This is a genomic window from Phycicoccus sp. DTK01 (assembly GCF_017312765.1).
GTDB lineage: Bacteria > Actinomycetota > Actinomycetes > Actinomycetales > Dermatophilaceae > Phycicoccus > Phycicoccus jejuensis.
In genome coordinates, this window is sequence record NZ_BOPU01000005.1 from 166,381 (window position 1) to 221,845 (window position 55,465).

Genomic DNA, 55,465 nt, shown 5'->3' on the forward strand with positions numbered 1-55,465 from the left:
GCACGCGAGCACCGGTGTGCCGGTGCTGTTCTCGAGCCACCAGCTCGACCTCGTCGAGCGCCTCTGCGACCGCCTCGTCATCCTCTCGCGGGGGCGTGTCGTCGCCTCGGGGGGCGCCGACGAGCTGCGCTCGCGCGGTCCCGTCCGCTACCGACTGAGCCTCGACCGCGACGCCGGCTGGGTGCGCGAGGTGCGCGGCATCCACGTCGTCGACGTCGACGGCCGCACCGCCCTCGTCGAGGTCCTCGAGGAGGGCGCCGAGCAGGCCGTGCTGCGCGAGGCCGCCGGGCGCGGCGCCGTCCACGAGTTCGCCCCCGTCCGACCGGCCCTGGCCGACATCTACCGAGAGGTGGCCGCCTGATGACCACGACGCTGACGCCCCCGCAGACCTCCGTCACCGACGAGCCGGTCGCCGGCCGCGCGGCGTGGACGCTCGTCGCCCGCCGCGAGGTCGTCGTCAAGCTGACCGACCGCGCGTTCGTCATCGGCACCGTCGTGACCCTCGTGCTCATCGCCGCGTTCATGGGCTGGCAGGCCTGGAGCGCCGAGCGCACGAGCACCTACACGGTCGCCGCGACGAGCGCCGACCGGGCGATGGCCGACCGGCTCGCGTCGTCCGCGACCGGCATCGACGACAAGGTGGAGGTGGGCGTCGACCCCGTGGCCGACGACGCCGCCGCCCGCGCGCTCGTGACGTCCGGTGACGCCGACGCCTGGCTGCACCGCGTCGACGGCGGGTGGGTGCTGACCTCCGACACCGAGTCGCAGGACGACCTGACCCGGGTCACGCAGGAGGTCGTCCGGCAGGCGACGCTCGAGCAGCAGGCCGGCGAGCTCGGGACGAGCGTCGAGCGGCTCGAGGCCGGCAGCCGGGTCACGACGACGCTGCTCACCGGCGACGCCGAGAAGGCCGGCCTCGCGCAGGGCGTGGCGTTCGCGTTCGCCTTCCTCTTCTACATCGCGACGCTGACCTTCGGCATCACGCTGGCCAACAGCGTCGTCGAGGAGAAGCAGTCGCGCATCGTCGAGATCATCGCGACCTCGATCCCGGTGCGGCAGCTGCTCATCGGCAAGATCGTCGGCAACAGCGTGCTGGCCATCGCCCAGATGGTCCTCTACGCCGGGGTCGGGCTCGTCGGGCTGTCGCTCACGCCGTACGCGTCCCTCGTGACGGCGGTCAGCGGGCCGGTCGTGTGGTTCCTCGTGTTCTTCGTCGCCGGCTTCGTCGCCCTCGCCGCGCTGTGGGCCGTCGCCGGGGCCCTCGCCTCGCGGACCGAGGAGGTCCAGAGCACCGCGACCCCGCTGACGATGCTCGTCATGGCGGTGTTCTTCGGGTCGCTCTTCCTCGACGGGTCGGCGAAGGTCGTGGCCTCGTACGTGCCGCCGTTCTCGGCCGTGCTCATGCCGACGCGGGTCCTCGAGGGGACGGCGCAGTGGTGGGAGGCCGTCGTCGCCCTCGCCGTGCTCGTGGCAGCGGCGGTGCTCGTCCTCCGGGTGGCCGAGCGCCTCTACCGGCGGGCGCTGCTCCAGACGAGCGGCAAGCTCTCGATGAAGCAGGCCTGGGTGGCCCCCGAGTAGGCGCCCCACCCGTCGAGTGAACAGAACACGCCGTCCGTGGTCCGCCGCGCACGGCGTGTTCTGTTCACTCGACGGGGTCACTGCCGGGGGAGGGCGCCTGCGCGGTCCCGATGGCGGGGAAGGTTGACGGCGGCACAGCGAGTGACGCTAAGGTGAGGCTCACCTAAGTAAGGCAAGCCTCACCCCGACTGGAGTCCATCGTGCCCTCGCGTCGCCGGCTGCTCACCGCCGCCCCCCTCGCCGCAGCCGCCCTCGTCCTCGCCGCCTGCTCGACCGGCCCGACCGGGGCCTCGACCCCGAGCGCGTCGACCGCCGCCACCGCCGACGCGGCCGCCTTCCCCGTGACGATCGAGCACGCCTACGGCTCGACGACGGTGACCCGGGCCCCCACGCGCATCGCGACCGTCGGATGGGCCGACGCCGACACCCTCGCCGCGCTCGGCATCGTCCCGGTCGGCGCCCCGAAGATCACGTGGGGAGGCAACGACGCCGGCTCGACCGACTGGTTCGACGAGCAGGTCGAGGAGATCGGCGCCGACACCTCCGGGATGACCCGCTACGACGACTCCGCCGGCATCCCGTTCGACGACATCGCGGCCACCACCCCGGACCTCATCCTCGGCCTCAGCTCCGGTGTGTCGCAGGAGGACTACGACAAGCTCTCGAAGATCGCCCCGACCGTGCCCTGGACCGAGAAGGCGTGGGGGACCCCGTGGCAGGACCAGGTGGCGGCGATCGGTCAGGCGGTCGGCAAGCCGTCGGAGGCGGCCGCGCTGACCGCGAGCACCGAGAAGACCATCGCCGACGCCGTCGCCGCCAACCCCGAGATCAAGGGCAAGACCGCCGCCTGGGCCTGGTTCACGCCCACCGACCTCAGCACGATCGGCCTCTACACGACCTCCGACCTGCGCCCGCAGATGCTGCGCGAGTTCGGGTTCGCCGACTCCCCGACGGTCGCCGAGCTGAGCGCGAAGGACCCGTCCGCGTTCACCGCCAACCTCAGCGCCGAGAAGGCGTCGAGCCTGCAGGCCGACGTCGTCGTCTTCTACGCCGAGCAGGGCGCCGGCGCCGAGGAGCTGCGCAAGAACGCGCTCATCGGCCGCATCCCGGCGCTCGAGGACGGCCACTACGTGGCGAGCGCCGACAACGAGGTCGCCCTGTCGATGTCGCTGCCCAGCCCGCTGTCGGTCCGCACGGCCGTCGAGGACTTCCTGCCCAAGCTCGTCTCCGCGGTCAAGGGCGAGCCGTCCGCGTGACCACCACCGCCGCGCCGCCGACCCGGCCCGCCCCCGCAGGGGGGTCGCGGGGCGGGTCGGCACGCGTCGCGCTCCCGTGGGCCCTGGCGGGGTCGGCGCTCGTCGTCCTCGCGGCGGTGGCGGCCTCGCTCCTCCTCGGGGTGCAGCACCTCGCGCCCGGTGCCGTCCTCGACGCACTGACGGGGGGTGGCGCCGATCCCGAGACGGCTGCGATCGTCTCCTCCCGCGTCTCCCGCACCGTCATCGGCCTCGTCGTCGGCGCGGCCGTGGCGCTGTCGGGAGTCGTCCTCCAGGGCCTGAGCCGCAACCCGATCGCCGAGCCCGGCATCCTCGGCCTCAACTCCGGGGCCGCGCTGGCGGTCGTCCTCGGCATCCGCTTCCTCGGGCTCGACTCCGTCGGCGGCTACGTCGTCGCCGCGATCGTCGGCACCCTCGCCGTCGCCGTGCTCGTGCAGTCGCTCACGCTCATGGCGCCACGGGCCAGCGCCCCGGTCTCGATGGCGCTCGCCGGCGCGGCGGTGATGGCCCTGGCGCAGAGCCTCATCGGCGCCGTGCTCGTCACCGACCGCGGCTCGCTCGACAGCTTCCGGTTCTGGCAGGTCGGGTCGGTCGCCGGCCGGGACGCCGGCCAGGTGCTCGACGTCCTGCCGTTCCTCCTCGTCGGCGCCGCGCTCGCCCTGACCTCCGGGCCGACCCTCGACGCCGTCGCGCTCGGCGACGACCTCGCCCGCGGCCTCGGCCAGAACGTCGTGCTGCACCGCGGGCTCGCCGCGGCCGGCGCCGTGCTGCTCGCCGCCACGGCCACGGCCCTCGCCGGGCCCATCGCCTTCGTCGGGCTCGTCGTGCCCCACCTGGTGCGCGTCCTCGTCGGCGTCGGGCACCGTCGCGTCCTCCTCGTCTCGGCCCTGCTCGGCCCGGCCTTCGTCGTCCTCGCCGACGTCGTGGGGCGCCTCGTGGCCCCGCCGTCGGAGGTGCAGGTCGGCATCGTCTGCGCGGTGCTCGGCGCGCCCGTCCTCGTCCTCGTCGTCCGCCGCGTCAAGGGGCTCTGATGTCGACCGCCTTGCGAGAGAACGAGGTCCGCGACTCCTCCGCGACCGCCGACGCCCTGGCCCGGGCACGGCGCGGCCCGCGGCGTCGTCGCCGCCTCGTGGTGGGCGTCCTCCTGCTGCTCGTCGTCGCCCTCGTCCTCGTCCGCGCGCTGCTCGGCGACTACCGCGTGTCGCTCGTCGACGCCGTGCGCATCATCGGCGGCGAGCAGGTCCCCGGGGCGTCCTTCGTCCTCCTCGAGTCCACGCTGCCCCGCGCCCTCATGGCGGTGCTCGCCGGCGCCGCCTTCGGGGCCGCCGGGGCCGCGTTCCAGACGATGCTGCGCAACCCGCTGGCCAGCCCGGACGTCCTCGGCATCACCCTCGGTGCCAGCGCGGGCGCGGTGCTCGTCGTCGTCGCCTTCGGGGTGCGCGGCACCCCGGTCACGCTCGCGGCCCTCGCCGGGTCGGTCCTCGCGGCGGTGCTCATCCTGTCCCAGGCCGGGGGCCGCGGCGGAGCCACCGGCCGGATGGTCCTCGTCGGCGTCGCCCTCGCGGCGGGCCTGTCGGCGCTCGTGCACTGGCTCCTCGTGCGGGCCAGCATCTACCGGGCGCAGGACGCCCTGGTCTGGCTCAGCGGCAGCCTCAACACCGTCACGTGGACCGACATCCTGCGCCTGCTCGCCGTCGACGCCGTGCTTCTGCCCCTGCTGCTCGTCGCCACCGGGCGGCTGCCGGTGCTCGGGCTCGGCGACGACCTCGCCGCCGCCCTCGGGGTGCGCGTCGCCCGCCTGCGCGTCGGCGTCACCGTCCTCGTCGTCGGTCTCGTGGCGGCGGCCACGGCGGTCGTCGGGCCGGTCGCGTTCGTCGGGTTCCTCAGCGGCCCGATCGCCCGCCGGCTCGTCCCCGGTCGGCCGTCCGTCGGCGTCGCCGCCCTCGTCGGCGCCGTCGTCGTCGTCGCGGCCGACTACGCCGCCGCCTACGCCGTGCCGGGCACCGCGCTCCCGGTCGGCCTGGTCACCGGTCTGCTCGGTGCCCCCGTCCTGCTCTGGATGCTCCGCTCCCGTCCCACGTCCCAGGAGGGCCGATGACCGTGACCGAGACCGCACCCCGCGTGCCCCAGCACCCGGCGGAGGCGCCGGCCGGATCCCGCCTCGCCGCCCGCGACCTGCGGCTGGCCTACGACGACCGGGTGGTCGTCGACGGCGTGACCCTCGTCGTGCCGACCGGCCGGACCACGGCCGTCGTCGGCCCGAACGGCTGCGGCAAGTCGACGCTCCTGCGCGGGCTCGGCCGCCTGCTGCGGCCGCGCGGCGGCCAGGTGCTCCTCGACGGCGACGAGATCGGGTCGCTGCCGACGCGCGAGGTCGCGCGCCGGCTGGGGTTGCTGCCGCAGCAGCCGATCGTCCCCGAGGGGGTCAGCGTCCTCGAGCTCGTCGAGCGCGGACGGCATCCGCACCACGGGCTCTTCCGCACCTGGGGTCGCGACGACGAGGTCGCGGTGGCCGACGCCCTCGAGCGCACCGACCTCGTGCACCTCGCCGGCGTGCCCGTCGACAGCCTGAGCGGCGGCCAGCGGCAGCGGGTCTGGCTCGCGATGGTGCTGGCCCAGCGCACGCCGGTGCTCCTCCTCGACGAGCCCACGTCCTTCCTCGACATCGCCCACCAGCTCGACGTCCTCGATCTCGTGCGCCGACTGTGCGACGACGACGGCACGACCGTCGTCATGGTGCTGCACGACCTCGCGATGGCCGCGCGCTACGCCGACCACCTCGTCGCGATGCGCGACGGCCGGGTCGTCGCCGAGGGCACGCCGCACGAGGTCGTGACCCCCGAGGTCGTCGAGGCCGTCTTCGGGGTGTCCGCGCGGGTCATCGAGGACCCCGAGACCGGGACGCCGGTGGTCCTGCCGCGCCGGAGGGTGTCGTGAGCGCCGTGGCCCGCGAGCGCCGCACCGACGCCTCGACCGGCATCGTGCGCGCCGACTTCCCGCAGTACGCGGCGACCGTCGCCGAGGTGCACGACCTCGGGGCCGGGATGCGCCGGCTCGTCTGCGAGGCACCGGGACTGCGCGACTTCGTGCCGTGCGGCCCGGACGAGTACGTCGGCCTGCTCATGCCGCCGGCGGGCGCCCCGCTCGTCCTGCCCGACCCCGAGCCGGTCAACGTGCGCGTGACGGTGGCCGCGCTGCCGCCCGCCTGGCGGCCGGCGCTGCGCTGGTACACGGTCCGCGAGCACGACCCCGTCCGCGGGCGGGTCGACATCGACGTCGTGACGCACGGCGACAGCGGCCCCGGCTCGTCGTGGGTCTCGCGCGCCCGGCCCGGCGACGCCGTCGGCATCCGGGCGAGCGGGGCGCTCTACCGCGGGTTCGAGGCCGGCGGCCGTCAGGTGCTCGTCGCCGACGAGACCGCGGTGCCGTCGGTCGCGGCGATCCTCGACGCGTGGGGCGGCGCCGACGACGCCCGCGACCACGGGGTCGAGGTGCACGTCGAGGTCGCCGACCCGCGGGTGCTCGACGCCTACGACCTCGGCGACGCCCGTGTCCACGTGCGCCGGGGTCGCCCCGGGAGCGCCGTGCTGCCGGCCCTCGACGCCGAGCTCGCCCGGCGCCCCGGCCCGGTCGCCTACGGCTGGGCGTGCGGTGAGGCCTCGCTCGCCGCCGGCGCCCGACGCGTCCTCGTCGGTCACGGCACCGACCGGCGCGACGTCTTCTTCTGCGCCTACTGGAAGCTCGGCCGCCCCCGCCCCTGACTGAGAAGCCCGCACGTGCGGGGTTACTGCTGTCAGAACAGGGCCCCGGGCTCGACAAGCCCGCACGTGCGGGGTCGTCGGGATCGGCCGGCGGGCTCGACAAGCCCGCACGTGCGGGGTCGTCGCCGGTCCGTGACGTGGACACCCGGCGTTCACCCCGCCTCGGTAGCGTGGGCAGTGATGAGAACTCCACACCTCGTGTGCCTCGACATCGACGGCACGACGGTCGACCACGACGGCCGTCTCCACGACCCCGTCCGCAGCGCCGTCCGCGCCGTCCTCGACGCCGGCCACCACGTGACGATGGCCACCGGCCGCGGCGTCCTCGGCACGCTGCCGGTCCTCGACCAGCTCGGCCTCGTCGACGGGTACGCCGTCTGCGCCAACGGCGCGATCACCCTGCGCCTCGACACCGCCCTCCCCGACGGCTACGAGGTCCTCGAGGCGGTGACCTTCGACCCCGCCCCCGCCCTGCGCGTCCTGCGCGAGGAGTTCCCCAGCGCGCTCGTCGCGGTCGAGGAGCTCGGCGTCGGCTTCAAGGTCTCCGCCCCGTTCCCCGACGGCGAGCTCGACGGCACGCCCCAGGTCGTCCCCTTCGAGGAGCTGATGGCCCACCCGGTGACGCGCCTGACCATCCGCGATCCCGAGAGCTCGAGCGAGGAGTTCCTCGCCGGCACCGAGCGCATCGGCCTGCACGGCGTCGAGTACGCCGTCGGGTGGAGCGCCTGGCTCGACATCACGCCGGAGGGCGTGTCCAAGGCTGCCGCGCTCGAGGTGGTCCGGCGTCGCCTCGGCGTCGAGCCCGGCGCCACCGTGGCCGTCGGCGACCAGCGCAACGACCTCGAGATGCTGCGCTGGGCGGCCCGCGGGGTCGCGATGGACAACGCGCCCGACGAGGTCAAGGAGGCGGCCGACGAGGTGACCGGCCACGTCGACGAGCACGGCCTCGTGGCGGTCCTCGACTCGCTCCGCTGACATCCGCGGGGGCGGATCTCGACGCCGCCTCCTCGGGGGTGGCAGGGTGGCCTGCCATGAGCAGCGCCGACGTCTCCCGTGTCACCCGTGAGGCCAACGAGAGTCCTGTCGTCGAGTGGGGCGCACGGGTCGGGTACGGCGTCCTCGGGGTGCTCCACCTCGTCATCGCCTACCTGGCCGTCAAGATCGCCTGGGGCATCGGCAGCTCGGGTTCGCAGAGCGCGGACCAGTCCGGTGCCCTGTCGGCCGTCGCCGGCTCGACGACCGGCCCGTTCCTCCTCTGGGTCGCCGTCGTCGGCTTCGCCCTCCTCGGGCTCTGGAACCTCACCGAGGGCGCGATCAGCCACGGCGAGGTGACCGACCGGCTCAAGCTCGCCGCCAAGGGCGTCATGTACCTGTTCTTCGCCTGGACGGCGTTCAAGGTCGTCGCGCTCGGGTCGAACGGCTCGAGCGAGAAGGACACCGAGGACGCCACCCAGGCGCTCATGGGCAGCCCCGCCGGCCAGGTCCTCGTCGGGGCGCTCGGTCTCGTCGTCCTCGGCATCGCCGGGTACCACGTCTACAAGGGCTGGAAGAAGAAGTTCCTCGGCGACCTCACCGAGCACCCCGGGGACTGGGCCGTGCAGGCCGGTCGCGCGGGCTACGTCGCGAAGGGCGTGGCGCTCGTCGTCGTCGGCGTGTTCTTCCTCGTCGCCGCGGTCCAGCACGACGCCGACAAGGCGCAGGGCCTCGACGGGGCACTGAAGTCCCTCAAGGACATGACGGGCGGCTCGGTCGTCCTCACCGTCGTCGCGCTGGGCATCGCCGCGTACGGCGTCTACTCCTTCGCCCGGGCGCGCTACGCGCGGCTCTGAGCCGCCCGGTCGCCCGACCCGTCCGTCGACGCGCCGGTGTCCCGGCGCAGGTAGCCCCACGCCAGCAGCGCGCACGCGATGCCGTTGGCCAGCCCGACGAGGATGTCGGTCACGTGGTGCGCGCCCCGGTAGAGGCGCGCGAACGACACCGCGAACGGCACGAGGACGCACACCGCGATGACCGCCCGGCGCACGGCGAGGTTCGGGATGCGGGTGGCCATGAGGACGAACGAGACGTACAGCGCGGTCGACGCGCCGACGTGACCGCTCGGGTAGCTCGACGTCGGCGGCGTGGGGTCGAGGCGCTCGACCGTGGGGCGGGGTCGCCCGACGACGGCCGTCGCGATGACGAAGATCGTCGCCTGCAGCGAGATCGCGAGCAGTGGGACGACGGCGAACCACCACTGCCGGGTGCGCCAGAGGACGACGAGGGCCACGAGCACGGCGACGGCGATGACGTACTCGGTGTTGCCGATCATCGACATGACCTTGGTGATGCTCTCGCCGAGCGGGGTGCGCCGGTCCTGGAACCAGCGGCTCACCGCGTTCTCGGCCTCGAAGTCGCGCAGCGGGCCCATGATGACCAGCCCGATGGCGACGATGACGGCGAAGACGCCGACGCCGGGGAGGACGGCGCGGACGGCCGCGTCGCGCAGGGCCGAGCCGAACGAGGGGCGGGAGGTGTCGTCGTCCCAGCGGGTGAGGAAGGACATCAGGACTCCTGGCGAGAGGCGGAACGGTCGGAGGCGACGTCGGTGTCGGCCGGGTGGCGCGTGGTGTCGGGGTCGCGGGCGTCGTCGGGGTCGCGCGGGTTCCAGCCGGTGTAGCCCGCGTACGAGGCGAGGACGAGGCCGGTGCCGGTGAGGACGCCGACGGTCACGTCGCTCGGGTAGTGCACGCCGAGGAACATCCGGTCCAGCGCCGTGACGACGACGACGGCCGCGCCGAGGACGACGGCGACCGTGCGGGCGGCCCGGGTCCTCAGCAGCGGCCACACCAGGATGAGCAGGACCGCCACCCACGCCGCCGAGTTGACGGCATGCCCCGACGGGAAGGAGTACCCCGGTGCCTCGGAGACCGGGTCCTCGACGACGGGCCGGGCGCGCTGGAAGACGTACTTGGCGACGAGGCCGACGAACCACGAGAGCATGAGCGTCGCGAACGCCCACCAGGCCCGCGTCCGCATCCCCTTGCGCAGCCAGACCCAGAGGCAGACGAGGGTGCCGACGACGTGCAGGTTGACGGGCTGGCTCACGGCCTGCCACACGATGAACGCCTCGCGCAGACCCGGGTGGGCGCGGGTGACGTCGGTGAGGTGCCGGATGACGTCGTCGTCGAGGCTGATGAGCGGGTCCCAGCGGCTGCGGACGAGGAACCCGACCCCGAAGAGCACGAGCCCGGTGACCAGCGCGTAGAGGGCGGCCCGCCCGAGGCGGCGGGTGCGCGTGCGGGACGGGGCCGCCTCGTCGGTGCTGGTCATCCGGCATGTCTACCGCACCCGGGGCGGGCCGCGGTGGGCGCGGGCCCCTCCGCCCCGTGGGATGCTGGGCGCGCCATGGCCGAGCTCCACGTCACCTCCGCGACCAACCCGCGCCTCAAGGCCGTCGCCGCGCTCCGGCGCCGCCGGGCCCGCGAGGCCGAGGGGCTGACCGTCGTCGACGGCTACGACGAGCTGCTGCTCGCCGTCGACGCCGGGGTGCGGCCGCGCACGCTCCTCTACTGCCCCGAGCTGATGCTCGACGCCGACGCGCAGCTGGGGCTCGTCGAGCGGGTCCGCGACCTCGGGGCGAGCACGATCCGCTGCGGGCGCGCCGCCTTCGAGAAGGTCGCCTACCGCGAGGGGCCGGACGGCTTCATCGCCGTCGTCCCGGTCGCCGGCACGCCGCTGCGGGCGCTCGACCTGCCCGAGGACCCGCTCGTCGTCGTCCTCGAGGGCCTCGAGAAGCCGGGCAACCTCGGCTCGGTCCTGCGCAGCGCCGACGCCGCCGGGGTCGCGGCGGTCGTCGCCGCCGACCCGGTCACCGACTGGGGCAACCCCAACGTCGTGCGCGCGAGCAAGGGCACGGTCTTCTCGGTGCCGGTCGCCTCCGCCCCGCTGCCCGAGGTGCTCGCCTGGCTCGCCGACCGGGGCATCCGGCTCGTCGCGACGACCCCCGACACCGAGATGCTCCACACCGACTGCGACCTGAGCGGCGGGGTCGCCGTGGCCGTCGGCACCGAGAAGACGGGCCTGACCGACGCGGCGCTCGCGGCCGCCGACGCGCGCGTGCGCATCCCGATGGCGGGGACGGTCAACTCGCTCAACGCCGGCGTCTCCGCCGCGGTCGTGCTCTACGAGGCGGTGCGTCAGCGCCAGGGCTGAGTCGCCGTTCGGCCGACGCCGCGACGGCGGAACGGCCCGACGTCGCCGTCGGGTCGTGACCGGGGCCCGCCCGCGAACCTAGGGTCGGTAGGGCGGGGACCCCTCTGGAAGGTGGACCGACATGGACCGGGACCGGATGTGCGAGATCGTCGACGGCGTGCGCGCGCGAGGTGGCGGTGACGTCGACCGGATGGCGGTCGAGCTGTTCGACACCCTCTGTGGGCTGGGCGCCGACGAGGTCGTCGCCTTCCATCGCGAGTGCGGGCGCCAGCACCGGCGGATGTTCGTCCACCCGCTCTGGTGCGCGGGCGACTTCGCCATCGGCCCGCTCGGCGACGACCTCTTCGCGGACCTGCGCACGCACCTGCTCTTCCGCGGTCTCGAGGTCGTCGACGAGGTGCTCGCGGACCCCGACGCCCTCGCCGGGTACCTGCCGGCCGACCTCGACGAGGTCCGCCTCGCGCACGAGCTCGCGGCCGCGACGCCCGACGCGTACCAGTACCTCACCGGAGTCGACCTCTACGAGGCGTACCCCCGGCTCGCCGCGTCCGACCTGCCCGACGGGCACCCCCTCGGCGCCGTCCTCGACCCGGCGCGGTACGCGGAGGTGCTGCCCCGGCTGGCCCGCTGGCGGCGTCGGCGGACACCGTCGGGCTCCCGGCGGCACGGTGGCTTCTGAGCCGCCGCGGCTCGGGCGTCCCCTGCGGTGGTCATGCGACGCGATGGGGCTGCTGTGGCCGGTGGGACGTCTGAGCCGGTACCCTCCGACCCCGGTCAAGAGCACCCTCGCGCGTGTGCGACCATGAACGGCATGCGAGTTGACCACGTCGTCTACGCGGCCGAGCACGATGGCGTGCACGCGACGGCCGAGCGTCTCGCGAAGCTGATCGGCGTCGAGCCGGTCGACGGGGGAGTCCACCCGCGCTTCGGGACGCGCAACGTCATCCTGCCGCTCGCCCACGAGCGGTACGTCGAGGTCGTCGAGGTCCTCGACCACCCCGCCAGTGACAAGGCGCCCTTCGGGCAGGTCGTCCGGGCGCGCTCCCAGGCCGGCGGTGGCTGGCTCGGTTGGGTCGTCCGCGTCGACGACATCGCCGAGCAGGAGCAGCGCCTCGGCCGCGAGGCCGTCAACGGCAACCGGCACCGCCCCGACGGGGTCGAGCTGCGCTGGCGCCAGCTCGGGGTCAAGGGCCTGCAGGCCGACCCCCAGCTCCCCTTCTTCATCACGTGGGAGGAGGGCACGCCGCACCCCTCCGAGGACGCCGACACCGAGGTGACCATCGAGTCGCTGACGATCGCCGGTGACCCCGACCGCGTGCGCGACTGGCTCGGCCTGCCCGCCGACTACACCTCGTCGGTCATCGAGTTCTCCTTCGTGGCGCCGCACGGCACCCCCGGGCTCATGGCCGTCACGTTCGACACCCCGCAGGGCGAGGTCGTCGTCTGACGCCCCGCACCCCGCGACGACGAGGCCCCCGCCGGACCATCCGGCGGGGGCCTCGTCACGTCCTCGGGCCGACTTCTTGCGAGTTCCGCCGCCCGGCACACCGCGGGGCGGCGGAGAGCATCCGACTGATTGCGAGTTGCGCCGCTCGACACACCGCGGGGCGGCGCGTCGAGCGGCGGAACTCGCAGTCGGTGGGGAGGGACGGGTCAGCCGCGGGGGGTCCAGCGGCGCAGGCGCAGGCTGTTGGTCACGACGAGGACGCTCGAGGCGGCCATCGCGGCGCCGGCGACCATCGGGCTGAGCACCCCGGCGACGGCGAGCGGGATCGCCGCGACGTTGTAGCCGAACGCCCACCCGAGGTTCTGGCGGATGGTCCGCAGGGTCGCCCGCGAGAGGTCCATCGCGTCGACGACGGCCGGCAGCTCCGAGCGCAGGAGGACGATGTCGGCGGCGTCGGCCGCGACGTCGGTGCCGCTGCCCATCGCGATGCCGAGGTCGGCCTGCGCGAGCGCCGCCGCGTCGTTGACGCCGTCGCCGACCATCGCGACGACCCGCCCGCGGCGCTGGAGGTCGGCGACCATCGCGTGCTTGTCCTCGGGCCGGACGTCGGCGACGACGCGTCCGACGGGGATGCCCACGTCGCGGGCCACGGTGAGCGCGGCCCGGTCGTGGTCGCCGGTCAGGAGGTAGCAGACCAGCCCCGACTCGTCGAGCGCGCGCACGGCCCGCCCGGAGCTGCGCCGCACGGTGTCGGCGACGGTCAGCGAGGCCCGGGCCCGGCCGTCCCACCCGACCCAGACGCAGGTGCCCTCGGCGGCGGGGGTCGCGATCTCGCGCGGCACCTCGTCGAAGAGGTCGGCCCGGCCGACGACGACCTCGGTGCCCTTGATGCGGGCCCGCGCGCCGGCGCCGGGGAGCGCCTCGAAGTCGGAGGCCTCCGGCACGCCGAGTGCGCGGGAGCGGGCGGCCGCCACGACGGCCCGCGCCACCGGGTGCTCGCTGCCCTGCTCGACGGCCGCGGCGGCCCGCAGCGCCTGGTCCTTCGGCAGCCGGCCGGCGGTCGCGACGTCGACGAGCGTCATCTCGCCCGAGGTGACGGTGCCGGTCTTGTCGAGGACGACGGTGTCGATGCGCCGGGTGTCCTCGAGCACCTCGGCGCCCTTGATGAGGATGCCCATCCGCGCACCGCGGCCGGTGCCGACGAGCAGGGCCGTCGGCGTCGCGAGGCCGAGCGCGCAGGGGCAGGCGATGACGAGCACCGAGATGGCGACCTCGAGCGCGCGGGCGGGGTCGCCGGACCCCAGCCACCAGCCGACGAAGGTGAGCGCCGCGACGGCGAGCACGACCGGCACGAAGACCGCCGACACACGGTCGGCCAGGCGCTGCACCGGCGCCTTGCTCGTCTGCGCGCGCTCGACCATCCGCGTGATGCCCGCCAGCGTCGTCTCGGCGCCGACGCGCGTGGCCTCGACGACGAGGCGGCCGGTGGTGTTGACGGTGCCGCCGGTGACCTCGGCGCCCGGCGCGACGTCGACCGGCACCGACTCGCCGGTGACGAGCGAGGCGTCGACGGCGCTGCGCCCGTCGCGGACGACGCCGTCGGTGGCGACCTTCTCGCCGGGGCGGACGACGAAGCGGTCGCCGACGCCGAGCCGGTCGACGGGGACGCGCTCCTCGACGGTGGCCCCGGAGGCGGTGTCGGTGCGCAGCACCGCGACGTCCTTGGCGCCGAGGTCGAGCAGGCCGCGCAGCGCGTCGCGGGTGCGGTCGGTCGCGCGCGCCTCCATCCACCGGCCGACGAGGAGGAAGGTCGTGACGACGGTCGCGGTCTCGAACCAGACGTGCGCGCCGTCGCCGTCCATCCCGCCGGCGCGGCCGGTCACCACGACGACGAGGGACGAGAGGTAGGCCGCGAGGACGCCGAGCGAGACGAGGGTGTCCATCGTCGAGGCGCCGTGCCGGGCGTTGAGCGCGGCGGCCCGGTGGAACGGCCAGCCGGCCCACGCGACGACGGGGGTCGCGAGGACGAGCTGCACCCAGGGCGAGGCCGTGAAGTGCAGGCCGGGGACCATCGCGAGGACGACGACGGGGACGGTGAGGAGGGCGGCGACCTCGGCGCGCCGGCGCAGGTCGTCCTGGCGGGAGACCTGGTGGCGGGCCGCCGGCGCGACGGCGCGCTCGACCGCGGCGCCCGCGTCCGGGGCGGGTGACGCCGGGGCGTCGGTGGACGCGCCGTCGGCGGTGGTGGCGTCGGCGGCTGCGGTCGCGGCATCGGCATCGGCGGCCGGGGCGTCGCCGAGCACCTCGGCGCCGTACCCGGTGCGCTGCACGGTCGCGACGATGTCGGCGACGGTCAGCGGCCCGGTCCAGCGGACGGTGGCCTTCTCGGTCGCGAGGTTGACGACGGCGTCGACCCCGTCGAGGCGGCCGAGCTTCTTCTCGATGCGCGCCGAGCACGACGCGCAGGTCATCCCGGAGATCGCGAGGTCGACCTCGCGGACCTCGTCGGCGGGGCGGTCGGCGGTCTGGGTCATCTCAGCTCCTCACGAGGCGCGTGACGGCGGCGATGACCTCGTCGACCTTCTCGGTCGCGGCCTCGTCGGACTCGCGTGCGGCGTCGACGACGCAGTGGGCGACGTGCTCCTCGAGCAGGCCGAGGCTCACGGCCTGCAGCGCGCGGGTCACGGCGCTCACCTGGGTGAGGACGTCGATGCAGTAGGTGTCGTTCTCGACCATCCGGGCGATGCCCCGCACCTGGCCCTCGATGCGCTTGAGGCGGCGCAGGTGGGCGTCCTTGGTCTCGGAGTAGCCGGGGACGACCGGGTCGGCCGCGGGGGAGGTGGTCATGCGTCGATGATACCCCCATGGGGTATTAGGCGACCATCCGGGGGCCGCCGCCCGGGTCAGCCGAGGTGCTCCTTGACGAGCTTCTTCGGCGCCCTGGTCGCCCACGCGTCGGTGATGATCTCGGCGAGCTCGAGGTAGTCCAGCCGCCCGAGGTCTCGCTCGCGGACGAGGACGGCGTCGTAGCCGTCGAAGTGCGGTGTCGTGAACCAGGGCTCGCCGAGCTGGAGGATCGACTCCTTGTCGTCCGGGCCGGGCACGACGATGCAGATGACGTCGTCCATCCGCTCACCGGTGTCGGGGTCGACCGCGTCCTTGCGCGGCCCCCGCCAGGTGACGAAGCCCTTGCCGCGCACCGCGTAGGACGGGTGGGTGTCGGTGCCCTCGCGCGTGACGTCGGGCAGGGCCATCGCGATGCCGTCGACGTCGTCGCGGTCGACGGGACGCGGGTCGGTGCTGGACACGGCCCCACCCTCCCACGCCGGGCGTCCCGCGCTCCACCGCGAAAGTGTGTGAAACCGCCGGGCGACACCGGCGGGTTCACACGCGTTCGCGGAGAGGGGGAGGCGGAGGGGGCGGTCAGTCGCGCGGCGGGGCGACGATCTCGAGCGGGGCGCCCCAGCCGTCGTAGGTGATGGTGACCCTCGAGTCCCCCATCGTCGCGTTCGCGTCGCGCAGCAGGCCGTCCTCGTCGACCCGGACGATGTAGGTGACCGTGTCGGGCGACCCGGGCTGCGTCACCATCCCGAGCGTCGCCCAGGCGGCGTCCGCCCGCACGGCGACGGCGTAGGTGGTCAGGGTGTGGCTCTCGACCACCTCCGTCCTGCCCCGCGTCACTGACCGGACGCCGTCCTGCCACGCCCGGACGTGGTGCGACGGGCCGGCGGCCTCGAGTCCCTCCGGGCGTTCGTCGACCTCCGTCCACGGCGACCCGAGCGGCTCCTCGTCCTGGGTCCACACGACGTCGTCGATGACGACGACGTTGAGCGACTGCTCCGCGTCCCGCAGGAGGACCCGCTGTGCACCGGTCAAGAGCAGGAGGTCGGCGTTGAGGAACTCGTAGTCCGAGTCGACCACGACGTTCACCGAGTCCTGCCCCTCGACCTTCTCCAGGAGCCCACCGAGGAACGCCTCGGCGTCGACCGGCCCCGGCGCCGGGGTGGCCGACGTGGACGCAGCGGTACGCGACGCCGCCGGCGCGGTGGTCGGGGCGGTCGCGCCTCCGGCCGGGGTGCCGGTGCACGCACCCAGCGTCATCGCGCCGCCGACCGCCACGAGGACGAGAACGGTCCGACCGCGCCACGAGGCGCGACGGAGCTCAGCGGTGGACCCACCCACGATGCAACCCCCTGGACGACTGGGCGCAGTCTCCCACCGCGAACGCGTGTGAACCCGCCGGTCGGCACCGGCGTGTTCACACGCGTTCGCGGGAGGAAGGGGGTGAAGGAGGGGGCGGGGGCAGGGGGCGGGGGCAGGGGGCGGGCAGCGTCAGAGGGTGCGGGTGAGGAAGGTGCTGTGGCGGTCGGGGCGGTAGTCGCCGAAGGGCTCGCAGTCGACGAACCCGTGCGCGCGGTAGAGGCCGCGCGCCGGCGCGAAGACGTCGCCGGAGCCGGTCTCCAGGCTGACCCGCGTCGCACCGGCCGCGCGCGCCTGCTCCAGGGCGTGGTCGAGCAGCCGCCGCCCGAGGCCGGAGCCGCGCAGCGAGGGCGCGACCCGCATCGTCTTCAGCTCGAGGTGGCCGCCACCGAGGTCCTTGAGCGCCACCGACCCGACGAGCGCGCCCGCCGACTCGGCCACCCACAGCCGCACGGCGGGGTCGCGGAACTGCTCCAGCGAGAGCGCGTGGCGGCTGCACGCCGGCGCGGTGGGCTCCATCTCGGCGAGGTGCTCGGCGACCAGCACGGCCAGCCGCGGGTCCTCGAGCCGCGCCGGGACGATGGCCACCGCCGCCGTGCTCACGGCAGGTGCCGCACCAGGGTGGGGGCGAGGCCGACGTAGGTCGCCGGCGTCATCGCGGCGAGGCGCTCCTCGACGTCGGCGGGCAGCCCGAGGCCGCGGACGAACGCGACGAGGTCGTCCTGGCCGATGCGGCGGCCGCGGGTCAGCTCCTTGAGCCGCTCGTACGGCTCCTCCATCCCCGGCACGCCGCGGGCGCCGAGCGCGCGCATCGCGGACTGCACCGGCTCTCCGAGGACCTCCCAGTTGGCGTCGAGGTCGGCGGCCATCGCGGCCGGCACGGCGTCGAGGCCGTCGAGCCCCCGGTGCGCGTTGTCGATGGCGAGGAGGCTGTGCCCGAACGCGGTGCCGATGTTGCGCTGCATCGAGGAGTCGGTGAGGTCGCGCTGCAGGCGGCTCTGGACGAGCGTCGAGGCGAGCACGTCGAGCAGGGCGTTCGAGACCTCGAGGTTGGCCTCGGCGTTCTCGAAGCGGATCGGGTTGACCTTGTGGGGCATCGTGCTCGACCCGACGGTGCCCTGACCGCGCACCTGGGCGAAGTAGCCCATCGAGATGTACGTCCACACGTCCGTGCACATGTTGTGCAGGACGCGGTTGAAGCGCGCGACGTCGGCGTAGAGCTCGGCCTGCCAGTCGTGGCTCTCGATCTGGGTCGTCAGCGGGTTCCACGTGAGGCCGAGGTGCTCGACGAAGGTCCGGCTGATGTCCTCCCAGTCGGCCTCGGGCACCGCGGCGAGGTGGGCGCCGTAGGTGCCGGTGGCACCGTTCAGCTTGCCGAGGTACTCGGCGTCCTCGATGCGGCGCAGCTGGCGGCGCAGGCGCCACGCGAGGACGGCGAGCTCCTTGCCCATCGTCGTCGGGGTCGCCGGCTGGCCGTGGGTGTGCGCGAGCAGCGGCACGTCGGCGAGCTCGGTGGCCATCGACGTCAGCTGCTCGACGAGGGCGGTCGCCCGCGGCAGCCAGACCTGCCGCACCGCGCCCTGGACCATGACGCTGTACGAGAGGTTGTTGATGTCCTCGCTCGTGCAGCAGAAGTGGATGAGCTCGGCGAGGCCGGCGTCCTCCTTGGCGGGCGCGATGTCGCGCAGCCGCGCCTTGAGGAAGTACTCGACCGCCTTGACGTCGTGCTGCGTCACCCGCTCCGTGGCCGACATCTCGTCGATCTCGTCGGCGCCGAAGGTCGTGACGACGGCCCGCAGCCGGGCCTTCTCGTCGTCGGTGAGGCGGCGCACGCCGGGCACGACCTCGCGGTCGGTCAGGTGCAGCAGCCACTCGACCTCGACGTGCACGCGGGCGCGGTTGAGCGCCGGCTCCGACAGGTGGTCGACGAGCCCGGCGACGACCCCGCGGTACCGGCCGTCGAGCGCCCCGAGCGCGATGGGCGGGGCGACGTCGACGAGGGACTGGGCGGCGTGGAGCCCGGACGCGACCGGGGGCGTGCTCGACATGGCCCCCATCCTCCCAGAGCGCGCGCGGGCGTCGTCCCCGGCGTCCGGGCGCCGCCCGCTGCCGGGTCGGCGGTCAGGCGTCGAGGGCGCGGCGGACGTGCTCGACGATGCCCGGCACGGCGGCGCGGATCTCGTCGTAGGTCTGCTCGTACTCGGCGTCGCCGCCGTACCAGGGGTCGTCCATCCCGAGCTCGCCGACGGCCACGGCGTCCGGGTCGAAGGAGCGCACCAGCCGGACCTTCGCGGCGTCGTCCTCGTCGCGGGCCAGGCGGCCGAGGCGTTCGGCGTGCGGGTGGTCGGCGGCGAGGACGAGGTCGGTGTCGTCGAACCAGTCGGCGCGGAACTGCCGGGCGCGGTGGGCCGACCAGCCGACGTCGGGATGGCCGTGCCGGCGCAGCGTGGCGATGGTCTGCGGGTGCGCCGGGTTGCCGAGCTCCTCGGCGGAGGTGCCGGCCGAGTCGACCTCGACGCGGTCGCCGAGGCCGGCGTCGTCGAACGCCTCGCGCAGGAGCATCTCGGCCATCGGCGAGCGGCAGATGTTGCCGTGGCAGACGACGGTGACGCGGTAGGGGTGGTCGCTGGCGCTCATGCCCCCATCATCGCCGGGCTCCGTGCGGGTGCGGCGCCCGCCCCGGCCGGTCGTCAGGAGATGTCGAACCAGCCCGGTGCGGCGGCGGTGAAGTCCTCGGCGGTCATCGACCCCGCACCCGCGGGGATGCGTCCCCAGAGCGGCGCCCCGGTGACGCGCGGGAGGTCGACGAGGTTCTCGGTCTCGGCGAGCCCGGGGTCGGCCGGCCACGAGCCGACGACGACCCCGATGAGCGGCAGCGAGCGGGCGGCGAGCGCCTCGGCGGTGAGCTGGGCGGTGCTGAGCACGCCCAGGCCCGGCGACGCCACGAGCACCACCCCGCACGAGACGCCCTTGTAGCGCAGGGCGGTGCCGAGGTCGGCGAGCGTGCCGCCGCGGGAGTCGAGACGCACGAGCAGGCCGCCCGCGCCCTCGACGATGGTGACGTGGGCCTGCGCCGCGAGCTCGCCGATCTGCTTGGCGTGCAGGGCGACCGGCGGAAGCGTCACGCCCTCGCGGCGGGCCGCGGCCTCCGGGGAGAGCGGGTCGCGCAGCCGGAGGAGCTCGTGCGTCACGAGGTCGGTGCCGACGAGCCGGCGCACCGCGTCCACGTCACCGGGGTCGCCCGGGCCGACGCCGGTCTGGGTGGGCTTGACGACCTGCACCTCGGAGCCCCGCCCGCGGACCAGGGCCGCGAGGGCGGCGGTGGCGACGGTCTTGCCGACGTCGGTGCCGGTGCCGGTGACGAGGACGACGGAGGGGAGTGCGCGCGGGTCGCTCACTGCTCGCGCCCGGGGACGATCTCGGCGAGGACGGCTGCGGCACGGTCGAGGTCGTGCGCCGTGTGGTGGGCGTGCGCGGTGAGGCGCAGCCGCGACGTGCCGTCGGGGGTCGAGGGCGGGCGGAACGCGCCGACGCGCACCCCGAGCGCGAGCGCCCGCTCGACGGCCTCGACCGTCTCGTGCGGCCCGGGCATCGGCACGGACATGACGGCCCCGGTCGGCGCCTCGACCCCGACGGCCTCGGCGAGGCGGGCGGCGTTGGCGTGCAGGCGGGCCGGCAGCTCGGGATGGTCGCGCAGGACCTCGAGCGCGGCGAGCGCCGCGCCGGCCGCCGCCGGGGCGAGGCCGGTGTCGTAGACGAACGGCCGGGCCGTGTTGACGAGGTGCTCACGGACCTCGGGGGCGGCGAGGACCGCTCCGCCCTGGGAGGCCAGCGACTTCGAGAGGGTCGTCGTGACGACGACGTGCTCGGCGCCCATCGACCCGGAGGCCGCCACGAGCCCGGCGCCGCCCGGCCCGACGACCCCGAGCGCGTGGGCCTCGTCGATGACGAGCAGGGCGCCGGCCTCGGCGGTCAGCGCGACGAGGTCCTCGACGGGCGCGACGTCACCGAGCACGGAGTAGACCGACTCCGCGACGACGACCGCGCGCGGGGTGTCACGGCGGGCCAGGAGCTCGGCGACGTGCTCGAGGTCGTTGTGCCGCGAGACCGTCACGGCGGCCCGGGCGAGGCGGCAGCCGTCGATGAGCGAGGCGTGGGCGTGCTCGTCGCTGACGACGAGGGAGCCGGCGTCGGCGAGGGTCGTGAGGACCGAGAGGTTGGCCGCGTAGCCGCTGGAGAGGACGAGGGCCGAGGGGGCGCCCGTCATGGCGACGAGCGAGGCCTCGAGCTGCTCGTGGACGTCGAGCGTGCCCGTGACGAGCCGGGAGGCGCCGGCGCCGGTGCCGTAGGTCTCGACGGCGGCGACGGCCCCGGCGACGACGGCGGGGTGGTGCCGCAGGCCGAGGTAGTCGTTGCCCGCGAGGTCGAGGACGTCGCGCGCCTTGGTCGTCACGAGACGCCGGGTCAGCCCCACGGCGTCGCGGGCCGCGGCGGCGTCCCTGATCCAGTCCAGCGGGCTGCTCATCCCTCGATCCTGCCATGCCCGGCCGCCGGCACTTGTGACAAGTCCTTGACACAAGTGCCGCGAGCAGTCATCCTCCTTGTGTCAAGCATCCGGTACAAGCAAAGGAGGCGACCGTGCTCGTCAGCATCCTCGCCCTGCCGCTCGCGCTCGTCGCCTTCGGCGTCGCCCTGGCGCGTCGCCACGTCGTCACCGTCGGGGTCAACGAGCACGCCGAGGTCGTCCGCATCGCCGACCGCACCCGAGGATGGCGGCTCGTCGGCCTCGCCCTGGGGCTCGTCGGCGGCGGGCTGCTGCTCGGCCTCGGGCAGCGGGTCGACGCGCTCGGCCGGCTGACGGCGCTCGCCCCGGCGGCCGTCGGCGCCGGGGTGCTGCTCGGCACGGTCGTCGGCGAGCTGACGGCACGGCCCTCCGTCGGGGTCCGGCGCACCGCGGTCGTCGAGACGCGGACCGTGCGTTCGGTGCTGCCGCGGGGGCGGGCGACCCTCCTCGCGCTCGCCACCGTGGCGCTCGGCGGGGTCCTCGCCGCCGGCGCCGCCTGGGGCTCACCGGACGATCTCGGCCGCGCGGGTCGCGCCCTCTCCGAGCGGTGCACGCTGCTCGTCGACGGGGTCGCGACGCAGGTGGCGGGCTCGCGCGGGCCGTGGCCCGGGTCGTTCTACGCCCTGCCGCTCGCGGCGACGTCCGGCGTCCTCGCGCTGCTGACGGTGCTCGCCCTGCGGGCGGTCGTCCGTCGGCCCTGCCCCGACCCGCACGGCCTCGGCCTGGACTCGGTGCTGCGCCGGTGGTCGGCCGGGACGGTCCTCACCGCCGCGCTCTTCGCGGTGCTCGGCACCCTCGGGCCGGTCGCCTCGCTCATGGTCGCGCCGCTCGCCGACCTCGACTGCGGCACCCCCGCCCAGGCCGTCGGCCGCTGGGTCGTCACCGTCCTCGGCCCGCTCGCGCTCGTCGGGGCGGCCGCCGCGCTCGGGGCGTTGCTCGTCACGCCGCGCGTGCGCGTCGAGGACCTGCCCCGCCCGCTGCCGGGGGACGCGTCACCGGTCGGGGCCCCGCGGCGATGACGCTGCAGTCCGTCACGGTCGACGTCCTCGACCCGACACCGCCCTACGAGCAGCTCCGGCGCCAGCTGGCCGACCTCGTCGGTTCCGGCGTGCTGGCGCCGGGCGACCGCCTGCCCCCGGTGCGGCAGCTGGCCGCCGACCTCGGGCTCTCGCCGGGCACGGTCGCCCGCACCTACCGGGAGCTGGAGCAGTCCGGTCACGTCCGCTCGCGCCGGGGCGGGGGGACCCGCGTGGCGCCGCACCCCCCGACCACCTCGACCCCCGAGCAGGCCCTCGAGGAGGCCGCGCGCGCCTACCTCGAGCGGGCCCGCGTCCTCGGTCTCGGCCCCGCCGAGGCCGCCGCGGCCCTCGACCGCGTCACCCCCCGCTGACCCAGCCCCACCCGCCCCACCTTTTCGGGGTCACCCCGAAATGTCCACGAGACCCCGGCTCGGAGCCGGGGTCTCGTGGACGAACCCTTGTGTCGGGGCTCTGCCTCAGCCGGTGAACACCCGCAGGCCGCGCGGCGTGCCGATGCCGCTCGGGGCGTCGTAGCCCTTCACGCCGCGGCAGAGGTAGTCGCCGCCGCAGAAGCCGTTCGTGCCGCCGACGACGTCGTTGACGAAGGCGGTGCGTCCGTACAGCGCGCTCGTCCGCACGGTCCGGCCGGCACGGGCCGCCCCGACCATCCCCGCGACGAGCGGCGCGGACGTGCTCGTGCCGCCGAGGACCACCCAGTCCGGGCCGAAGGGGTTCTCCCACGTGTCGTAGACGGCGACGCCGGTCTGCGGGTCGGCGACCGCCGAGATGTCCGAGACCGTGCGCATCGCGCAGTGCGTGTCCTTCTGGCCGGCCGGCTTGGGGAACCACGCCGAGCACCCGCTGCCCGCGAACTCCCAGACCCGCTCGGACCAGCCCCGGGCACTGGTGCTGCGGCGCAGCGACGTCCCCCCGACCGCGATGACGTCCGGCAGCGCCGCCGGGAAGCTCGCCGTCGTGAAGCCCCAGTCGCCCGAGGAGACGACACTGATCATCCGGTCGCTGCGGTAGGGGCGCTTCACCGTGAGCGCGAAACCGGACTCGTCGGCGCCGTAGCTGTGCGACGCGACGCTCGCGCCGAGGCGACGGGCCGTCTCGGTCGCGGCGGCGAGGTTCTCGAGCGACGGGTCGTCGGCCGTGACGAGGAGGATGCGGCAGGTCGGGCAGGCGGCCGAGACCATCTGGACGTCCATCGAGCCCTCGAGCGCCCACCCGGGGTCGCCCGCCGGGAGCGGCGCGGCGCGGCCCTGCTGGTTGACCTTGCGGAAGCAGCCGGTCGACGAGCGGCACGGCGGCAGCTTGTACGTCGCGCGGTAGACGGCGAGGTCGGCCTCGGCGTGGGGCACGTCACCGGCGATGAGTACGGCGACCGTGGCCGTGCTGCCCGTCGCGGGGAGCCCGTAGGCCTTGCGCAGCTGGTCGGCGCCGTAGCCCGGCGGGCGGGTGGCCGCGGTGGCGAGGGCGCCGGTGCCCCGCGCCCCCACGAGGCGGTCGGTCGCGGCGCTCGCAGCGAGCCCGGCCTGGCGGGTGACGCGGTCGACGCGGCCCTTGGCGAGGCACCGTGCCTTACCCGGACGTGGTGTCGCGCAGGCGTTCTCGACCACCGCGGGCGCGGTGAGCGTCACGTCCGCCGTGGCGGGCGACGGGTCGAGCGGAGCCGCGCTCGTCGGGGCGGCCACGAGGGTCGCGCCGACGACGGCGGTGGCGAGGAGGGCGCCCGTGGCCCGCAGGACGCGGCGGCCGGGACGGGGGGAGGCAGTGCGCTGACGGTTCATCGTGGTCTCCAAGGTCTCAGCGCACGGTCCACGCGCGGGTGATGGTCTGGGTGACGGTGCTGCTCGCCGAGTCGTTGGCACGGACGCGCAGGTCGGCGGTGCCGGCCGAGCGCGGGACGCGCAGGTCGAGGGCGAACGTGGTCGGCCCGGTACGGGTCCACGGCACCGTCGTCCACGGCCCCGAGCCGTACCTCACGTCGACGGCCAGGCTCGTCACGCGGGCCGTCGACAGGTAGGGCGTCAGGGTGAGGGTGCCGGTGTGCCGGCCGGGGAGCACGGTGCCGTCGTCCCCGATCCGGAGGTCGTAGCGCGGCTCCAGCATCGAGAGCGCGCTGCACGGCCCCACGCCGTCGAGGCAGTACTCGGCGGGCACGGTGCCCCGCGCGGTCCGCGGGACCTGCCAGGTCGTCGTGGTCGTCGAGTCCGCGAAGCCGAGGCGCCGCATCCGCTCGCGGTGCTGGATGACGACGGGCGCCGTGCCCTTCGGCAGCTCGACGAGGTCGACCATCGGACCGTCGGACTCCCGGAGCACCCGCCCCGCGGTCGAGACCGACCACCGGACGCGCGACGGGTCGTCGACCAGGCCCCAGTGCGCGGGGTCGTTGTCGGAGAACGACGGCACGCCGAGGAACAGGTGGCCGTCCTGGAGGCACGCGCCGCACACCGGGAAGGTCGGGCTCGGTCGGGCGATGCTCGGGTGCGACGGCCGCTGGTTCCACACCTCGGAGTGCGAGGTGCCGGGGACGATGGGCCGCTCGGCGGACGTGAGGTACTCCGAGCCGACGTTGCTCTCCCAGTCGTAGGCGGCCGTGTACGACGCCGACACCGTGAGGCCCGCGCTGCCGCCACTCCACACCGTCGTCCGGGCGGGGGCCGGCCGGAAGAAGCCGATCCCGATGCCGCTGCCGTTCGGGAGGGTGATGCCGTGCTCGATGAGTGCGTCCATGCCGCTGCGTGCCGTGCTGCCGCGGTACCGGTGCGTGACCTGCATCAGCTCCGACGGCTTCGGGTCGAGGGTGATGTCGGCGGGCAGGGCGTCGGCGAATGCGGCGCCGAGGTCGTACTGGTACGCCGGGGCCGCGGCGTGTCCGCGCTCGGTCGAGATGGAGGTGTAGGCGCTGTCCAGGGAGCCGTGGACCACCGAGCCGGCCGGCACCGGGGAGTAGCGCACCGGCTGGCCGTCGAAGGAGATCACTCCGAGGGCGAACGAGCCGGCGCCCTTCGCGTCGAGGCGGTTGACGTCCAGGGCGGTGAAGACGGTGTCGGTCGGCTGCGGGGTCCGCGTGCGCGCCTGGGCCGTGGCGGCGCGGGTGTCGAGCCGCAGCGTCGTCGGGCCGGTGACGAGGGACTCGGGCTGCACGACGAGCCCGCTCGAGGTCTCGTCGCCGAACAGCGCGGCCAGCTGGTAGTGGCCGGCCGGGACGCTGAGGCGGGCTTCGCCGCCCACCGTGAACCCGGCGGTGAAGGCCTTGCGCATGTCGTCGACGTTGGTGAGGATCACGAGCCCCTCGACCGGGGTGCTGCCGTCGCCCAGCCGGATCTTCACGGTGTGCATCGGGAAGGTCGGGCGGACGGTCGGCGAGGCGGCGGTGATGCCGGCGACGCCGCGGAACACCGATGCGGCGGAGCGTGTCCGCAGGGCCTTCGCGAGCGCGGCCGACGACTCGGCGGTGACCACCCCGGTGGCCGTGCGCCCGGAGCGCTTCGTGATGCTCACGCCCGGGACCGCGGTCGGGGTCGAGGTGGAGTCGTACGTGACGGTGACCGGCGTCTGCGCCGGCTTGGTGGCGAGGGTGCGGGCGTCGAAGAGGGAGAGGTCGAGGCGGCCGACGAGGGGGCGGACCGCCGACGGCACGACGTACGTGTGGTCGGTCGTCCGCACGACCGAGAAGGACGAGCGCGACCCCGGGCTGCGGGTGACCGTGAGCGGCCGCCCGGCCCCGGGCAGCGTGACGACGTCACCGGTGATGAGGCGGACCCGCTGCGCCGCCGAGAACGCCGAGGCGTCGACGGCCGGGCTCGCGGTGGCGTTGCGTGGCGCGACCGTCGGTGGCGGTGCGGCGTCGGCCGGGATCGTCAGGCCGGCCGCCGCGAGGGCCGCGACGGCGGCGACGGACGCGGCGCGAACCGCGGTGGAGATGGGTGGACGGCGCATGCTGTTCTCACCTTCAGGAGTCCCCGGCACTGCTGTGGTGAGCGATGTCTACTCGGTATGCGCGCGGCTCCACAAGAGTCTTGCGAGAACTCGCAACCGCGCCCGTCGGCCCTCAGCCGTGGACGTCCGCGACGGCACCGACGAGGCCGCCCGTCAGGGTGGCCAGGTCCGCGTCGGAGGTGACGTAGGGAGGCATCGTGTAGACGAGGTCGCGGAACGGCCTCACCCAGACGCCGCGGGCGACCGCCGCGGCGGTGACCTCGGGGACGCGTACCGGCTCGCGCAGCTGGACGACGCCGACGGCGCCGAGGACCCGCACGTCGGCGACCGCGTCCAGCGTTGTCGCAGAGGCGAGCCCGTCGCGCAGGCCGGCCTCGAGGCGCGCGACCTCGGCCTCCGTGTCGCGTCGGGCGAGGAGGTCGAGGTTGGCGACCGCGACCGCGCAGGCGAGAGGGTTGGCCATGAACGTCGGGCCGTGCATGAGCCCTCCGGCGGCGCCCCGGCTGACCCCCTCGGCGACCTCGCGGGTGCAGAGCACCGCCGCCAGCGTGAGGTACCCGCCGGTCAGCGCCTTGCCGACGCAGAGGATGTCCGGGGTCGTGGTCACGCGGTCGCCGGCCCAGCGCGGGCCGGTGCGGTGGAAGCCGGTCGCGATCTCGTCGTGGATGACGAGGGCGCCGTGCTCGCGCGCCAGCCCGTGCAGCACCTCGAGGACCCGCGGTGGGTAGACGTGCATGCCTCCGGCGCCCTGGAGGACCGGCTCGAGGATGACCGCGGCGATGTCGGCAGCGTTGCGCGCGAACACTTCTCGCGTGGTGGTCTCCCACGCGACGAGGGCGGGGTCGTCCGCGGCGAGGTCGATCCCGCCGGGCGGGCGCGGGGCGAAGACGTGCTCGGGCAGGACGCCGCGGAAGAGCGCGTGCATCCCGCCGTCGGGGTCGGTGACGGACATCGGCGAGAAGGTGTCGCCGTGGTAGCCGCCGCGGACGGTGAGGAAGCGCGTGCGTGGGCGGCCGGAGGCGAGCTGGTACTGGAGCGCGGCCTTCATCGCGACCTCGACCGAGACCGACCCGGAGTCGGCGAGGAAGACGTGCTCGAGCCCGGTGGGCGAGAGGGCCAGCAGGCGCCGGGACAGCTCGACGGCCGGCTCGTGGGTCAGGCCGCCGAACATCACGTGGGCCATGCGGCCGAGCTGCTCGGTGACCGCGGCGTCGAGCTCGGGCACGCGGTAGCCGTGGACCGCGCACCACCAGGAGCTCATCGCGTCGACGACCTCGTGCGCGTCGCCCGCGGCGTCACGCAGGCGCAGGCGCACGCCCTCGGCGGACTCGACGACGTACGGGTCGGTGGGCGTCAGCGCGGAGGAGTAGGGGTGCCACACGTGCGCGCGGTCGAAGGCGCGCAGGGCGGCGAGGGCGGCGGCATCCATCGCGGCCCATCATGCCCGGCGGTTCGTGCGGCCCCATCACGGCGAACACGTATGAGCTCGCCGGAGGGCACCGGCGTGCTCACACGCGTTCGCGGGAGGGCCTGCGGGGGTGGCGTCGCCTCAGGCGGCGTCGCGGGCGCGCTCGACCTTGGCCGCGAGCGAGCGGACGAGGTCGCGCAGGGCGGCGTCGAGCTCGGCGTCGGCCAGGCGGCCCTCCTCGAAGGCCTGGAAGGCGGAGCCCACGCCCACGGTGTCCTCGAGGACGTCGGCGCCGGCGACCGTGAGGACCTTGACGCCCTCCTCGCGGGCCCACTGGGCGGCGCGCGGCGAGCCGCTCGCACCGAGGACGGCGGCGGGCTTGCCGGCGACGGCCGCGGCGCCGCGGGGGCGCGAGACCCAGTCGACGGCGTTCTTCAGCGCGCTCGGGAGGGAGCCGTTGTACTCGGGGGTGACGAGCAGGAGCGCGTCGTGGTCGGCGACGGCGTCGCGCAGGTCGCGGGCGACCTCGGGCAGCGCGTCGTCGTGGTCGAGCTCCTCGGAGTAGTGCGGGAGGTCGGCGAGGCGCTCGAAGACGGTGGTGCGGACGCCGGAGGGCAGGTGGGCGACGGCGGCGTCGGCGAGCTGGCGGTTCGTGGAGCCGGCGCGCAGGCTGCCGACGAGGACGAGGACGTTCACGGTGGTGTTCTCCTGGTCGTGGCGATGGGCGGATCGGACGGGGCGATCGACGCTGATCAGGTCGTTGAACGCGCAACGACCCCCGGCTATTCCGCCCGGCCGCCCGTCAGCCCCAGGTCGTGCGCTCGACGCTGCCGTGGGCCACGCACGTCGCGGTCCACGCGGCCGGGGTGACCTGCACCTTCATCCGGCGACGGCAGTGCACGCAGAAACGCGGGGGGTCGAGCGCACCGCGGCGCTCGCACGCCGCGTGGTCGCCGTCGGCCAGCGCGAGCCCGCACTGGCCGCACCACGTGCCGGGCTCGTCGCCCCGCGCGACCGGCTCGTGCGCCCCGGCATCCGCGAACACCATCGGGGTCAGAACGTCTCGTTGAGCGCCTTGATCGGCATCTCGAGCTCGTCGAGGAGGGCGAGGTCCTCGCGGGGGTCGCGCCCCAGCGTCGTCAGGTAGTTGCCGACGATGACCGCGTTGATGCCGCCGAGCAGCCCGTCGCGCGTGCCGAGGTCGCCGAGGGTCAGCTCGCGGCCGCCGGCGTAGCGCAGGATCGTCCGCGGCAGCGCGAGGCGGAAGGCGGCGATGGTGCGCAGGGCGTCGCCGGTGCCCATCGGCTCGAGGTCGCCGAACGGGGTGCCGGGGCGGGGGTTGAGGAAGTTGAGCGGCACCTCGTGGGGCTCGAGCTCGCCGAGCTGCGCGGCGAGCTCGGCGCGCTGCTCGAGGGTCTCGCCCATCCCGACGAGCCCGCCGCAGCAGAGCTCCATCCCGGACTCCTTGACCATCCGGCAGGTGTCGAGCCGCTCGTCGAAGCTGTGCGTCGTCACGACCTGCGGGAAGTAGGAGCGCCCCGCCTCGAGGTTGTGGTTGTAGCGGTGCACCCCCATGTCGACGAGCTCGTCGACCTGCTCCTGCGTGAGCATCCCGAGCGAGGCGGCGACCTGGATGTCGACGGCGGCCCGGATGGCGGCGACGCCCTCGCGCATCTGCTCCATGAGCTTCGCGTCGGGGCCGCGGACGGCGGCGACGATGCAGAACTCGGTGGCCCCCGTGGCAGCGGTCTGCTTGGCCGCGCGCACGAGCTCGGGGATGTTGAGCCACACCGAGCGCACCGGGCTCGTGAACTGGCCGCTCTGAGAACAGAAGTGGCAGTCCTCGGGGCAGCCGCCGGTCTTGAGCGAGACGATGCCCTCGACCTCGACCGCGGGCCCCTGGTACTTCATCCGCACCTCGTGGGCGAGGGCGAGGAGGTCCTGGAGGCGCTCGTCGCCGGTGCGCAGGACCTCGAGCACCTGCTCCTGCGTCAGGGGGACGCCGCGCTCGAGCACCTGCTCGCGGGCGACGTCGAGGATGTCGGTGCCGGTGGCCTGTGCCGTCATGCGGGCGATTGTTGCAGCCGACGTCGCGTCGGGCGCGCCCCCGGGCCGGACGGACGGACCCCCGGCCGGCGCGCGCTGCACCGTCCGGGGGTCCGAGGAGCTCGTCCGAGGACCGGGATCAGCTGAGGAACTGGCCGAGCATCCCGCCCTGCTGGCCGCCGCCGCCCTGGTGGCCGCCGTCGACGACGTTCTCGCAGGGCTGCACGAGCACGTAGCCCTGGCCGCCGAAGGCCATCTGGAGCAGCTCGCCGGTGCCGCCGCGGATCATCGAGCCGAAACCGCCGGTGTCGACGCGGACGTCCATCGAGACGCCGGAGGTCCACAGGACGACGGCCTGGGCGTCGGCGAAGGTCGGGGAGGAGGCGACGTCGAGGGCGATGGGGTCGCCCTTGGTCGTCACCGCGACGTAGCCGGTGCCGCGCAGCGAGACGTTGTAGAGGCCGCCGGTCATCGCGGCACCGCGGGCCTGGATGCGGTGGATGTCCCACTGGATCGAGCTGGAGAACGCGAGGACGTTGTTGCCGTTGACCGAGATCATGTCGTTCTCGAGGTACATGACCTGGATCTCGGCGGCCTCGTCGGCGACGAAGAGCTCGCCCTGGCCGGAGCACTCCATCATCTTGACGCCCTCGCCGGTCATCGCCGCCTTGAACATCTTGCCCATGCCGCCCGAGCCCTTGTTCGCGAAGCGGACGTCGCCCTGGTAGGCGACCATCGAGCCGGTCTTCGCCTGGACGGGCCCGTAGCGCATGTCGATGCGCAGGAGCTTCTTGTTCTGGAGGGAGAACGGGTCCTGGCTCTCCTTCTCGCGAAAGTCCTGGAACAAGGAGCCGTGGATCGTCATCGTGCCGCCTTCTCGTGTCGTCGGGGACGGCGTCCCCGCTGTCGTCAACGCTAGAAGAGACGAGGGGGTCGGCACTATGGTTCCGGGGAGTCCCGAGGGTCAGGTCAGGGAGGTCCCGGATGAGCTTCTTCGAGCGGGCGAAGGCGGCGGCGAGCGACCTCGCCGCCAAGGCCGACGTCGCGATGTCCAACGCCGGCGTCAACGTCCCGGGGATGGGGGGCGACCGCGCGCTGCGCGACCTGGGGGTGCTGGCGTGGCTCGAGGCCACCGGCCGCCCCGTCGACGCCGCCGACCGCGAGCGGGTGATGGCGACGCTGCGCGAGCTGGAGACCGCCGGGCGGCTCGGGCCGCTCACGGTGACGCCTGCGCAGCCCTACGGGGCACCGCCGCCCCCGCCCGGGGCCGGTGGTCCCCCGCCGCCCCCGCCCGGGGCGGGTGCGCCACCGCCTCCGCCGCCGGCGCCCGGGGCCGGTGCGCCCCCACCGCCCCCGCCGGGTGGGGTCTCGCCCGCGGGGGACGCGCCCGCCGGCCCGCCGCCGGGCGCCGCCCCGGACCCGAGGCCGCCGCTGCCCGACACCGACGAGCAGCCCCCGTCGTCCTCCACGCCGCCGCCCCCGCCGCCCCCCAGCTGGGCCTGAGCGGGGCGGTCGCGGCGGTCCCGCGTCCCGCCCGCCCGCGCCCGCGCCGCGCCCCGCTCGCGCATCACGACGGCGAGGTTCCTGAGAACGCGGGTGCGTGGTGTGCTCTCCCGACATCCATGCTCCGCGGAAGGTTTACCTTCCCCTCGCAACCACACGGTTGAGTCGCGGAAGGTCTACCTTTCGCGGCGCAAGGGATCCCTTGCCGGGTGGAAGGGAAACCTTCCGCGGGGCAAGGAGTCTCGTGGGTGGGTCCGACGATGGTTGCGCGCGGAAGGTAAACCTTCCGGAGCGCCAGGAGGCTGGGAGCACACACCTCCGGGGGCGGCGGCGACCGCCCGGTCGCCGATGGGCGGGCGCCGGTCAGGCCCGCCGACGGGCAGCGTCGAGGAGCCCACGGAGCACCGCGGCCTCGGCCGCGGGACGCTCGCCGTCCGCAGGGCGCCCCAGGGCCCGCAGCCGGTCGGCCGCCGCGACCCGCTCCGCCACCTCCTGCTCGACCACCGCTCGCACCTCGTCCTCGGAGAGCTCCCGCCGCGGGACGTCCGCCGCTCCCACCCCGAGGGCCGCCTCCTCCATCGCACCCGCCCGCGGGCGGTCGCCCGACGGGACGGCCTCGGCGTTACCCAGCGCGGCGAGGGCCGAGCGCAGGGCCGAGACGGTGACCGCGTCCCGGGCCCGCATCGCCGGCACGAGGCCGGCCGACAGGGCCGCCCGCAGGTCGCCCGGCGCCGCCTCGCCGGTCACGACCAGGCCGCCACGAGGAGCGCCAGCGGCGCAGTGAGGGCCACCGCCGCGATGGCGTAGGCGGCCGCGGCCAGGCGGGGGTGCGGCCCCAGCGCGAGCAGCTGCATCCGGACCGGCGCCGACGTGCCCGCGCCCATCGCCTCGTCGGGGTAGCGGCTCTGGGCAATGGCCACGAGGGCACGCGCCGTCGCCACCTCCCCGCTGCGACGCACGGCGGCCCGGTCGGCCAGCGCCTCGACGAGCAGCCGCACCTCGGTCAGCGCCCGGTGCGAGCGCAGCGCCGACGGCACCGACTCGTGGAGCACGGTGAAGAACTCCAGCAGCAGGTCGTGCCGGGCCCGCAGGTGCGCCTTCTCGTGCGCGACGACGGCCGCGAGCTGCTCCTCGGGGAGGGTGTCGAGCACGCCCTGCGACAGCACGACCCGCGACGAGCGCCCGGGGATGCAGTACGCCGTCGCGGTGGGGTGCTGCAGGACGCGCAGGCCGTCCCGGTCGTGCTCGGCGACGATGTCGACGATCTCGCGGTGCCGCGCCCGGGCCGCCCGGATGCGGGTGCCGACCCGGTGCCCCGACACGAGCACCCGGACGATGAGGGCGGCGCTCACGCACGCGGCGACGACGACGAGCGCCGGGTGCTGACGCAGGTCGTCAGCTCCCGCGAAGAGCGGCAGCGCGGCGGGCGCCACGAAGAGCGCGGCGAGCACCCCGCCGAGCGAGACCGCCTGCCAGGCCACGAGCGCGGCCCGCGGCGCACGCCGGAAGCGCGGCTGGCGGGCGAGCAGCCCGGGCGCCACCCACACGAGGGCGACGGCCAGCCCGGCGAGGACGAGCGGGAGCACGACCCCATGGTGGCAGGGGAGCCACCCCCGCGTCAGCCCGCCGCGGGCAGCGTCACCTCGGGCGCCCGGGCGCCCGGAGGGCGCAGCGCGGGGAAGGGCGGCAGGAGGGTCGTGGGGCCGGGCGAGGGGAGGTCGGTCTGCGCGGGGTCAGCGGCGCAGCCGGCCGCGTAGACCCCGCGGGCTGCTCGCCCTCTCCTCGGCCTTGGCCTCGACCTCGGCGAGCACCGCCTTGATGTCGGCGATCTCCTCCGAGCTCGCGCCGTCGAAGAAGTGCAGGAGGGCGGCCCGGCGGTCGGTGACCTCCATGTCGTCGAGGGTGCGCCGCATCGTCTGCGCGGTGAGGGCCTCGCGGGAGTCGGCGGGGAAGTAGCGCCAGGCGCGGCCCTCCCGCACGCGCGTCACGAGCTCCTTCTTCGCGAGCCGGTCGAGCACGGTCATCACGGTCGTGTAGGCGATCTCGCGGTCGCGCTCGAGGATCTCGAAGACCTCGCGGACGGTCGCGCCGTCGGTGTGGCCGGCCTCCCAGAGGCGCTCCATGACCACGCGCTCGAGGTCGCCGAGTCGGGGTGCGGAGGTCGAGTGCGGCATGGCTACTCCTGGGGGCCGGGACGGACGGAGAGGTCGAGGACGGCGTCGAGACGGTCGAGCGCCTCGGGGCGGTGGCTCACGAGGACGACGGCGCGGTCGCGGGTCGCGTCGAGGACATCATCGAGCACGGCCGTGGCCGTCGGGTGGTCGAGGTGCGCAGCGGGTTCGTCGAGGAGCACGACCGGGCGGTCCGCGAGCACCGCGCGGGCGACGCCCAGGCGGGTGCGCTCGCCGCCGGAGAGCCCGCGGCCGCCGGTGCCGAGCCGGGTGTCGAGGCCGTCCGGCAGGCCGTCGAGCCAGTCCCGCAGGCCCGCGAGGTCGAGCGCGCGGCGCAGGGCGGTGTCGTCGCAGCCGGGCCGGGCCAGGCGGAGGTTCTCGGCGAGGGTCGTCGCGAAGACGTGGGGCTCGTCGTCGACGACCGCGACGTCACCACGGGTGTCGGCGAGGGCCAGACCACGGACGTCGGCGCCGCCGACGGTGTGCCGGCCGCCGCTGACGTCGAGGCTGCGGGCGAGCACGGCCAGCAGGGTGCTCTTGCCCGACCCGTTGGGCCCGACGACGGCGACGTGGCGGCCGGGCACGAGCTCGAGGTCGGTCGGGGCGAGGTCCTCGCGCGCCCCCGTCCACGACGCGCTCGCGGCCTCCAGCCGGACGCCGCCGCCACCGGCGGCGGGGGAATCGGGGCGGGTCGCCGGGTGCGCGGGCTCGTGCACGGCGGGGTCCTGGTCGAGGAGCCGCTCGAGGCGCGCGCGGCTGCCCTGGGCGCGGGCGAGGGCACGCATCGTGTCGACGAGCGGGGCGAGGGCTTCGCCGACCGCGACCGGCACGAGCACGAGCAGGGCGGCGACGGGGCCCCCGGTGGCGGCCGGGTCGACGACCGCGGCGGCGGCGACCGTCGCGGCGGCCGTACCGAGCAGCAGGAGGGCGGCGACGAGCGCGCGGCCCCGGCTCTGCCGCCGGACGGCGGCCCGCAGCGTCGCGTGCGCTGCGTCGAGCCAGCCGAGCGCGGCGCCCTCGGCCCCGATGGCCCGCAGCTCGCCGGCCTGGCGGGCGACGAGGTCACCGACGCGGGCGGTCTCGGCGCGGGCGGCGAGCAGCTCGTCACGCGACCGGGACTCGAACCACCACGCGAGGACGCACCCGAGGGCGACGACGACGAGCAGCCCGGCGACGACGAGCCCGACGGCGGGGGCGAAGGCCGCCGTCAGCGCGGTCGCGAGCAGCCCGGCGACGGCGCTGGAGACGAGCGGCACGGTGACCCGGACCTGGGCCTCGACGACGTCGGTCAGGTCGTCGACCACGCCGGTGAGGACGGCCGAGCGCGAGCGGCGCCCGAGGCGCGCCGGGGTCAGCGGCACGAGCGCGCGGTACACGGCGCCGCGCCGGTCGGCGAGGTCGGCGAGCGCCGCGTCGTGCGACACGATCCGCTCGAGGTAGCGGAAGAACGGCCGGGCCATCCCGAACGCGCGCACGGCGACGATGGCCGCGAGCAGGGTGAGGATGACGGGCCGCTCGCTCGCGCGGACGACCAGCCATCCGGACGTCGCCGTGAGGGCGATGCCGGCCGAGGTCGCGGCGCCCCCGAGGAGCCCGCCGAGGACGGTGGCCCGGGTCGGGCGCAGGACGGTCGTGGTGTCGCTCACCGGTGCGCCTCCGCACCGGTCGCCGTGACGACGACGTGCCGGTCGGCGAGGTGCACCAGCTCCGGGCGGTGCGTGACCACGACGACGGTGCGTCGCTCGGCGAGTTCCTGCAGCAGCGCGTGCACCTGGGCGCTCGCGTGCTCGTCGAGGTGGGCGGTGGGCTCGTCGACGAGCAGCACGGGCGCGGTCGACAGGGTCGCGCGGGCGATGGCGACGCGCGAGCGCTGGCCGGCCGAGAGCCCGACGCCGTCGTCGCCGAGGGGCGTGGCCAGCGCTTGCGGCAGGCCGGCGACGAAGCCCTCGAGCCCGACGGCCCGCAGCGCCCCCCAGAGCGCGTCGTCGGGGGCGTCGGTGCCCAGGCGCAGCGCGTCACGCAGGGTGCCGGCCGGGAGGAACGGGCGCTGCGTCACGAGGTGGCAGCGTCCGGCCGCGACGACCCCGGAGGCGGGCGTGCGCAGGCCGGCGAGCAGCTCGAGGAGCGTCGACTTGCCGACCCCCGAGGGGCCGGTGACGACGGTGAGGCCGGGGCCGGCGGACAGCGTCACGTCGCGGACGACCGGCTCGGGGCTGCCCGGGTAGGCGTAGGAGACCTCCCGCAGCTCGGCCCCGACGAGGTCAGCGCTCCGTCCCGCGGGCGAGGGCGCCGGCTGGTCGGCCGTGAGGTCGTCGAGGACGGCGGCCACCGCCTCCGCCCCGTCGGCCGCGTTGTGGAACTCGGCGCCGACCCGACGGATCGGCCAGTAGGCCTCCGGCGAGAGGAGGATGGCGAGCAGGCCGGTCTGCAGCGCGACCGTCCCGTGCGTGAGGCGCAGGCCGACCGTGACGGCGACGATGGCGACCGAGATCGAGGCGAGCAGCTCGAGCGCCGCGGAGCTCATGAAGGCCAGGCGCAGCGTGCGCATCGTCGCCGTGCGGTGCCGCCGGCTGACGTCGCCGACGACCTCGGCCTGGCGCTCGGCCCGTCCGTACCCGACGAGCGTGGGGAGCCCGCGCATGACGTCGACGAAGTGGCCGGACAGCTGCGAGAGGGCCTGCCAGCGGCGGTCGGTCTCGTCGCGGGTGGCGGCGCCGATGAGCGCCGCGAAGAAGGGGAGGAGGGGCAGGGTGAGGACGACGACGAGAGCGCTCAGCGGGTCGACCCACAGCAGCGCCGCGACCGCCATCACGGGGACGGCCGCCCCGGCGACGAGGGCCGGCAGGAAGCGGGCGGCGTAGGGCTCGACCGCGGCGACCCCCTGCGCTGCGAGGGTGGCGGCGCGGTCGGGGTCCGGGCGCTGCTCCGCGGGGACGGTGAGCCAGCGCCGCAGGAGGGCGCTGCGCAGGGCGGCGGTCACCTCGACCCCGGCCCGGGCGGCCACCCGCTCGGAGGCCCAGCCGAGGCCGGCGCGCCCGACGAGCAGCCCGGCGAGCCAGGCCGCGGGACCGACGATCCCCGCGCCCTCGACGACCGCCACGACGAGCGCCGCGAGGGCGAACGCCGTGCCGATCGTGGCGGCCCCCTGGAGCACGCCGACGACCGCCAGGAGCAGGACGGGGCGGCGGGCCGCGGGGGCGACCGCGAGGACGCCGGGGTCGAAGGGCCTCATCGAGGGGTCAGGGTCCTCACTTGACCGCGACCGGGGCGGGGATGTGGTGCGTCCCGATCCGCTTGCGGAAGGTGTAGTAGGTGTACGCGGTGTAGAGGAGCACGATCGGCGTGAAGACGAGCGCCGCGCCGGTCATGATCTTCAGGGTGAGCGGGCTGCTCGACGCGTTCTCGATGGTCAGCGACCGACCACCGGCGAGGCTCGTCGGCATGACGTCCGGGTAGAGGGCCAGGAAGTACGTGGCCACCGCGGTGGCGGCCGTGACGGCCGTGCCGATGAACGCCCAGCCCTCGCGGCCCTGCGTGTTGGCGTAGATCGCCGCGAGGAGCGCGACGGCGGCGACGACCGTGGTCACCCACGACCACACCGAGCCGGTCACGACGTTGAGCCAGAGCAGCGTGACCACGGCGAGGCCGGCCGTCACGAGCCCGAGGACGGTGCCCATCCGGCGGGCGTCCTCGCGGATCGACCCGCTGGTCTTCAGGGCGAGGAAGAACGCGCCGTGGGTGAGCGAGAGCGCCAGCACGGTGAGGCCACCGAGCAGGCTCAGCGGGTTGAGCAGGGTGAAGAGGTTGCCCGCGTACTCCGAGTCGGCGTCGAGCGGGACGCCGCGCACGACGTTGGTCAGCGCGACCCCGACGAGGAGCGGCGCGGCGACCGAGCCGCCGATGATGGCGATGTCCCAGCGCTTGCGCCAGGTCGCGTCGTCGCGCTTGCCGCGGTACTCGAAGCCCATGTTGCGCACGATGAGCGCGACGAGGACGAGCAGGAGCGGCAGGTAGAACGCGGAGAACATCGTCGCGTACCACTCGGGGAAGGCGGCGAAGGTGGCGCCGCCGGCGGTGAGGAGCCAGACCTCGTTGCCGTCCCAGTGGGGGCCGATCGTCGTGAGCATCACGCGGCGGCGCTTCTCGGTGTCCTCGGCGTCCGTGCCGGCGCCGAGCGAGGGGAGCAGGGCGCCGACACCGAAGTCGAAGCCCTCGAGGACGAGGTACCCCGCCCAGAGGAGGCCGATGAGGCCGAACCAGAGCAGCTGAAGAGTGTCCATGGTGTGCGAGTCCCTGTGGTCAGTAGGCGAACTGGAGGGGGGCGTCCTCGGGGACGTCCGTGTGGTCGGCCGGGTCCTCGAAGGGCTCGGCGCCACGGCGGACGTAGGTGAGGAAGAGCTTGACCTCGACGACGGCGAGCGCTGCGTAGAGGAGCGTGTAGACGACCATCGACACCCAGACCTCGCCGACGCTGACCGAGGGCGAGACACCGGTGGCGGTCGTCATCAGGCCGTAGACGAGCCAGGGCTGGCGGCCCATCTCGGTGAAGATCCAGCCGAAGCTGTTCGCGGCGATCGGCAGGAGCGGGGTGAGGACGGCGACCGCGGTCCACCAGCGGGCCTGCGGCACACCGTTCTTGCGGGTGACCCAGAGCGCCGCGGCGGCGAGGAGGATCGTGAGGAACCCGGCGCCCATCATGAGGCGGAACGTCCAGTAGGCGACCGGGATGATCGGCGCGTAGTCGTCGGCCTGCACGAGCGCGGCGACGTCGGGGCCGTACTGCTGGCCGACCTTCTCGGCCATCGCGCGCTCGGAGACCTTGAGGTCGTTGATGCCCTCGACCGTCCCGTTGAAGTCGCCCGTGCCGAGGAAGGAGAGCAGCCCGGGCACCTGGATGACGCGGGTGGCGGTGCTGCCGTCGAGGGGGCCGATCGACAGGACCGAGAACGGGGCGTTGCTCGTCGTGTCGTAGAGCGCCTCTGCCGCAGCCATCTTCATCGGCTGGACCTCGGTCATGATCTTGCCCTGGACGTCACCGGAGACGATGACGCCGAGCGAGGCGACGAGGGAGACGACGGCGCCGACGCGGACGGCCTTGCGGTACATCGGGGCGTCGTCGGTGGCGTGGTCGCGGCGCAGCAGCCAGAGTGCGACCCCCATGATCACGGCGCCGCCGACCATGTAGGCCGAGAGGACGACGTGGGGGAAGGTGACGAGCTGGACCTTGTTGGTCAGCACGGCGAGGAAGTCGGACATCTCGGCGCGGCCGGTCTCGGGGTTGAACCGGAAGCCGACCGGGTGCTGCATGAACGAGTTGGCCGTGAGGATGAAGTACGCCGACAGCACGGTGCCGACGTGGGTGAGCCACATCGAGCTCGCGTGGAGCTTCTCGGGGATGCGACCCCAGCCGAAGATCCAGACGCCGAGGAAGGTCGACTCGAGGAAGAAGGCGAGCAGAGCCTCGAAGGCGAGCGGGGCGCCGAAGATGTCGCCGACGAAGCGGGAGTAGTCCGACCAGTTCATCCCGAACTGGAACTCCTGGACGATGCCCGTGACGAGACCGAGCGCGAAGTTGATGAGGAAGAGCTTCCCGAAGAACTTCGTGAGGCGGTAGTACTCGGGGCGGTGCGTGCGGACCCACTGGGTGTGGAAGTACGCGACGACGCCGGACATCCCGATGGTCACCGGGACGAAGAGGAAGTGGTAGACCGTCGTGATGGCGAACTGCCACCGGGCGACGTCGAGCGAAGATCCCATGCCTTGCTCCTGGAGCGCGTAGTACGACGTGACGTAGTACAAACTACACAACGTCGTAGATCGCGCCCAGCCGTCCCGGTGTGAGGCGGGCCACGCAGGCGAGCCTCACCTCACGCGGGCTTCGGAGCGCGACACAAGGCTTCGTCCACGAGACCCCGGCTCGGAGGTCGTGCCTCGTGCACATTTCGGGGTGACCCCGAAATGTCGACGCGTCGCGCCCTGGTTGGGCCGCCGCTCAGGCGTCGGGGTAGCCGTGCGGGTTGCGCGACTGCCAGCGCCAGGTGTCGGCGCACATGTCGTCGACGGTCCGCGTCGCGCGCCAGCCGAGCTCGGCCTCGGCCCGCGACGGGTCGGCGTAGGACGCGGCGATGTCGCCCGGCCGGCGGTCGACGACCTCGTGCGGCAGCTCGTGGCCGCAGGCCCGCTCGAACGCGTGGAGCAGCTCGAGCACCGACGTGCCGTGGCCGGTGCCGAGGTTCCACGTCGACACCGCGTCGTCGGTGCTCCCGAGGCGCGCCAGCGCGGCGACGTGCCCCGCGGCGAGGTCCTCGACGTGGATGTAGTCGCGCACGCCCGTGCCGTCGGGCGTCGGGTAGTCGCCGCCGAAGACGAGGAGCTTGTCGCGGCGGCCGACCGCGACCTGCGCGATGTACGGCATGAGGTTGTTCGGCACGTCGGACGGGTCCTCGCCGATCGTCCCCGAGGCGTGGGCGCCGACCGGGTTGAAGTAGCGCAGCAGGGCGACGCGCCACGTGGGGTCGGCGGCGGCGACGTCGCGCAGCACCTGCTCCTGCATCACCTTGGTCCAGCCGTAGGGGTTGGTCGCCGAGGTCGGCAGGTCCTCGTGCATCGGCACCGGCGCCTCGGCCCCGTAGACGGTGGCCGAGGACGAGAACACGAGACGGCGCACGCCGTGGCGGCGCATCGCCCGCACGAGCGAGAACGTCGACCCGAGGTTGTTCTCGTAGTACTCCAGCGGCTTCTCGACGCTCTCGCCGACGGCCTTGAACCCCGCGAAGTGGATGACCGCGTCGAACGGCTCGTGCGCGAAGAGGTGCTCGGTCTTGTCGTGGTCGGTCAGGTCGAAGGAGCGGACGTCGAGCGGCTGCCCGGTGATCGCCTCGATGCGCCCGACGACGGTGGGCTTGGCGTTGGCGAAGGAGTCGACGACGACGACGTCGTGCCCGGCGCCGACGAGCTGGACGACCGTGTGGGACCCGATGTAGCCGGCACCGCCGGAGACGAGGACGCGCATGGCGTCGACCCTAGCGCCGCGGGCGTCGCGCTCAGTCGTCCTCGGGGAGGACGACGCTCAGCACCCACGAGACGAGGGTGATGACGATGGCCGCGAGCACGGCGTCCCAGAAGAAGTGGTCGATGGTGAACGACAGCCCGAGGCCGTTGCTGATCCACTCGGTGATCTGGAGCATCAGCGCGTTGACGATGAACGTGAACAGGCCGAGCGTCAGGATGATGAAGGGGAACGAGAAGAACTTCGCGATCGGCTTGATCACCGCGTTGACGAGCCCGAAGACGAGCGCGACGAGGACGATCGTGAGGATCTTGCGGCCGGTGGAGACCTGGTCCTCGGCGAGGTCGACCCCCTGGACGACGAGGGCGGCGACCCAGAGGGCGACGGCGTTGATCCCGACCCGGATGAGGAAGTTCGTCACCGCTCGATCATGACAGGTCGCGGGCCCGGGGTGACGGACCCGCGAGGGCGCATCCGGCCTACATCTCCTCGTGCGTGTCGGGGTCGCCGTCGAAGAGGCGCCCGTCGGGACGGCCGAGGCCGGTGATGGCGGCCATCTCGTCGTCGGTCAGCGCGAAGCCGGTGACGTCGAGGTTCTCGCGCTGGCGGGCCGGGGTCGCGGACTTGGGCAGCGGCATCGAGCCGAGCTGTACGTGCCAGCGCAGGATGACCTGCCCGGGGGAGACGTCGTGCGTCGAGGCGGCCGCGGCGACGGGGTCGGCCCCGAAGGGCGCCTGCCGCTTGCCGAGCGGGCTCCACGCCTGGGTGAGGATGCCGAGCCGCGCGTGCACGGCCCGCATCTCCTCCTGCGGGAAGAGCGGGTGCAGCTCGACCTGGTTGAGCGCCGGGGTCACACCGGACTCCTCGATGACGCGGGTGAGGTGCGCCTCGGTGAAGTTGCTGACGCCGATGGTCTCGACGAGGCCCTCCCGCTGCGCCTCGACGAGCGCCTGCCAGGCCTGCGGGTAGAGGTCGCGGCTCGGGTTGGGCCAGTGGATGAGCGCGACGTCGATCCGCTCGAGGCCGAGCGTGCGCGCCGAGTCGCGCAGCGAGGTGAGCGCGAGCTCGCGCTCGTGGAAGCGGCCGGGGACCTTCGTCGCGACGCGCACCTCCTCGCGCGGGACGCCGCTGCGGCGCAGGGCCTCGCCGACCTCGGCCTCGTTCTCGTAGTTGACCGCCGTGTCGAGGTAGCGGTAGCCCGCCTCGAGCGCGGAGACCATCGCCTCGATGCCCTCCTCGCCGCGCAGCGGGTAGGTGCCGAAGCCGACGAGGGGCGCGGTCGTGCCGTCGGAGAGCCGGTGCGGGGTGGGGTCGGAGGCCATGCGCCCACGCTAGCCGCGAGGCGTCCCCGCACCGGTCCCACCCGTCGAGTGAACAGGACGCGCCGTCGGGGCGGATGCCCACACGGCGCGTCCTGTTCACTCGACGGCGTGCGAGGCCGGAGGGCGGCGGCGGCGCTCGCCGGCGGTCCTACAGTGGTGGCCATGACCGACGACCTCACCGCCGAGGCCGCGGCGCACCCCACCCCGGTGCGCCTGCGCGACGCCCTCGGCTCCCTGCCCGCGTACGCCCCCGGCAAGCCGGCGACGGCCCGCGAGGGGCTCGTGACCTACAAGGCGAGCAGCAACGAGAACCCGTTCCCGCCGCTGCCGTCGGTCCTCGATGTCGTGCGCGACGCGGCGGGCGGCATCAACCGCTACCCGGACATGGCGGTGACCGCGTTGACCGAGGCGATCGCCGCTCGGCTCGGCGTCCCGGTGGCGCGGATCTCGACCGGCCCGGGGTCGGTCGGCGTCCTCGACCAGCTCGTCCGCGCGACGTGCGACGACGGCGACGAGGTCCTCTTCGCCTGGCGCAGCTTCGAGGCCTACCCGATCCTCACGACGCTCGCCGGCGCGACGCCCGTCATGGTGCCGCTGGCGCCCGGCGAGCGCCACGACCTCGACGCGATGGCCGACGCCGTCACCGAGCGCACGCGGCTCGTCCTCGTCTGCACGCCGAACAACCCGACGGGCACGACGGTCGGCGCCGACGAGCTCGAGGCGTTCCTCGCGCGCGTGCCGCGCGACGTGCTCGTCGTCATCGACGAGGCCTACCTCGAGTTCGTCGACGCCCCGGACGCACCGGACGCGATGGCCGTCCACGAGGCCCACCCCAACGTCGTCGTGCTGCGCACCTTCTCGAAGGCCTACGGGCTGGCCGGCCTGCGGGTCGGGTACGCCGTCGCGCACGAGCCCGTGGCCGAGGCGCTGCGCAAGTCGGCGCTGCCGTTCGGGGTCAACTCCCTCGCGCAGGTCGCGGCCCTGGCGTCGCTCGACGCCGCCGACGAGCTCGACGTGCGCGTCAAGGAGCTCGTCGCCGAGCGCGAGCGGGTCGTCGCGGCGCTGCGCGTGCAGGGCTGGGACGTGCCGCAGCAGCAGGCGAACTTCGTGTGGTTCCCGCTCGGGGACGACACCCCGGCCTTCGCAGCGGCCTGCGACGAGGCCGGGCTCACCGTCCGGCCGTACGCCACCGACGGGGTGCGCGTCACGATCGCCGAGCCCGAGGCCAACGACCGCCTCCTCGAGGTCGCCGGCCGCTGGCGCGCGGCCCACCCCGCCTGACGCCCCTCCTCCTCCTTCCTCCTCCTCGCGAACGTGTGTGAACCCGCCGGGGTCGCCCGGCGGTTTCACACACGTCCGCCTGGCCCTGACCCGTGACCGACGACCCCGCACGTGCGGGGTCATCGCGTCCCGTCCCCCGCCGGCGTGGCAGGGGGTGTTGCCGGGGGCGCGGGCGGTGGCGCAGGAGCCGGGGTGATCGCCCCACGTCCTGCGCCATCAGCCACGCCACCGACCCCGCCGTCCGCGGTTCCCGCCGCCGTCCACCCGCGCTGAAGACAGCGGCCACCCACCGGCTCCTCCACGTGCTCCTCCTCGCGAACGCGTGTGAACCCGCCGGGGTCGCCCGGCGGTTTCACACGCGATCGCGGATGGTCGAGCGCGGCAGGGCAGGATGGCGCGCGTGCGCATCCTCCTGACCGGCGCGGCCGGGTTCATCGGCACGGCGACCTGGCGCGAGCTCGTGGCCGACGGCCACGACGTCGTCGCGGTCGACCTCCTCCTGCCCGAGGCCCACGCGGCCACGACGCGCGACGACCCGCCGGCGGGCGTCCACGTCCTCGACGTCCGCGAGGCCGGGGGCTGGGCCGACCTCCTCCAGGGCTGCGACGCCGTCGTCCACCTCGCCGCGATGGTCGGAGCCGGCGCGACGGCGGCCGACCTGCCGCTCTACGCCGGCCACAACGACCTCGGCACCGCCGCGCTGCTCGCCGCGATGCACGCCGAGGGGGTGGGCCGGTTCGTCCAGGCGTCCTCGATGGTCGTCTACGGCGAGGGCCGCTACTCCTGCCCGCAGCACGGCCCGCAGGCGCCCGGCCCGCGTACCCGCGAGGCGCTCGACGGCGGCGAGTTCGACAACCCCTGCCCGGTCTGCGGCGGCCCGCTCGACTGGGACCTCGTCCCGGAGGACGCCCCGTTCGACGCCCGCAGCAGCTACGCCGTCAGCAAGGTCGCGCAGGAGGGGTACGCCGCCGCGTGGGCGCGCCAGGCCCCGGGCGCCGCCATCTCGCTGAGGTACCACAACGTCTACGGGCCGGGGATGCCCCGCGACACCCCCTACTCCGGGGTCGCCGCGATGTTCCGCTCCTCGCTCGAGCGCGACGAGCCGCCGACCGTCTACGAGGACGGGCGGCAGATGCGCGACTTCGTCCACGTCGCCGACGTCGCCCGCGCCAACCTGGCCGCGGTCCGCGGGGTGCTGGAGGCCCCGGTCGCTAGCCACCGCGCCTACAACGTCTGCTCGGGCACGCCGATCGCCATCGCCGACGTCGCGCGCCACGTGGCCGCCGGCTCCGGCCGAGACCTCGAGCCGCGCGTCACCGGCCAGTACCGGATCGGCGACGTGCGCCACGTCGTCGCCTCGCCGGAGCGGGCCCGCGAGGAGCTGGGGTTCACGGCGTCCGTCACGCCCGAGGAGGGCCTCGGCGCCTTCGCGACGGCCCCGCTGCGCGCCTGACGAGCCTGCGCCCGGCATCACCTCCGCCGCGCGCCCAGGTGCGGGCTACACCGCAGTAGGTGCTGCGCTGGCGACACGTACTGCGGTGTAGCGCGCGATGGACGCGGTCACCAGACGGTGCGGACGAGGTGCTGGACGAGCAGCGCGAGCACCCCCTGGCCGACGAGCGCCGGCCGTCGCCAGCGCTCGGGCAGCCACAGCGTGCCGAGGAGCATCCACGGCACGAACGGCAGCCAGATGCGCTCGACCTCGGCCTTGCTCATGAGCGAGAGGTCGGCGACGGCGACCATCCCGACCCCCGCGGCGACGAGCGGGCCGGCGGCGCGCTCCCACGTGGCCGCCGACGCACGACCGGCCGCGCTCACGAGCCGCACCACGGGGCGCGACGCCGCCGCGACCCCGGCGGGCAGGGCGAACCCCGCGCAGATGACGAGGGCGCCGAGGTTGCCGACGACCCAGTACCAGGCCGGCCGGCGGCTCGCGACGTCGCCGGGCGCCCAGTAGCGGTCGTGGAGGACCGGGAAGGCCTCCCACCAGGCGAAGCCGAGCGCCGCGAAGGTGAGCACCACCCCGAGGGCCACGAGCGCCGCCACCGCGGCCACGCGCACCCGCTCGGCCCACGTGGTCCGCGCGGCGAGCAGCACCCCGACGGCGAGCAGCCCGGCGAGGACGAGCCCGTAGGACTCCATGACGCACCAGCCGAGCAGCAGCCCGGCGACGACGGCGAGCGCCCAGCGGCGGGCGCCGCCGGCCCGCAGCGCGGCGGCGAGCGCGGCCATCCCCCAGGCGACGGTGGCGGCGAAGACGGCGTCGGCCGAGACCGCGGCGATGACCGCCGACGGCCCGACGACGAGGAAGGGCAGCGCGCGGCGGGCGGCGTCGCGGGCGCCGAGGCGGTCGAGGGTGACGGCGACGGCGACCGGCGTGGTGGCGGCGACGGCCACGACGATCGGCCCCGCGACCTGCCAGGCGCCCAGACCGAGACGGTCGAGGCCGATGAACATGAGGACCGCGCCCGGCGGGTGCCCGGCCAGGTGCACCGCCCAGTGCCCGGGTGCGTCGAGGGGGATGCGCGAGACGTAGACCCGCAGCATCTCGCCGACGTCGTCGATCTTGCGGGCGCTCTCGAGGTACTCGGTGCCGTGGTCGAGGACCCGGCCGAGGCCGGCGTACCCGTCGACGAGCGCGAGCGAGACCATCCAGACGGCCCCGACCACCCACGACGCGAGCAGCAGCCGCCGCCACGGCACCCGCTCGACGAGCGACGGCAGGCGCGGGTGCGCGAGGGCCACGACGACGAGGACCGCGACGACGCTGCTCGGCCCGTACCGCAGGACCCAGTCGCCGATGAGGGGAGTCGCGCCCCCGGCGACGACGTCGACGCCGGTGAGCACCGGCACGAGGACCGCGAAGCCGACGACGAGCGCGCCCGCGAGCAGTCCCCACCCGGCGCGCCGGCCGGCGCCGTCGACCCGCGGCGCGGGCGGTCGGGTCGTCACGGGCGCGGAGGTCATGGCCCCAGCATGCCCTGCGCACCTCGACCGCCTGCCCTCCGCGACCGACCCCACCTACGACGTCGCACGAGGGAGGCCGTGCGCTCGGCGCGTCCGGGTGACCGCGACCACCTAGGCTCGCGCCGTGACCACCTGCGACCTCGTGCTGCCGTGCCGTGACGAGGCGGCGGCCCTGCCCGGCGTGATGGCGCGCGTGCCCGAGGGCTTCGCGGTCATCGTCGTCGACAACGGCTCCCGCGACGGCACCGCCGAGGTCGCCCGCGGCCTCGGCGCCACCGTCGTCGAGGAGAGCCGGCCGGGCTACGGCGCGGCGGTCCACGCCGGCGTCGAGGCGGCCAGGGCCGAGTACGTCGCGGTGCTCGACGGCGACGGGTCGATGGACCCCGCCGAGCTCGTGCCGCTGCTGGAGGAGGTCCGACGCGGCGAGGCCACGATGGCCGTCGGCCGCCGCCGCCCGGGCGCGCGCGGCGTCTGGCCGTGGCACGCCCGCACCGGCAACGCCGTCGTCCTCGCGTGGCTGCGCCGGCGCACCGGCCTCTCCGTCCGCGACATCGCGCCGGCGCGCGTCTGCCGGCGCACCGACCTCCTCGACCTCGGGGTGCAGGACCGCCGCTTCGGCTACCCCGTCGAGCTGCTCGTCCGGGCGCAGCGGGCCGGCTGGACCATCACCGAGCACGACATCACCTACCTGCCCCGGGCGGCCGGCACCAGGTCGAAGGTGTCGGGCTCGGTCCGCGGCACGCTGCGGGCGGGCCGCGACTTCGCCCGCGTCCTCGCGACGGAGGCCGGCCGGTGAGGGGCAGCATCCTCGTCATGGCCAAGGCGCCCGTGCCCGGCCAGGCCAAGACCCGCCTCGCCGCCCGGGTCGGTGACGAGGCCGCGGCCGACCTCGCCGCCGCGGCCCTCCTCGACACCCTCGACGCCGCCGCACAGGTCTGGCCGCGCGGCCGCCGCGTCCTCGCGCTCGCCGGCGACCTCTCGCAGGCCCTGCGGGAGAAGTCGATCCGCCGGAGTGCCGCCGACTGGCACGTCGTGCCCCAGGGTGGCGTCACCTTCGCCGAGCGCCTCGTCGACGGCCACCGCCAGGCCCACCGGCTCGCCGGCGGGCCGGTCGTCCAGGTGGGGATGGACACCCCGCAGGCCCATCCCGACCAGCTGCGCGCGGTCGCGGACGCCGCCCACGACCACGACCGCCCGGTGCTCGGGCCCGCGCTCGACGGCGGCTGGTGGGTGCTCGTGACGACCCACCCGCACCAGGCGCGCGTGCTCGCCGGGGTGCCGATGAGCCGCGACGACACCGGCCGCCTCACGGCCGCGGCGCTCACCGAGGCCGGCCATCCGCCGGTCGAGGGGCCGGCCCTGCGCGACGTCGACGAGGTCGAGGACGCGCAGGCCGTCGCGCTCGAGGCGCCGGGCACCCGGTTCGCCGAGCGGTGGCGCTCGCTCGTGCTCCTGCCCGAGGCCGACCGCGGCAGCACGGGCGCGAGCCGATGAGCGAGCGGGCGCTGCGCGGGCTCGCCGCGCGCCTCGACGCCCGGATCCCCCGGCCGGAGGACTTCGACGACACCCTGCGCGGCCCGCGCACGGCGGCCCGCATCGGCGTCTGGCTCGGGCCGGCGTTCGTGCTCTGCTTCCTCACCGGCCTGTTCAGCCACGCCCTCCAGCACCCCGGCTCCTTCCCGCTGCCGACCGGTCCGACCCGCCTCTACCAGGTGACCCAGGGCCTGCACGTCGCCGCGGGGACGGCCGCGGTCCCGCTGCTGCTCGTCAAGCTGTGGTCGGTCTTCCCCCGCTTCTTCGAGCGGCCGCCGCTCGCGCCGCGGCGGCTCGTCCTGCACCTGCTCGAGCGCGTCTCGGTCTTCTTCCTCGTCGGGTCGGCGGTCTTCCAGCTCGCGACCGGGCTGGCCAACTCGGCGCAGTGGTACCCGTGGCGCTTCGACTTCATCCGCTCGCACTTCGCGATCGGATGGGTCGCCGTCGGGTCGATGATCCTCCACGTCGCGGTCAAGCTGCCGCAGGTGCGCGCGGCCTTCGGTGCGCCGCCGGAGGCCCGCCCGGCGCGGGCCGGCACGCCGTCGCGTCGCTCGCTGCTGCGGACGACGTGGCTGGCCTCCGCGGTGGCGGTCGTCGCGACCACGGCCGTCGAGCTGCCCGGGCTGCGCCGGGTCGCGCTGCTCGCGGTCCGCTCCGGCACCGGCCCCCAGGGGATCCCGGTCAACCGCAGCGCGGTCGGGGCGCTCGTCGCCGACCTCGCCGTCGACCCCGCGTGGCGGCTCAAGGTCACCGGGCCGTCGGGCACGGTCGAGCTGTCGCGGGACGACCTCCTCGCGATGCCCCAGCGGTCGGTCGTCCTCCCCATCGCGTGCGTCGAGGGCTGGAGCGCCAGCGGCACGTGGGGCGGCGTGGCGGTGCGGGACGTCGTCGCGCTCGTCGGCGGCACGACGTCCGACGACGTGACGGTCCGCTCGATGCAGCCCCGCGGCGCCTACCGCGAGTCGACGCTGCCGTCCGCCTGGGTGGCCCGTACCGACTCCCTGCTCGCGCTGTCGCTCGCCGGCGAGCCGCTCGACCCCGACCACGGGTACCCCTGCCGCCTCATCACCTCGGCGAGGCCCGGTGTGCTCCAGACCAAGTGGCTCGGCGAGGTCGAGGTGGTCCGGGCATGAGGGCCGCCCGGCTCGCGCTCGGTGCCCTCGGCCTGGCCGCGCTCGCGTGGGGGCTGCTCCTCGTCGCCGACCTCGGCCCGCAGGTCGTCGACGTGCTCGTGTGGGTCGTCGGCGGCGTCCTCGCCCACGACGCCGTCCTCGCGCCGGTCGTCGTCGGGCTCGGCGCGCTGCTCGCGCTCGTCGCCCCGCCGTGGCTGCGCCCACCGCTCGTCCGGCTGCTCGTCGTCCTCGGGCCCCTCACCCTCGTCGCCGTCCCGGTGCTCGGCCGCTTCGGTGCGCGCCCCGACAACCCGACCCTGCTCGACCGCCCGTACACCACCGGCTGGTTGGTCATCGCGGCGGTCGCGGTGCTGCTCACCGTGGTCGCGGCCCTGCGGGCCCGGCGCGCTCAGCTCGTCGACGAGACCGAGCCGCGTCCGTAGGGGTGCGGGCGCTTCGCGACGACGTCCGAGAGCCGGGTGAGGCCCGCGGCGTCCCAGCCCTCCGGACGCGTGATGGCCACCCAGGCGCGCAGGTTGGCCGGCGCCGAGTAGAGGTGCCCGTAGCCCATCGGGACGCTGCCGGCGCCGGGCAGGTCGAGCAGCACCTGCACCATCGTCACGAGCGGGAACCAGCCCATCCGTGGTGAGACGTCCGGACCCCGCTGGTCGGCCCGCAGCCACGCCGGCGGGGTGAACGCGAGGTCGGTGCTGAAGAACACGACCGGGTCGGACGCGTGCTGGAGGTAGACGACGCGGGTCGGCCCCCACTGCCCCGGTGTCCGGTCGACGTCCCGCGTCTCCGAGGCGAAGCGCACGGTCCGCCCGCCGCCGTACACGGGCAACGACGCAGGGCTGCCGGCATCCCGTTCGGCGACGAGCTGGGCGTGCACCGGTGAGACGAACGGCGGCCCGACGAGCAGCGCGCCGTCGATCGGCTCGTTGATGAGGTTGAAGGACCCGAGGATGCTCTCGACCCCGTACGCGCCGAGCGAGAGCCCGTAGAGGTAGAGGCGGGGTCGGCTCTCCTCGGGCAGCGTCGACCAGTAGCGGTGCACGGCCGAGAACACCGTCTGCGAGGTCTCGCGCGCCGAGTCCTGGTCGGCGAGCAGCGAGATCCAGCTCGGCAGGTACGAGTACTGCACCCCGGCGATGGCGGTGTCACCGTTCCACAGGTACTCGAGCGGGTCGGTGCCGTTGCGGTCGAGGTACCCGGTGCCGGTCGTCGTCGCGAGGACGAGCACCTTGCGCTCGAAGGCCCCGGTCCGCTGGAGCTCGCGCAGGACGAGCTGCGCCCGCTCCTCGGCCGTCTCGGCGCTGCGCAGCCCGACGTAGACGCGCACCGGCAGGCGGGCGCCGCCGCCGGTCACCGCGTTGATGGCGTCCACGCTCGGCCCGCCGGACACGAAGCCGCGCCCCTCGGCGCCGAGGTCGGCGAAGTCGACGAGCGAGCCCGGGCCGCCGGAGCGCACCGGCGCCGTCGGGGCGCGCGAGGCGCTGGAGACGACCTGGTCCGACGGGGCGAAGAGGGCGTTGGCGCCGGCGAAGAAGGCGTTGACCAGCACCCCGGTGAAGGCGGCCCAGAGACCGACGACGACGAGCGTGCCGCCGAGCAGCGCCGAGACGCGGCGCGGCATCCGGCGGTTCAGCCGGCGGCGCACCGCGAGGAAGGCCCAGGCCACGGTGCGTGTCACGAGCAGGAGCCCGACCGCCGCCAGGACCGTCACGGCCGCGACGAGCGGCCAGCCGTCCGGCCCGATCGGCGGCATCCCGTAGAGGACCCGGATGTCGTTCTGCCAGCCGACCTGCTTCCACGCAGCGAGGACGAGCGCGGCGACAGCGACCGCGGCGGCCGCCCCGACGACGGCCTCGTGCAGGCGGCCACGCAGCCGCGGGATGCCGAGGTAGGCGCGCAGGGCCGAGAGGGCCGTCCCGGCCGCGTAGCCGAGGAAGAGGCTGACCCCCGAGATGGCGCCCTGGACCACGGATGGGCGCGGCAGCAGCGAGGGCGCGAGCGAGGCCGCGGTGAAGACCGCCCCGAGGAGCAGCCCCGGCCCGGAGAAGCGGGCCTCGGTGATGCGCGACGGCGCACCGAGGGGCGGCTCGAACCGCTGGAGGCGCGCGCCGGTGGCCGCCAGGCGGGCCACGAGCGGGACGGCCCGGCCGCGCCGGTCACCCGGCCGTGCGCGCGTCTGCAGGGTCATCGTCCTCGTCCCGTGGGTCCCGTCGCGGCGTCGGACCGCCGCACCGGTCAGGGTACGGTGGCCCCGACACCGGCCGTGACCCCTGCCACACCCCGCAGCGACGTCGCGACGCCCCCGAGAACGGCCCCCCACACCGGGGCCCGAGAAGGAGTGCCCAGTGAGCGACAACGAGGTCGCCCCCCTCGAGACCGCCTTCGGCGTCGACCACCACGTGACCACCGCGGAGGCCCCCGAGCGCCCGGCGCACGAGGGGGGCCCCGAGATGGTCCAGCTGCTCAGCCCGGAGGGCGAGCGGGTCCCGAACGCCGAGCTCGACGCGCTCGTCGACGAGCTGTCCGACGAGGCCCTGCGCGGCCTCTACCGCGACCTCGTCCTCGTGCGCCGGTTCGACGCCGAGGCCACCGCCCTCCAGCGCCAGGGTGAGCTCGGCCTGTGGGCCAGCCTGCTCGGCCAGGAGGCGGCCCAGGTCGGCTCCGGCCGGGCGATGCGCCGTCAGGACTACGCCTTCCCGACCTACCGCGAGCACGGCGTCGCCTGGACCCGCGGCGTCGACCCGGTCAACCTCCTCGGGATGTTCCGCGGCGTCAACCACGGTGGCTGGGACCCCAACGAGAAGAACTTCCACCTCTACACGATCATCATCGGCGCCCAGACGCTCCACGCGACGGGCTACGCGATGGGCGTGCAGCGCGACGGCGACGTCGGCACCGGTGACGAGCGCCGCGACACCGCCGTCATCGCCTACTTCGGTGACGGCGCGACCTCGCAGGGCGACGTCTCGGAGGCGCTCGTCTTCGCCGGCGTCAACAACAGCCCGGTCGTCTTCTTCTGCCAGAACAACCAGTGGGCGATCTCCGAGCCCAACGAGAAGCAGACCCGTGCGCCGCTGTGGCACCGGGCCCGGGGCTTCGGCTTCCCCGGCATCCGCGTCGACGGCAACGACGTCCTCGCGGTCTGGGCGGTCACCAAGCAGGCGCTCGACGCCGCCCGCTCCGGCCAGGGCCCGACCTTCGTCGAGGCCTTCACCTACCGGATGGGCGCGCACACGACCTCCGACGACCCGACGAAGTACCGCGTCTCGGCCGAGGTCGAGGTGTGGAAGCACCGCGACCCCATCGAGCGCTACAAGCGCTGGCTGACGACCACCGGCAAGGGCGACGCCGACTTCTTCGACGCCGTCGACGCCGAGGCCGACGAGCTCGGCACCTCGGTCCGTGAGCGCTGCCTCGCGATGCCCGACCCGCAGCCCTCCGAGATGTTCGACCACGTCTACGCGACCGAGCACCCGGTCACCGCGCGCGAGAAGGAGTGGTTCGCCGGCTACCACGCGTCCTTCGAGGAGGAGGGGGCCCGATGAGCACCACGACGATCGCCAAGGGCATCACCTCGGGCCTGCGGGCCGCCATGGAGAAGGACCCCAAGGTCGTCCTCATGGGCGAGGACATCGGCAAGCTCGGTGGCGTCTTCCGCGTCACCGAGGGCCTCCAGAAGGACTTCGGCGAGGACCGCGTCATCGACACGCCGCTCGCCGAGGCCGGCATCATGGGCACCGCGATCGGGATGGCCCTGCGCGGGTACCGCCCGGTCGTCGAGATCCAGTTCGACGGCTTCGTCTACCCGGCCTTCGACCACATCGTCAGCCAGGTCGCCAAGCTGCACGCCCGCTCGCTCGGCTACGTGAAGATGCCGCTCGTCATCCGCATCCCGTTCGGCGGTGGCATCGGCGCGGTCGAGCACCACAGCGAGTCGAACGAGACCTACTTCGCGCACACGGCCGGCCTGCGGGTCGTCGCGTGCAGCAACCCGCACGACGCGCACTGGATGATCCAGCAGGCGATCGAGTCCGACGACCCCGTCGTGTTCTACGAGCCCAAGCGGCGCTACTGGGACAAGGGTGAGGTCGGCGACGGCCCGGACGGCGCGCTGGGCTCGGCCCGCGTCCTGCGCGAGGGCACCGACCTCACGCTGCTGGCCTACGGCCCGATGGTCAAGACCTGCCTCCAGGCCGCGCAGGCGGCGCAGGAGGAGGGTCGCTCGCTCGAGGTCGTCGACCTGCGCTCGCTCTCGCCGCTCGACGAGGGAGCCATCCTCGCGTCGGCGCGCAAGACCGGCCGGGTCGTCGTCGTCCACGAGGCCTCGACCTTCCTCGGCATCGGCGCGGAGATCTCGGCGATGGTCACCGAGCGCGCGTTCTACGAGCTCGAGGCGCCCGTGCTGCGCGTCGGCGGTTACAACGTCCCCTACCCGCCGAGCCGTCTGGAGGAGGAGTTCCTCCCCGACCTCGACCGGGTCCTCGACGCCGTCGACCGTTCGCTCGCGTACTGAAAGGCACCGCCGCAGATGGCTCTTCGTGAGTTCAAGCTCCCCGACCCGGGCGAGGGTCTGACCGAGGCCGACATCGTCACCTGGCACGTCGCCGTCGGTGACACCGTCAAGGTCAACGACGTCGTCGTCGAGGTCGAGACGGCCAAGTCGCTCGTCGAGCTGCCCGTGCCGTTCGCGGGAACCGTGTCAGCGCTGCACGTCGCCGAGGGCGACACCGTCGAGGTCGGCACACCGATCATCACCGTCGACGACGGCGTGGGCGGCGCGTCCGCTCCTGCCGCTCCGGCGCCCGCCGCGGCGCAGGAGCCGGCGGCTCCGGCAGCTCCTGCCTCGGACGGCGAGGAGATCGGCGAGGGGCTCATCGGGGGCACGACCTCGACCGGCCGCACGGCCGTCCTCGTCGGCTACGGCGTCAAGCAGACCGAGGCCGTCCGCCGTCCCCGCAAGGGCGCCGCGACCCCGGCCCCGGGCACGTCGCCGTCCCCCGCGCCCGTGCAGCAATCGACGAATGTGTCGACTTCTGTACGGTCGGACGCCCGGCCGGACGCTTCAGGCGTGCAGGAATCGTCGAAGGTGTCGACTTCTGCACCGTCGCAAGCGGGGACGGGCGCCCGCGCGCTGGCCAAGCCGCCGGTGCGCAAGCTGGCCAAGGACCTCGGAGTCGACCTCGGCTCCGTGACGCCCACCGGTGACGGCGGCGTCGTCACCCGCGCCGACGTCGAGGCCGCGGCCTCCGGTGCCTCGCAGCCCCCTGCGGCGGCCCCCGACCGCGGAGCAGAGACGGGCACCCGCGAGACCCGTGTCCCGGTCAAGGGCGTCCGCAAGATGACGGCGCAGGCGATGGTGGGCTCCGCGTTCACGGCCCCCCACGTCACCGAGTGGGTCACCGTCGACGTCACCGCGACGATGGAGCTCGTCGAGAACCTCAAGCGCGACAGGGAGTTCCGTGACGTCAAGGTCACGCCGCTCCTCGTGCTGGCCAAGGCCATGTGCGTGGCGGTGCGTCGCAACCCCGAGATCAACGCGAGCTGGGACGAGGCCGCCCAGGAGATCGTCCTCAAGCACTACGTCAACCTCGGCATCGCGGCCGCGACGCCGCGCGGCCTCGTCGTCCCCAACATCAAGGACGCCGACCGGATGACGATGCGCGAGCTCGCCGACGCGATCGCCGGCCTGACCGCGACCGCCCGCGAGGGGCGCACCCAGCCGGCCGACATGTCCGGCGGGACGCTGACGATCACCAACGTCGGGGTGTTCGGCGTCGACGCGGGCACGCCGATCCTCAACCCCGGCGAGTCGGCCATCCTCGCGTTCGGCTCGGTCACCCGCCGGCCGTGGGTCGTCGGCACCGGGGCCGACGAGCGCATCGAGCCGCGGTGGGTCACGACCCTCGCGCTCTCCTTCGACCACCGCCTCGTCGACGGCGAGCTGGGCTCGCGCTTCCTCGCCGACGTCGCGGCCCTCCTCGCCGACCCCGCCCGCGGGCTGGTCTGGGGCTGACCCGTGGCGACGGGGGAGCACGGGGTCGTCTTCCCGACGGCCGGTGACCGACGCTCGACGTCGGCCACCGGCCGCGGGGTCGTCGCGGACGCCCTACGCCCTGTCGACCCCGTCGGCGCGGGCGCGGCCGAGCGCGAGACCAACTGGCGCAGTGGCTATCTCACCCACTTCCGCCGCCTCGTCGAGGCGGGGCTCCCCAGCTACTCGGACGCCCGCTCGGTCGCGGAGGCCGGGCTCGCGTCGGTCCACCATCGGATGCGCTGGAGCCCCGACGGCGCCGAGGAGCACCCGCTGTCGGCGGCCGTGGCCGGTGGCACCGCGCCCGGCGTCGAGACGCTGGCCGGCGGCGGCCGCGCCGACACCGCGCTCACCATCCCCTACCGCGGGCGCCGGCTCGCCGGTGACGACCTGCGCCGCCAGCTCGACGCGTGGGTGGACGCCGACGTCGTCGAGCCGAGCCTGCGCGACGCCGTCACGGCCGTCCTCGAGAACCCCGAGTGGCTGCGGCTCGACGGGCGCACGGTCGTCGTCCTCGGGGCCGCGGCCGAGATGGGCCCGCTGCGCTCGCTCCTGCGCTGGGGTGCCACCGTCGCCGCGCTCGACCTGCCGCGCCCCGAGCTGTGGACCCGACTGCTCGACGACACCCGCGGCCTGGCCGGCACCCTCGTCGTGCCGGCGCGCCCGGGTGACGGCGACCTCGCCCACCGCGCCGGCGTCGACCTGCTGCACGACCTGCCGGACGCGACCGCGTGGGTCGGCGGTCTCGAGGGACGTCTCGTCCTCGGCAACTACGTCTACGCCGACGGCGCGACCAACGTCCGGGTCAGCACCGCCGTCGACGCGCTGACGCAGGCCGTGCTGGCCCATCGCTCCGACACCGCGCTGTCCTTCCTCGCGACGCCGACCGACGTCTTCGCGGTGCCCGGCGAGGCGGTCGACGCGTCCGTCGAGGCGTACGCGACCCGGCGCACCTCGAAGGTCCTGCGGGTGCCGCTGCGCACGCTGTCGGGCGGGCGCCTGCTGCGGCGCAGCTACGTCCCGGGCACGGAGCCCGGCATCAACGACTCCGTGGTGCTCCAGCAGGGGCCGAACTACCTGCTGGC

55 protein-coding genes (2 of these 55 running past the window's edge) are annotated in these 55,465 nt (G+C 74.8%); 25 read left to right on the plus strand and 30 right to left on the minus strand.

Going from position 1 to position 55,465, the window contains the following annotated elements; all coding sequences use genetic code 11:
* The 9 genes from J3473_RS12670 to J3473_RS12710 all read left to right on the plus strand — a co-directional run.
* Positions 1-361 carry the final stretch of an ABC transporter ATP-binding protein gene (locus tag J3473_RS12670; protein WP_030527104.1) on the plus strand. It extends 521 nt beyond the left edge of the window, so only the last 361 of its 882 coding nucleotides appear in the window; the start codon falls outside the window, past its left edge; its stop codon occupies positions 359-361.
* Positions 361-1,578, plus strand: a complete 1,218-nt coding sequence (locus tag J3473_RS12675) for an ABC transporter permease (protein ID WP_207023949.1) — start codon at positions 361-363, stop codon at positions 1,576-1,578. Before J3473_RS12670 ends, J3473_RS12675 begins: the two co-directional genes overlap by 1 nt.
* Positions 1,579-1,778: 200 nt before the next feature.
* Complete coding sequence (locus tag J3473_RS12680) at positions 1,779-2,834, plus strand: ABC transporter substrate-binding protein (RefSeq protein ID WP_207023951.1); 1,056 nt, start codon at positions 1,779-1,781, stop codon at positions 2,832-2,834.
* Positions 2,831-3,883 carry an iron ABC transporter permease gene (locus J3473_RS12685; protein WP_207023953.1) on the plus strand — a complete coding sequence of 351 codons (1,053 nt, stop codon included), beginning with the start codon at positions 2,831-2,833 and terminating at the stop codon, positions 3,881-3,883. The genes J3473_RS12680 and J3473_RS12685 overlap by 4 nt, the downstream gene beginning before the upstream one ends.
* On the plus strand, positions 3,883-4,950 hold the full coding sequence (locus J3473_RS12690) for an iron chelate uptake ABC transporter family permease subunit (RefSeq protein ID WP_207023955.1): 1,068 nt from the start codon (positions 3,883-3,885) through the stop codon (positions 4,948-4,950). The genes J3473_RS12685 and J3473_RS12690 overlap by 1 nt, the downstream gene beginning before the upstream one ends.
* The gene (locus J3473_RS12695) at positions 4,947-5,789 is read left to right on the plus strand and encodes an ABC transporter ATP-binding protein (RefSeq protein ID WP_207023957.1); all 843 of its coding nucleotides are present in this window, start codon (positions 4,947-4,949) and stop codon (positions 5,787-5,789) included. The genes J3473_RS12690 and J3473_RS12695 overlap by 4 nt, the downstream gene beginning before the upstream one ends.
* Positions 5,786-6,613, plus strand: coding sequence for a siderophore-interacting protein (locus J3473_RS12700; RefSeq protein WP_207023959.1), 828 nt, complete (start codon positions 5,786-5,788; stop codon positions 6,611-6,613). Before J3473_RS12695 ends, J3473_RS12700 begins: the two co-directional genes overlap by 4 nt.
* 180 nt (positions 6,614-6,793) lie before the next feature.
* The gene (locus tag J3473_RS12705) at positions 6,794-7,588 is read left to right on the plus strand and encodes an HAD family hydrolase (RefSeq protein WP_207023960.1); all 795 of its coding nucleotides are present in this window, start codon (positions 6,794-6,796) and stop codon (positions 7,586-7,588) included.
* Positions 7,589-7,644: 56 nt separating this feature from the next.
* Complete coding sequence (locus J3473_RS12710) at positions 7,645-8,442, plus strand: DUF1206 domain-containing protein (RefSeq protein ID WP_207023962.1); 798 nt, start codon at positions 7,645-7,647, stop codon at positions 8,440-8,442.
* Here J3473_RS12710 and J3473_RS12715 read toward each other — a convergent pair.
* A complete protein-coding gene (locus tag J3473_RS12715; RefSeq protein WP_207023964.1) occupies positions 8,427-9,155 on the minus strand; it encodes a phosphatase PAP2 family protein in 729 nt (242 codons plus the stop codon). The genes J3473_RS12710 and J3473_RS12715 overlap by 16 nt on opposite strands.
* Complete coding sequence (locus tag J3473_RS12720) at positions 9,155-9,922, minus strand: phosphatase PAP2 family protein (protein WP_207023966.1); 768 nt, start codon at positions 9,920-9,922, stop codon at positions 9,155-9,157. Before J3473_RS12720 ends, J3473_RS12715 begins: the two co-directional genes overlap by 1 nt.
* 75 nt (positions 9,923-9,997) lie before the next feature.
* Here J3473_RS12720 and J3473_RS12725 point away from each other — a divergent pair, with 75 nt between their 5' ends.
* From J3473_RS12725 to J3473_RS12735, 3 genes are all read left to right on the plus strand, one after another.
* Positions 9,998-10,804 carry a TrmH family RNA methyltransferase gene (locus tag J3473_RS12725; protein WP_207023968.1) on the plus strand — a complete coding sequence of 269 codons (807 nt, stop codon included), beginning with the start codon at positions 9,998-10,000 and terminating at the stop codon, positions 10,802-10,804.
* Positions 10,805-10,925: 121 nt separating this feature from the next.
* Positions 10,926-11,483: a DUF4240 domain-containing protein gene (locus J3473_RS12730; protein ID WP_207023970.1), complete on the plus strand. Its 558-nt coding sequence runs from the start codon at positions 10,926-10,928 to the stop codon at positions 11,481-11,483.
* A 132-nt stretch (positions 11,484-11,615) separates the two neighbouring features.
* Entirely contained in the window at positions 11,616-12,251 is a 636-nt protein-coding gene (locus J3473_RS12735) for a VOC family protein (protein ID WP_030527091.1), read from the plus strand.
* Between the two features lie 206 nt (positions 12,252-12,457).
* Here J3473_RS12735 and J3473_RS12740 read toward each other — a convergent pair whose 3' ends face one another.
* The 9 genes from J3473_RS12740 to J3473_RS12780 all read right to left on the minus strand — a co-directional run bounded on the left by J3473_RS12740 (position 12,458) and on the right by J3473_RS12780 (position 20,976).
* Positions 12,458-14,785, minus strand: a complete 2,328-nt coding sequence (locus J3473_RS12740; RefSeq protein WP_207023973.1) for a cation-translocating P-type ATPase — start codon at positions 14,783-14,785, stop codon at positions 12,458-12,460.
* A 1-nt stretch (position 14,786) separates the two neighbouring features.
* A complete protein-coding gene (locus J3473_RS12745) occupies positions 14,787-15,098 on the minus strand; it encodes a metal-sensitive transcriptional regulator (protein WP_207023975.1) in 312 nt (103 codons plus the stop codon).
* A gap of 56 nt (positions 15,099-15,154) precedes the next feature.
* Entirely contained in the window at positions 15,155-15,559 is a 405-nt protein-coding gene (locus J3473_RS12750; RefSeq protein WP_030527088.1) for a hypothetical protein, read from the minus strand.
* Between the two features lie 115 nt (positions 15,560-15,674).
* A complete protein-coding gene (locus tag J3473_RS12755) occupies positions 15,675-16,433 on the minus strand; it encodes a hypothetical protein (protein ID WP_207023977.1) in 759 nt (252 codons plus the stop codon).
* 150 nt (positions 16,434-16,583) lie between these two features.
* On the minus strand, positions 16,584-17,054 hold the full coding sequence (locus J3473_RS12760) for a GNAT family N-acetyltransferase (protein WP_242525848.1): 471 nt from the start codon (positions 17,052-17,054) through the stop codon (positions 16,584-16,586).
* Positions 17,051-18,499, minus strand: a complete 1,449-nt coding sequence (gene purB, locus J3473_RS12765) for an adenylosuccinate lyase (protein WP_207023979.1) — start codon at positions 18,497-18,499, stop codon at positions 17,051-17,053. Before purB ends, J3473_RS12760 begins: the two co-directional genes overlap by 4 nt.
* 73 nt (positions 18,500-18,572) lie before the next feature.
* On the minus strand, positions 18,573-19,088 hold the full coding sequence (locus J3473_RS12770; protein ID WP_207023981.1) for a low molecular weight protein-tyrosine-phosphatase: 516 nt from the start codon (positions 19,086-19,088) through the stop codon (positions 18,573-18,575).
* Between the two features lie 53 nt (positions 19,089-19,141).
* Complete coding sequence (bioD, locus tag J3473_RS12775) at positions 19,142-19,849, minus strand: dethiobiotin synthase (protein ID WP_207023983.1); 708 nt, start codon at positions 19,847-19,849, stop codon at positions 19,142-19,144.
* Entirely contained in the window at positions 19,846-20,976 is a 1,131-nt protein-coding gene (locus tag J3473_RS12780; protein ID WP_030527082.1) for an 8-amino-7-oxononanoate synthase, read from the minus strand. Before J3473_RS12780 ends, bioD begins: the two co-directional genes overlap by 4 nt.
* A gap of 113 nt (positions 20,977-21,089) precedes the next feature.
* Here J3473_RS12780 and J3473_RS12785 point away from each other — a divergent pair, with 113 nt between their 5' ends.
* Complete coding sequence (locus J3473_RS12785) at positions 21,090-22,034, plus strand: hypothetical protein (protein WP_207023985.1); 945 nt, start codon at positions 21,090-21,092, stop codon at positions 22,032-22,034.
* Complete coding sequence (locus J3473_RS12790; protein WP_207023987.1) at positions 22,031-22,405, plus strand: GntR family transcriptional regulator; 375 nt, start codon at positions 22,031-22,033, stop codon at positions 22,403-22,405. The genes J3473_RS12785 and J3473_RS12790 overlap by 4 nt, the downstream gene beginning before the upstream one ends.
* A 105-nt stretch (positions 22,406-22,510) precedes the next feature.
* On the opposite strand, the gene J3473_RS12795 is transcribed toward J3473_RS12790, so the two are convergent.
* The 7 genes from J3473_RS12795 to J3473_RS12825 all read right to left on the minus strand — a co-directional run bounded on the left by J3473_RS12795 (position 22,511) and on the right by J3473_RS12825 (position 30,301).
* Entirely contained in the window at positions 22,511-23,827 is a 1,317-nt protein-coding gene (locus J3473_RS12795) for a S8 family serine peptidase (protein WP_207023989.1), read from the minus strand.
* A gap of 16 nt (positions 23,828-23,843) precedes the next feature.
* The gene (locus J3473_RS12800) at positions 23,844-25,982 is read right to left on the minus strand and encodes a hypothetical protein (RefSeq protein ID WP_207023991.1); all 2,139 of its coding nucleotides are present in this window, start codon (positions 25,980-25,982) and stop codon (positions 23,844-23,846) included.
* Positions 25,983-26,094: 112 nt separating this feature from the next.
* Positions 26,095-27,411 carry an adenosylmethionine--8-amino-7-oxononanoate transaminase gene (locus J3473_RS12805; RefSeq protein WP_207023993.1) on the minus strand — a complete coding sequence of 439 codons (1,317 nt, stop codon included), beginning with the start codon at positions 27,409-27,411 and terminating at the stop codon, positions 26,095-26,097.
* A 120-nt stretch (positions 27,412-27,531) separates the two neighbouring features.
* Complete coding sequence (locus J3473_RS12810) at positions 27,532-28,086, minus strand: NADPH-dependent FMN reductase (protein ID WP_030527076.1); 555 nt, start codon at positions 28,084-28,086, stop codon at positions 27,532-27,534.
* 106 nt (positions 28,087-28,192) lie between these two features.
* Positions 28,193-28,438, minus strand: a complete 246-nt coding sequence (locus J3473_RS12815; RefSeq protein ID WP_030527075.1) for a hypothetical protein — start codon at positions 28,436-28,438, stop codon at positions 28,193-28,195.
* Between the two features lie 5 nt (positions 28,439-28,443).
* Positions 28,444-29,457, minus strand: coding sequence for a biotin synthase BioB (gene bioB, locus J3473_RS12820; protein ID WP_207023995.1), 1,014 nt, complete (start codon positions 29,455-29,457; stop codon positions 28,444-28,446).
* Between the two features lie 118 nt (positions 29,458-29,575).
* Positions 29,576-30,301 carry an AIM24 family protein gene (locus tag J3473_RS12825; RefSeq protein WP_030527073.1) on the minus strand — a complete coding sequence of 242 codons (726 nt, stop codon included), beginning with the start codon at positions 30,299-30,301 and terminating at the stop codon, positions 29,576-29,578.
* 119 nt (positions 30,302-30,420) lie between these two features.
* Between J3473_RS12825 and J3473_RS19665 the strand changes: the two genes are divergently transcribed.
* Entirely contained in the window at positions 30,421-30,939 is a 519-nt protein-coding gene (locus J3473_RS19665) for a hypothetical protein (RefSeq protein WP_207023997.1), read from the plus strand.
* A 363-nt stretch (positions 30,940-31,302) separates the two neighbouring features.
* Here J3473_RS19665 and J3473_RS12835 read toward each other — a convergent pair whose 3' ends face one another.
* From J3473_RS12835 to J3473_RS12880, 10 genes are all read right to left on the minus strand, one after another.
* On the minus strand, positions 31,303-31,686 hold the full coding sequence (locus J3473_RS12835) for a hypothetical protein (RefSeq protein ID WP_207023998.1): 384 nt from the start codon (positions 31,684-31,686) through the stop codon (positions 31,303-31,305).
* Positions 31,683-32,525, minus strand: coding sequence for a M56 family metallopeptidase (locus J3473_RS12840; RefSeq protein ID WP_207024000.1), 843 nt, complete (start codon positions 32,523-32,525; stop codon positions 31,683-31,685). Before J3473_RS12840 ends, J3473_RS12835 begins: the two co-directional genes overlap by 4 nt.
* Before the next feature lie 147 nt (positions 32,526-32,672).
* The gene (locus tag J3473_RS12845; RefSeq protein WP_036829083.1) at positions 32,673-33,113 is read right to left on the minus strand and encodes a BlaI/MecI/CopY family transcriptional regulator; all 441 of its coding nucleotides are present in this window, start codon (positions 33,111-33,113) and stop codon (positions 32,673-32,675) included.
* Between the two features lie 2 nt (positions 33,114-33,115).
* Positions 33,116-34,756 (minus strand): thiol reductant ABC exporter subunit CydC, encoded by a 1,641-nt coding sequence (gene cydC, locus J3473_RS12850; RefSeq protein ID WP_207024002.1) that lies wholly within the window; start codon positions 34,754-34,756, stop codon positions 33,116-33,118.
* Complete coding sequence (gene cydD, locus J3473_RS12855) at positions 34,753-36,342, minus strand: thiol reductant ABC exporter subunit CydD (protein ID WP_207024004.1); 1,590 nt, start codon at positions 36,340-36,342, stop codon at positions 34,753-34,755. The genes cydC and cydD overlap by 4 nt, the downstream gene beginning before the upstream one ends.
* Positions 36,343-36,358: 16 nt before the next feature.
* Positions 36,359-37,390: a cytochrome d ubiquinol oxidase subunit II gene (gene cydB, locus J3473_RS12860; protein ID WP_207024006.1), complete on the minus strand. Its 1,032-nt coding sequence runs from the start codon at positions 37,388-37,390 to the stop codon at positions 36,359-36,361.
* A gap of 19 nt (positions 37,391-37,409) precedes the next feature.
* Positions 37,410-38,867 carry a cytochrome ubiquinol oxidase subunit I gene (locus J3473_RS12865; RefSeq protein WP_207024008.1) on the minus strand — a complete coding sequence of 486 codons (1,458 nt, stop codon included), beginning with the start codon at positions 38,865-38,867 and terminating at the stop codon, positions 37,410-37,412.
* 235 nt (positions 38,868-39,102) lie between these two features.
* Positions 39,103-40,122: a UDP-glucose 4-epimerase GalE gene (gene galE / locus J3473_RS12870; protein ID WP_030527064.1), complete on the minus strand. Its 1,020-nt coding sequence runs from the start codon at positions 40,120-40,122 to the stop codon at positions 39,103-39,105.
* 31 nt (positions 40,123-40,153) lie between these two features.
* Complete coding sequence (locus J3473_RS12875; RefSeq protein WP_030527063.1) at positions 40,154-40,540, minus strand: phage holin family protein; 387 nt, start codon at positions 40,538-40,540, stop codon at positions 40,154-40,156.
* Positions 40,541-40,598: 58 nt separating this feature from the next.
* On the minus strand, positions 40,599-41,441 hold the full coding sequence (locus J3473_RS12880; RefSeq protein ID WP_207024009.1) for an aldo/keto reductase: 843 nt from the start codon (positions 41,439-41,441) through the stop codon (positions 40,599-40,601).
* A gap of 162 nt (positions 41,442-41,603) precedes the next feature.
* Between J3473_RS12880 and hisC the strand changes: the two genes are divergently transcribed.
* Positions 41,604-42,722 carry a histidinol-phosphate transaminase gene (hisC, locus tag J3473_RS12885; protein WP_207024011.1) on the plus strand — a complete coding sequence of 373 codons (1,119 nt, stop codon included), beginning with the start codon at positions 41,604-41,606 and terminating at the stop codon, positions 42,720-42,722.
* Positions 42,723-43,113: 391 nt separating this feature from the next.
* On the plus strand, positions 43,114-44,175 hold the full coding sequence (locus tag J3473_RS12890) for an NAD(P)-dependent oxidoreductase (RefSeq protein WP_242525849.1): 1,062 nt from the start codon (positions 43,114-43,116) through the stop codon (positions 44,173-44,175).
* Between the two features lie 107 nt (positions 44,176-44,282).
* Here the strand turns inward: J3473_RS12890 and J3473_RS12895 are convergent, their stop codons facing one another.
* Positions 44,283-45,689, minus strand: a complete 1,407-nt coding sequence (locus J3473_RS12895) for a hypothetical protein (protein ID WP_207024015.1) — start codon at positions 45,687-45,689, stop codon at positions 44,283-44,285.
* A gap of 124 nt (positions 45,690-45,813) precedes the next feature.
* Between J3473_RS12895 and J3473_RS12900 the strand changes: the two genes are divergently transcribed.
* Genes J3473_RS12900 through J3473_RS12915 form a run of 4 tightly spaced genes read left to right on the plus strand, consistent with a single transcriptional unit; the run spans position 45,814 to position 48,777 of the window.
* On the plus strand, positions 45,814-46,485 hold the full coding sequence (locus J3473_RS12900) for a glycosyltransferase family 2 protein (protein WP_207024017.1): 672 nt from the start codon (positions 45,814-45,816) through the stop codon (positions 46,483-46,485).
* On the plus strand, positions 46,482-47,183 hold the full coding sequence (locus tag J3473_RS12905; protein ID WP_157577359.1) for a DUF2064 domain-containing protein: 702 nt from the start codon (positions 46,482-46,484) through the stop codon (positions 47,181-47,183). Before J3473_RS12900 ends, J3473_RS12905 begins: the two co-directional genes overlap by 4 nt.
* Positions 47,180-48,355 (plus strand): molybdopterin-dependent oxidoreductase, encoded by a 1,176-nt coding sequence (locus tag J3473_RS12910; RefSeq protein ID WP_207024020.1) that lies wholly within the window; start codon positions 47,180-47,182, stop codon positions 48,353-48,355. The genes J3473_RS12905 and J3473_RS12910 overlap by 4 nt, the downstream gene beginning before the upstream one ends.
* Complete coding sequence (locus tag J3473_RS12915; protein ID WP_207024021.1) at positions 48,352-48,777, plus strand: hypothetical protein; 426 nt, start codon at positions 48,352-48,354, stop codon at positions 48,775-48,777. Before J3473_RS12910 ends, J3473_RS12915 begins: the two co-directional genes overlap by 4 nt.
* Here the strand turns inward: J3473_RS12915 and J3473_RS12920 are convergent.
* Positions 48,744-50,537: an alpha/beta-hydrolase family protein gene (locus J3473_RS12920; RefSeq protein WP_207024023.1), complete on the minus strand. Its 1,794-nt coding sequence runs from the start codon at positions 50,535-50,537 to the stop codon at positions 48,744-48,746. The genes J3473_RS12915 and J3473_RS12920 overlap by 34 nt on opposite strands.
* 157 nt (positions 50,538-50,694) lie before the next feature.
* Here J3473_RS12920 and pdhA point away from each other — a divergent pair, with 157 nt between their 5' ends.
* The 4 genes in view from pdhA to J3473_RS12940 are tightly spaced (at most 15 nt apart) and all read left to right on the plus strand, a layout consistent with a single transcriptional unit that may run on beyond the window.
* Positions 50,695-51,894: a pyruvate dehydrogenase (acetyl-transferring) E1 component subunit alpha gene (gene pdhA / locus J3473_RS12925; RefSeq protein WP_036829081.1), complete on the plus strand. Its 1,200-nt coding sequence runs from the start codon at positions 50,695-50,697 to the stop codon at positions 51,892-51,894.
* A complete protein-coding gene (locus tag J3473_RS12930) occupies positions 51,891-52,862 on the plus strand; it encodes an alpha-ketoacid dehydrogenase subunit beta (protein WP_030527052.1) in 972 nt (323 codons plus the stop codon). Before pdhA ends, J3473_RS12930 begins: the two co-directional genes overlap by 4 nt.
* A gap of 15 nt (positions 52,863-52,877) precedes the next feature.
* Positions 52,878-54,362, plus strand: a complete 1,485-nt coding sequence (locus J3473_RS12935; protein WP_207024025.1) for a dihydrolipoamide acetyltransferase family protein — start codon at positions 52,878-52,880, stop codon at positions 54,360-54,362.
* A 3-nt stretch (positions 54,363-54,365) separates the two neighbouring features.
* Positions 54,366-55,465, plus strand: the 5' portion of a protein-coding gene (locus J3473_RS12940; RefSeq protein ID WP_207024027.1) for a hypothetical protein. 349 nt of this gene lie beyond the right edge of the window; only the first 1,100 of its 1,449 coding nucleotides appear in the window; its start codon is at positions 54,366-54,368; the stop codon falls past the right edge of the window.

What these genes read in the sequence shown, in the direction of transcription:
- J3473_RS12675 (WP_207023949.1), top strand. Translation starts at nt 361, where the DNA reads ATGACCACGACGCTGACGCCCCCGCAGACCTCCGTCACCGACGAGCCG.
- J3473_RS12690 (WP_207023955.1), top strand. Translation starts at nt 3,883, where the DNA reads ATGTCGACCGCCTTGCGAGAGAACGAGGTCCGCGACTCCTCCGCGACC.
- J3473_RS12695 (WP_207023957.1), top strand. Translation starts at nt 4,947, where the DNA reads ATGACCGTGACCGAGACCGCACCCCGCGTGCCCCAGCACCCGGCGGAG.
- J3473_RS12705 (WP_207023960.1), top strand. Translation starts at nt 6,794, where the DNA reads ATGAGAACTCCACACCTCGTGTGCCTCGACATCGACGGCACGACGGTC.
- J3473_RS12710 (WP_207023962.1), top strand. Translation starts at nt 7,645, where the DNA reads ATGAGCAGCGCCGACGTCTCCCGTGTCACCCGTGAGGCCAACGAGAGT.
- J3473_RS12715 (WP_207023964.1), bottom strand. Translation starts at nt 9,155, where the DNA reads ATGTCCTTCCTCACCCGCTGGGACGACGACACCTCCCGCCCCTCGTTC.
- J3473_RS12720 (WP_207023966.1), bottom strand. Translation starts at nt 9,922, where the DNA reads ATGACCAGCACCGACGAGGCGGCCCCGTCCCGCACGCGCACCCGCCGC.
- J3473_RS12725 (WP_207023968.1), top strand. Translation starts at nt 9,998, where the DNA reads ATGGCCGAGCTCCACGTCACCTCCGCGACCAACCCGCGCCTCAAGGCC.
- J3473_RS12730 (WP_207023970.1), top strand. Translation starts at nt 10,926, where the DNA reads ATGGACCGGGACCGGATGTGCGAGATCGTCGACGGCGTGCGCGCGCGA.
- J3473_RS12735 (WP_030527091.1), top strand. Translation starts at nt 11,616, where the DNA reads ATGCGAGTTGACCACGTCGTCTACGCGGCCGAGCACGATGGCGTGCAC.
- J3473_RS12740 (WP_207023973.1), bottom strand. Translation starts at nt 14,785, where the DNA reads ATGACCCAGACCGCCGACCGCCCCGCCGACGAGGTCCGCGAGGTCGAC.
- J3473_RS12745 (WP_207023975.1), bottom strand. Translation starts at nt 15,098, where the DNA reads ATGACCACCTCCCCCGCGGCCGACCCGGTCGTCCCCGGCTACTCCGAG.
- purB (WP_207023979.1), bottom strand. Translation starts at nt 18,499, where the DNA reads ATGTCGAGCACGCCCCCGGTCGCGTCCGGGCTCCACGCCGCCCAGTCC.
- J3473_RS12770 (WP_207023981.1), bottom strand. Translation starts at nt 19,088, where the DNA reads ATGAGCGCCAGCGACCACCCCTACCGCGTCACCGTCGTCTGCCACGGC.
- J3473_RS12780 (WP_030527082.1), bottom strand. Translation starts at nt 20,976, where the DNA reads ATGAGCAGCCCGCTGGACTGGATCAGGGACGCCGCCGCGGCCCGCGAC.
- J3473_RS12790 (WP_207023987.1), top strand. Translation starts at nt 22,031, where the DNA reads ATGACGCTGCAGTCCGTCACGGTCGACGTCCTCGACCCGACACCGCCC.
- J3473_RS12795 (WP_207023989.1), bottom strand. Translation starts at nt 23,827, where the DNA reads ATGAACCGTCAGCGCACTGCCTCCCCCCGTCCCGGCCGCCGCGTCCTG.
- J3473_RS12800 (WP_207023991.1), bottom strand. Translation starts at nt 25,982, where the DNA reads ATGCGCCGTCCACCCATCTCCACCGCGGTTCGCGCCGCGTCCGTCGCC.
- J3473_RS12805 (WP_207023993.1), bottom strand. Translation starts at nt 27,411, where the DNA reads ATGGATGCCGCCGCCCTCGCCGCCCTGCGCGCCTTCGACCGCGCGCAC.
- J3473_RS12815 (WP_030527075.1), bottom strand. Translation starts at nt 28,438, where the DNA reads ATGGTGTTCGCGGATGCCGGGGCGCACGAGCCGGTCGCGCGGGGCGAC.
- bioB (WP_207023995.1), bottom strand. Translation starts at nt 29,457, where the DNA reads ATGACGGCACAGGCCACCGGCACCGACATCCTCGACGTCGCCCGCGAG.
- J3473_RS12825 (WP_030527073.1), bottom strand. Translation starts at nt 30,301, where the DNA reads ATGACGATCCACGGCTCCTTGTTCCAGGACTTTCGCGAGAAGGAGAGC.
- J3473_RS19665 (WP_207023997.1), top strand. Translation starts at nt 30,421, where the DNA reads ATGAGCTTCTTCGAGCGGGCGAAGGCGGCGGCGAGCGACCTCGCCGCC.
- J3473_RS12845 (WP_036829083.1), bottom strand. Translation starts at nt 33,113, where the DNA reads ATGCCGCACTCGACCTCCGCACCCCGACTCGGCGACCTCGAGCGCGTG.
- cydD (WP_207024004.1), bottom strand. Translation starts at nt 36,342, where the DNA reads ATGAGGCCCTTCGACCCCGGCGTCCTCGCGGTCGCCCCCGCGGCCCGC.
- cydB (WP_207024006.1), bottom strand. Translation starts at nt 37,390, where the DNA reads ATGGACACTCTTCAGCTGCTCTGGTTCGGCCTCATCGGCCTCCTCTGG.
- J3473_RS12865 (WP_207024008.1), bottom strand. Translation starts at nt 38,867, where the DNA reads ATGGGATCTTCGCTCGACGTCGCCCGGTGGCAGTTCGCCATCACGACG.
- galE (WP_030527064.1), bottom strand. Translation starts at nt 40,122, where the DNA reads ATGCGCGTCCTCGTCTCCGGCGGTGCCGGCTACATCGGGTCCCACACG.
- J3473_RS12880 (WP_207024009.1), bottom strand. Translation starts at nt 41,441, where the DNA reads ATGGCCTCCGACCCCACCCCGCACCGGCTCTCCGACGGCACGACCGCG.
- hisC (WP_207024011.1), top strand. Translation starts at nt 41,604, where the DNA reads ATGACCGACGACCTCACCGCCGAGGCCGCGGCGCACCCCACCCCGGTG.
- J3473_RS12890 (WP_242525849.1), top strand. Translation starts at nt 43,114, where the DNA reads ATGGCGCGCGTGCGCATCCTCCTGACCGGCGCGGCCGGGTTCATCGGC.
- J3473_RS12895 (WP_207024015.1), bottom strand. Translation starts at nt 45,689, where the DNA reads ATGACCTCCGCGCCCGTGACGACCCGACCGCCCGCGCCGCGGGTCGAC.
- J3473_RS12910 (WP_207024020.1), top strand. Translation starts at nt 47,180, where the DNA reads ATGAGCGAGCGGGCGCTGCGCGGGCTCGCCGCGCGCCTCGACGCCCGG.
- J3473_RS12915 (WP_207024021.1), top strand. Translation starts at nt 48,352, where the DNA reads ATGAGGGCCGCCCGGCTCGCGCTCGGTGCCCTCGGCCTGGCCGCGCTC.
- J3473_RS12920 (WP_207024023.1), bottom strand. Translation starts at nt 50,537, where the DNA reads ATGACCCTGCAGACGCGCGCACGGCCGGGTGACCGGCGCGGCCGGGCC.
- J3473_RS12930 (WP_030527052.1), top strand. Translation starts at nt 51,891, where the DNA reads ATGAGCACCACGACGATCGCCAAGGGCATCACCTCGGGCCTGCGGGCC.
- J3473_RS12935 (WP_207024025.1), top strand. Translation starts at nt 52,878, where the DNA reads ATGGCTCTTCGTGAGTTCAAGCTCCCCGACCCGGGCGAGGGTCTGACC.